Source organism: Verrucomicrobiaceae bacterium, from assembly GCA_016713035.1.
Classification (GTDB): domain Bacteria; phylum Verrucomicrobiota; class Verrucomicrobiia; order Verrucomicrobiales; family Verrucomicrobiaceae; genus Prosthecobacter.
Genome location: JADJPW010000007.1, coordinates 115,344 through 173,014, shown reverse-complemented (window position 1 = coordinate 173,014; position 57,671 = coordinate 115,344). Strand labels below are relative to the sequence as shown.

The window sequence follows — 57,671 nt, the reverse complement described above, 5'->3', positions numbered from 1 at the left end:
CAAACACGTCGAAGATCAGCTCAAAGGCCTCGCAGCGGGTGATCTGGAGCCTTGGGCGAAAAAGCTCGTCGCGGCGAAGATCGACTGGCTGCCGCTGGAGCCGCAAAAAGCCACGGGTGGTGACAATCCGCCGCAAATCGCCGACAAAGCCGTTTTGATCGGTCCGCAGGAAACGCGGGCGAACAACATCGTGATCAAGGCGAAGCTTCCAGCGGGCAAAATCACCGCGCTGCGTCTCGAATGCTCCACCACGGCTCCAGCGGCCAGTTTTCAATGGAGCGAGCTCAAAGTCGGCAAAACGAAGCTGCACGCCATCGACGCCACGCATGCCAACGTGCTCGACAATGATCGCAAAACCAAATCTGTGCTCTCGGTGGCACCCGACAAACCGGTGCAGGCACTGTTTGAGCTCGAAAAGCCTCTGGAAGGCCCGGAAGTGGAGATCACGATCGGTGTCGAGAATGCCGGCGGACCTTCGCAGTGGCGTTTGTTTGCCACCACGGCTCCGACTGAGGTCATCGCGCCCGCGAGCATTGTGAGCATCGCAGAGAAAGTGCATGCGAAACGAACCGCAGCCGAGCGCAAGAAGCTCGCGGAATTCCGCATGGCCCAGATGCCGGAGCATCGACGTCTGAGTGAGGAAGCGGCCGCTTTGAAGAAGCAGATCGCTGCCGCAGAGGCGGAGATTCCCACCACGCTGGTCATGGAGGAGCAGAAGGAGATGCGCCCCACCTTCATCCTCATGCGCGGTGCTTACGACAAGCCGGGCGAAAAGATGGCCGCGGCTACGCCCGGAGTTTTGCCAGCGCTCGCCGCTGATCTGCCGCGCAACCGCCTCGGCCTCGCGAAGTGGCTCGTGAGCCGCGAGAACCCGCTCACCGCCCGCGTGATCGTGAACCGCTTCTGGCAGCATTTCTTCGGCACGGGCCTCGTGCGCACGAGCGAGGATTTTGGCTCTCAAGGTGAACAACCAAGTCATCCCGAGCTGCTCGACTGGCTCGCGGTGACGTTTCAAGAGAGCGGCTGGGATGTGAAGAAGCTCGTGAAGATGATCGTGACCAGTGAGACCTATCAGCAGAGTTCTCAGTTCTCAGTTCGCAGTGCTCAGTTGGACCCGATGAATACCTGGCTCTCACGCGGACCGCGTCATCGTTTGAGCGCGGAAGTCATTCGCGATCAAGCTCTGGCCGCCAGCGGGCTGCTGGTGGAGAAAATCGGCGGCCCAAGCGTAAAGCCGTATCATCCGCCCGGTCTTTACGAGCAGGTCGTGGCCCAGCGTGACAATCCCAAGGCCACCTACCAGCAAGGCAGCGGCGATGATCTGCATCGTCGCAGCCTCTACACCTACTGGAAGCGCAGCGTGCCGCATCCCGGCATGCTGCTCTTTGACGCACCTTTTCGCGAAACCTGCGCTCTGCGGCGCTCGCGCTCGAACACGCCACTGCAAGCACTCAACCTGCTGAATGATCCCACCTATGTCGAAGCTGCCCGATTCCTTGCGCAGCGCATGATCAAAGAAGGCGGCACGACCATCGAATCTCGCCTCACGCATGGTTTCCGGCTTCTGCTCGCTCGAAAGCCGAGTCCGCAGGAACTCCAGGTCCTCACAGCCGCCGTCGAGCGATCCATCCAAGACTTCACCAAGGACTCCGAAGCCGCCAAACAGCTCATGGCGTTCGGCGAAGCCAAAACCGACGACAAACTGCCCCCCGTCGAACTCGCTGCCTACACCACTGTCGCCAGCACGCTGATCAATCTCGACGAAACCATCATGAAGGAGTGACCTCATGAGCACCGAATCCTCCCTCGCCCCTTTTTCGCGTCGCAACTGGCTCAAGAGCCTTGCCCTCGCTTCCCTCGCGAATCCGAAGCTCTTCGCTTCGCAGGCCGCTCACTTTGCGCCGAGGGCGAAGCGCATCATCTGGCTCACGCAGGCGGGGGCACCGTCGCAACTCGATCTGTTTGATTACAAGCCGGGGCTCGCGTCGCAGTTCGACAAGGATTTGCCCGACTCCGTGCGCGGGGAGCAGCGACTCACGGGCATGACAGCGGGGCAGAAGCGCTTTCCCATCGCGCCTTCCGTGTTCAAGTTTGCGCAGCATGGCCAGAGCGGCATGTGGTTGAGCGAGTTGCTGCCGCACACCTCGAAGTTCGCGGATGAGATCTGTTTGATCCGTTCGCTGCACACGGAGGCGATCAATCACGATCCGGCGATGACGCTGCTGCAAACCGGGCATCAAATCGGCGGGCGGCCTGCGTTTGGCGCGTGGGTGTTGTATGGCCTCGGCTCGGACAATGCAGACCTGCCGGCCTTTGTCGCGCTCATCTCGCGTCCCAGCGGGCCGACGAACGCGCAGCCGCTGCACGAGCGTATGTGGGGCAGCGGTTTCCTGCCATCGAAGTATCAGGGCGTGCGCATGAGCTCCGGCAAAGACCCCGTGCTCTTCCTTTCGAATCCGCCCGGCATCACCACCGAGCGCCGCCGCGCCATGCTCGACGATGTCGCCGCGCTGAATCGCCTCAAGCTCGCCGATTACCACGATCCCGAAACGCAGGCCCGCATCGATCAATACGAGATGGCTTTCCGCATGCAGTCCGCCGTGCCTGACCTCGCCGATCTCTCCAAAGAACCCGCCGACATCTACGAACGCTACGGCCCCGAATCGAAGAAGCCGGGGACGTATGCCGCGAACTGCATCCTCGCCCGCCGACTCGCCGAACGCGGTGTGCGCTTCATCCAGCTCTACCATCGCGGCTGGGACCAGCACAACAACCTGCCCAGCGGCATCAAGAGCCAGTGCCACGACACCGACCAGCCTACCGCCGCGCTTTTGGCCGAGCTCAAAGAACGCGGCATGCTCGATGACACGCTCGTCATCTGGGGCGGTGAGTTTGGACGCACGGTCTATTCGCAGGGCGTGCTCACTCAAGACAATCACGGCCGCGATCACCACCCGCGCTGCTACAGCGTTTGGATGGCCGGAGCCGGAGTGAAAGGCGGCCACGTCCACGGCGAGACCGACGACTTCAGCTACAACATCGTCAAAGACCCCGTGCACATCCACGACCTCAACGCCACCGCGCTTCACCTCCTCGGCCTCGACCACACCCGCCTCACCTACCGCTTCCAAGGCCGCGATTACCGGCTCACGGACATCCATGGCGAGATCGTGAAGGGTGTGCTGGCGTGATGAGAGCGTTTATGGGGCCTTTTTGCTGCTTGGGGCGGCATCGAGGAAGTCGATGGCTTTCTTCATCCACTCGGCCTTGGGTGGCGAGTGGCCGTGGGCGGGGATATTCAGCATCTCGGCGGCTTTGAAGCCTTCTTTTTGAAAGCCGTTGGTGAAGACGGCTTGGGTATTGGGCAGGTTGAAGTCTTTTTCGCCAGTGATGAGGACGTAGCGGCACTGTGATTTCGCGATTTGGACGAAGTCCGTGTGCGGTAGGTAGCCGATGCTAAAGCGCTGCTTGCCATCGGGCGTGGCGACATCGGTGTAAAAGTTCACTCCCATGCAGCAGATGGTGTTTGGGAAGATGTCGGCATAGCAGACGCCGAGCATGCTGGCGACACGGGCACCGCCGGAGAAGCCGGAGACGATGACGCGTGTGGGATCGATGTTGGCGAGCTTTCGCAGGTTGTAGTTCGCGTCGATGGCGAGGCGCATGCGGTCAAAGACGCTGCGTGGATTGCCAGAGTGATGGGCACCGATGAAAATGAGCTTCTTTTCGGCCAAAAGGGGCTCCCACTCCGCTGGGATGGTGGGTTTGTCACTGGCGCTGATCCAGATGAAAAGGCCGTGTGGATCGCTGTCGCGGTAGTTTTTCGGGAGGAGGACGTCAAAGAGCTCTTTTTTCACGTCGTAGGCCGGAGGAGTCTCTGCGGCGCTGAGGCGGAGTTTGACCTCCAGAGCATCGGAATGGGGTGGTGACTCCGAAAAGGTGATTTGGCCACGCAGGCCGGGTTTCGGGAGTTTTTCCTCTGCGATGATGCAGGAGGAAAATGCCAGGAAGAGGCAAAGGAGGCGCGGAGACATGGTTCAGGTTCGGCGAAAACGGCAGAGGCCCAGGCTGACCTACCTCACTGCATGATCGTCACGCGTGTGCCGACATCGGTGTGCTGGTAAATCGTGCGTGCCATGGTGTAGGGGAGGCGGATGCAGCCGTGGGAGGCGGGGCTGCCGGGATTCGGGATGGCGCCTGCGTGCATGCCGATGCCGTTGCCAGTGATGCGCATCCAGTAGGGCATTTTGGCGCCGACGAATTTGCCACCTGGGGGCACACGATGCACGCCTGCGATGGCTCCACCACGCACGACGCCACCGCTACGGTTGACGATGGTGCCGTAGCGGTTGCTGCGCTTATCCACGACCTTTTCGGTGATGCGAAAGGTGCCTGTGGGTGTGGGGTAGCCACTGCGACCCGTGGCGACGTAGGTCCAGCCGACTTTTTCGCCACCTTTGAAGATGTAGGCCTTCTGCTGACTGAGGTCGATGTTGATGCTGGTGGGGCCTTCGACACTGCCGCCGCCATGCCAGACGTAGAGTGGGCTGCTGCTAGCCTCGACAGGCTGGATGATGATGGCGCGGCGCACCTCCACCACTTCATCGGTGCGGATGGAGGAGGCGCATTGGCTGAGCAGCAGCGCAGAAGCAGCAGCGAGGCAAAGGCGGGATGCTTTCATAGGAGATGGCGGGGTTGTAGCATTTTTGTGGCCCGCCGTGCAAGCATCTGACGAAATTTTGACTTCTACTGGTTACGCTGATTCCAGTAAATCTTAACATTCTTGCTACGACGGCCTGCGGCGATGACTTCGAGGTCGCGATCGCCATCTAGGTCGGTGCAAACGGCGTCTTCACAGGCCATGCCGCCATCGTCGAGGAAGGCTTCCTGCCAGCCGTTGCCGTCCTCTTTGGTCGTCCAAAAGAGTTTCATCGCCACTTTGCCGATTTTTTGCTGCGCACGCCATCCGACGATGATTTGGCGATTATTGAGACCGAGTAGATCATGTGTGGCGATGGCGTGTCCATCGACGAGCTGGTCACTGAGCACGCGGCGCTGCCAGGGGCCATTTTTAGGGCCATCTGGCGGTGGGGTGTATTGCACGAGCTTGTCGCCGTGCATGGGCTCGATGGTGACGACGTAGGGCTGCCCGCCGGAAAAGGCACCGTAGCGCACCTCACCCGCTCCGAGGAGCTCGGTGCTGTCTTTCGGGTGCTGGGTGATCCACTGCTCACGCCAGCCGTTGTCGGTCTGATCGAGCCGCACGACGCCTTCGCGTCCGCAGATGAGGAGGCTCTCTGCTTCTGCGGCAGGAGCGGGGATGATGTCGAGGTTATGCGCCTTGTGCATCGTGCCCTGGACGAGGGTGGTGCGCCATTCCTGCTTTGGATCATCGGGCATGTGGTAGGCCAGGGTCTGGACGCCGGTGCCTTCACCATTTTTGTCATTGCCACGGCCATGCAGGGGCACGACGACGAGGTCATAGCGGCCAGAGCGGTTGCGCACCCACTTCATGCGGTGGGTGGTGGGCTCATGCGTGAGCTTCACGGGCTCCCAGCGCTGGGTGCGGTCCGTGGGGGCGATGAGATAAAAGACAGCGCCGCTGCCGGTGGTGTCACTGGGAGTCCATCCTGCGCCGACGGCGATCTCGCATTTGCCGTCGCCATTGATGTCACGAGCGGCGATGCAGACGTGGTCTTTTTCCGTGAGTTTTTCGGCGATGATGTGCTTCTTCCAGGTGGGATTTTCATACCAGACGATGATGTGGCTATCAGCGAGGAGGATGTCGTTCCGTGCATCGCCATTGACGTCTGCGACGGCCAATCCGTAACCGATGCCCACCTCTGCGTCGATGAGCTGCTCCTTGAAGCTCGGGGTCTGTGCCTGCGTGAGGGCGGTGAGGGTGAGAAAGGCGAGTGCGGCGGTGATTTTCATGCGAAGCGGCAGCGTAGGCGAAAACCGTGCTGCGAGGCAAGCGCGGAGATGCTAGAGTGATGTGACAACGATGCTCCCTGCGCCTGAAAATTCGGATTTTGCCCGCCTTTTTAATCTGGGCGAGGCAGCGCTATGGATCACCATCGCCGTGGTGGTGCTCATCGGGCTGCGGCCGCCGCATCGGCTGGCGCTGGGGACATGGCGCTGGCTGCTGCCACTGGCATTCGCGGTTTTTGGCGTCTCGGATGTGATCGAGTCACGCACGGGAGCCTGGTGGCATCCGTGGTGGCTGCTGGTGATGAAGGCGGCCTGCGTGCTGTGTTTTCTGCTGGCATGGATGCGGCAGCGCAAGGCGTGAGTGCTCCCGCTCCGCCTCACGGACATCAGACGGATCATCAATCAAGTCAGGCAGCAGCAGCCCATTCCAGTGCCCAGGAGATGACGAGGGGCGTGGTGGCACAGCTCACGAGCGTTGTCGCTAGCACCACCTGCACCGCCGTGGCTGGATGACCGCCGTAAAGCCGTGCGACGACGATGTTAAAGACGGCGGAAGGCATCGCGGCCTGCACGATGAGCACGTTTTGCAGCTCGCGGCTCACGGGGAGGAAAAACGCCGCCGCCAGAAAGGCCAGCGGCACCACGACGAGACGCAGCACGGGGCTGAGCACCGCCACACGCCAGTTCACACGCTCCTGCCCCCAGATGTCTGCGATGGAGGCACCGATGAGCAGCACCGCCAGCGGCACCGCGCAGCCGCCCAGCATGCCCAGCGTCTTGTGTGCCACCTCGGGGATGTGGACATGCAGCCCGGTGAAATTGAGCACCAACGAGATCAGGATCGTGATCACGGGTGGATTGAGCGCTAGCCTCAGCGGTGCTTTGTCAAAACCCGTCAGCATGCCCACACAGGCCGTCCAGCATGCCAGCTCGATGCCCAGCGTGAAGGTGAAAAGCACACCGAGCGTGCCTGCATCGGGAAACAAAGCCGTCACGATCGGGATCGCCACGAAGCCGTAATTTTGCAGCCCACAGGCCACGCCGAAAGTGCGCCGTCCCTCATGCACCCGCAGCCCGATCAGCGGTGCGAGGAAGTACGACAGCGTGATGCCGAAAACGACCAGCCCAAAGCCCAACCCGGCTGCCAGCAGCACCGGCAGTGGCTGCATGACTGCGGGATTCCCCGCCACACGCTCAAGGATGAGAGATGGAGTCAGCACGGCGACGCACAGCCGCATGAGTCCCTTATCCGCCTCCTGTGGCAGCACAGCCATGCGGCGTAGCGCCGCGCCTGCCCCCATCATCAAATAAACGGGCAGTGTGGCGGTGAGGATTTTGCCATAGTCTTCCATGCAGTAAGCCGCTCCCTATTCACCTGCCGCGCCATTTCCGCCACGCATAAACGAAAAAGTGCCCCAACCCGCTGAATCTATGCCCTGGGTCCACCCAGCGCTCGATCACATAGAATGCGAAGTAGTAAGCGCGGCAAAATCCCCACACGCACAGCACCAGCAGCCCCGCCGTGCGCCAGCTCCAGTGCTCCACCAGCAAAATCGCGGCAGAGAGCAGGCCGATGAATAGAAACAGCCAAGCTTTCAGCCACATGGCCTTGGTGGAGTGGAGGTCTTTCATGGTGGGGTGTTTCTTCTCTCCTCCATTTTCCTTTCCAAGATTTCACGAAACTGCCGGACTTTCGCCTCCAACTCGGGTGTTAGGTGAAGGGGCGTGGAGGGTTTATCTTCTTCTTTGGGCAACCAAGACCAGAGAACGCCAGTCAAACCAGCAGTGCAGAGCAACACAACCAGCAGTCTTTTCATAACCTTGCGCCGAGTCTCTGAGATCGACTGCTTTTGTTTCTCGGCTGACCAAAATGGACGAATCGCCCACAGCAGAGCTGTGAGCAATATCTCTGCCGTCAGAATGAGAAGATGTACCATGGCTTCCGCCAAAGCCATCATCAGACCAACAAATACTTCAGCGATGGCTTCCATAAAACTCACGCAGAGTTGCGAAGGCTTTTAAGGAGGGGCGGAACCTTATTTTCATGGTCTAAATTGCCCACCAAGACTCTTCTTCGCAAGTCGGAGTTACTTCTTCTCCAGCCGCACATAATCCAGCCCCACCATGTTCGCGGGCAGGGCATCTGGATTCGGTGGAGCGAGGGTGAAGCTCAGCTTGTGCTCGCCAGCGGTCAGTTCATGTGTGCCCCACTCTTTTTCGCCGGTGTGGATGACCTTGGGGCCGTTGTAGCCATCGAAACTCGACGACACGGGCTTGCCATCGAGCGTGATGCTGACCACGCCGTAGTCGCGGGCCATGGTGAGGGCACCGTAGAGCGTGTACTTGCCCGCTTCTTTGACCGGAATCGCCAGCGTGAGCTTTTGATCCGGCTTGCCGCCCGTCCACCAGAGCTGCGCCGCGCCGCTCCAGGTGTTGCCAAAGCCGCCCATGCCTTGCCGACCGGTTTTGCCGCCGGTGATTTCGAGCACCTTCATCGTTTCGCCCTCGATCGCGCCTGGGACCAAAGTGGCTTCGGCTTTAGCCGAACCTTTCCCAGATGCGCCTACACCACTCTGCAGATACTTCACGAGATCGATCACCATCTCCGGCTGCAGCGCATCAAACAGGCCCTCGGGCATCGTGCTGAGCTTTGAGACCTCGCGCTTGGCGATGTCCGCCTGCGGCAGCGTGAACTCCACACCGCCCATTATGGCGATCTTCACCGCGGCGGGGTTTTCCTCCTTGATGACGCCGCTCATCACGCGGCCGTCCTTCATGGTGAAGAGGTTGAGCTGGTAGGCCTTGCCGATGACCGCGTTGGGATCGAGCACGTTTTCGAGCAGGTAGTTCAAATCGGCGCGATTGCTGCCCGTGATGTCGGGCCCGACGTTTTGACCTTCGCCGAAGAGTTTGTGGCATTGGCCGCAGGTGGCGGTGTAGAGCATCTTGCCCTTCGCGAGATCGCCTTTGGCAAGCGCGGCGGGTGTGAGCAGCGCTTTGTATTTCTTCGTGCGCTCGCCGAGATCGGCTTTTGGCGCGTTCACATCGCCCCAGGCGGATTTGATCAAGGCGTTGATCTCTGCGTCATCGAAGGCGGTGAGCTGTCGCACCAAAAACGGCGAAAGGGCCGTCGCAGGCACCGTTTTGGCCTCCACGGCCTTCAAGAGCGCTTTTGAGCCTTCTTTGGTCGAGGCGAGGGTGTTCACCGCATCGGGCAATTCGTTCGCGGAGAGCTTCGGCAGCGCTGCGCCGAGGATGCGCGGCGTTTCCGCGTCTTTGAGCGAGGCGAGCGCCTGGATGGCCTGTCGGCGAAGGGAGGCCGGTGAGTCGTTGGAGACGATGTTGAGCAGGATTTTGGCCGTGGCGGCATCTTTGGCCTGCAACAGCACCTTCAAGGCGCTTTCACGCGCTGCCGTGCCCGCGGTCGCGAGGGCGAGTTGATCGCGGAAGTGCTTCAAGGCTGCCTCGATGCCCATGTGGGCTTCGAGTTCGAGCAACAAAGTGGTTGCGGCTTTAGCCGCATCCCCGGATTCGGCTAAAGCCGAAGCCACTTTCTCCCGCATCTGGGTCCAATTTGATGGCGCAGAGACTTTGCTGCCTCCGCGAGCCGCCTGCACGACCGCAGTGAGCAGATTCTGCCGCAGCGCCGCGTCCTTCGACACCGCCGCGAGTTTGAGCAGCCCCTGAATCCCCGCCTCCTCGCCCGCCAGGCGGCGATAAATGAACTCCGTGACCTTCGGCATCTTCGACACCGCCGCGAGCTGCAACCCCACCGCCGCATCCGCCGCCACCACCGGCTCGATGCCATACCAGATGAGCAGCGGGATCATCGGGTCTTCCGAGTCTTCGCCGTGCTTGAGAAGGGCGGTGGCGAGGTCTTTGCGTTTGTCTTGCGGGATGCGCTGAAGCGCGGAGGAGAGTTCGCGGCGGACGATGGGGGATGTATCTGTTTTGCCGCATGCAATCAGTGATTCGAGTTGGTCTTCATCTATATCAAACTTCACTGAAGTGATCTCTGGTGAAGCACCTGATTTGGCCTTTGCGGGATCATCCCCCAAGAACATCTGAAATGGATCGGATAGCTGCCTCACGGCCTGGGCTCTAGCTAGATCATTCGACGAGTTCCTTAGGGTGTTACGAAGACGCATCGAACTGAAATTTCCAACGGAATAAGCCAACCAATCGGCCTTCAAACGAGACGTGACACTGACTTCCATAGCCTTGTCATCCGGGATCTTGATCTTGTAGTTCAAGATTTGACCTTGAACGACTTTCTCCATCAGCACTCTCCTCGCCATGCGTGAAACCCACTCATTCTCGGTCTGCACCGCGAGCCGGGCCAGTTTCTCATCCGGTTCCTTCGCGAGATCGAACGGGGCGGCGGGGATGACGGGAGCGCGGACACTCTTGTCCGCCACATTTGTCTTCGCGGCTTCGCCGCCTTTATTTTTGATGCGGGCAAGAGTGCCCGCACTCCCATATGAAATGCGATAGATGCGCCCATTACTGCGATCCCAATGCTCCACGGCGCCGCTGCCGCGGTGGCAGATTTGCTGATCGGACCAATCACTCACATACAGCGCCCCATCCGGGCCGACTTTTTGCGTCACGGGGATGAAGTGCATGTCGTTCGCTCGCAGGAAATCGGCGGCGTGTTTGCCGATGTAGGTGCTGCCTTTCACGTCGGTGTAGTTCGCGACGAGGCGATGGCCGTGGAGGTTGCCGAAGAGGAGCTGGTTGCGATAGGTCGGCGGGAAGAGGCTGCTCTGATAAATGGCGAGGCCGCAGTGCGCGTGACCGCCGCCGAGGGCGTTGGTGTCGTTGTTCATCACGCCTGCGCCGGTCGTTTTGTCGAAGGTGACATCGGGTCGCGGATTGCCGGCGTAGTGCGCGTGGTCGGCGATGGTCTTGATGTCCTCGTAGGTGTAGGCGTTGAAGTGCTGCCCGGCCTGCCGCTGATACCGTCCGCCCGGCACGATGTGATACAGATGCGGAATGACGCACGCGGTGACGAACCACTCGCCATGCTGGTCGTAGTCGAGGCCCCAGGGATTGCTGGTGCCATGCGCGAAGACCTCAAACTCATGCCGCACCGGATGGTAACGCCACACGCCGGCATTGATCGGCTCGCGCTGGTCATCCGGCGTGCCGGGTTTGCCGACGCGGCTGTGCGTGAAGACGCCATGGCAGCCGTAAAGCCAGCCGTCCGGGCCCCAGATGAAGCTGTTGAGCGTTTCGTGCGTGTCCTGCGTGCCCCAGCCGTCGAGGAGGGCGTAGGCGGTGAAGTTGAGGCCGGGGGCTAAGGGGAAAGAGGATAGAGGATAGCGGGGAGAGGATAGATTCTGCTTCGCAGCGGCCTTTTCTATCTTCTCTCCTCTCTCATCTATCTTCTTCGCTGCTGTATCAGCCCGGTCGTCTTTGTCCGCATCCGGGATGAAGAGCAGATAAGGCGCGGCCCCCACCCACACGCCGCCGAAACCCAGCTCAATGCCACTGACGAGGTTCAAGCCTTCGCAGAAGATTTTCTTCGTCTCGAAGGTGCCGTCGCCGTCGGTGTCTTCGAGGATCTTGATGCGGTCCTGGCCTTTGCCGACTTCGCGGGGCTGCGGGTAGCTATTCCCTTCCACCACCCAGATGCGGCCGCGTTCGTCGAAGGTGAAGGCGATGGGCTGCACGACATCCGGCTCGGCGGCGATAAGCTCGGCTTTGAAGCCGGTGGGGAGCTGCATCTGTTTGAGGGCCTCCGCAGGACTGAGGCCCTTGGCGTAGTCTTTTTGGGCCTTCAGGGCGGGGCCGTAGAGTTTGGATTCCTGATTTTTGAATCCTGAATCCTGATTCTGTTCCTTCCGCACCTGCGTGAGGACATAAACGCCCGCTTTGTTGCCAACGACGATGTCGGGCAGCGTGTCGCCGTTCACGTCGCCGACCTGGACATCGACGCCGACGCCGCTTTCGGCATCGACGAGGTGCGGGACGAAATCGACGCCGCCCTTGCCATCGCGCTTCGTTTGATACCAATAGATGACGCGGTGGCCGCGCTCGTCGGGGTCGTGGCCGTTGTGCGCCCAGTAGCGCTTGCCGGTGACGATGTCCTTCACGCCATCGCCGTCGATGTCGGCGAGGTGGGCGGCGTGTGGCTGGGAGAAGACGATGCCGTAGTCGTTGTCTTGCGGCTGTTCGCTGGCGAGCATGATGCGGTTCCAGTTCGCAGTTCTCGGTTCGCGGTTCCCGGTTTGGAGGAAGACGGCGACGCCGTAGCGATGGGCGGCCAATGCGGTGAAGACATCGTTGGTGCCGTTGCCGTCGAAATCATACGCGAACATCTGAGCGCCACCGCCGATGCCAGCGGCGAAGCTGTGCTGAATCCAGTTCGCTGTTCTCGGTTCGCTGTTCCCAGTGGGCGCTTCCCACCAGCGTCTTGCTTCGAGCAGATCCATCTTTCCATCGCCATTCACGTCGCCGACGCCGAGGCCGTGGGTGAACTTGGCGACCTTCATGTCGTCCGTGACGGCGACGAAGGGCCATTTCTCGGTCGGTTTGGCCCAGTTCGGGGCGAACCAGCCGAATTTGCCTCCGGTGCTGCACACGATCTCCGGTTTGCCGTCGCCGGTGATGTCGGTGAAGACGGGGGATTCGTTGTCCACCACATCGGCGACGAGGTGCATGGGCCAGGGTTTGTCGTCGTGCGTGCCGGGATTGAGGTAAAGCCGCGCTTCCTTGCCGGAAACGCCGAGCATGAGGATGTCGTTCCGTTTGTCGGCATCGAAATCGTGGACGTAGGCGAAGAAGTTGTCGGAGTAGCCATTGATCGAAAAAATCTTCGGCTCGTAGTAGGCGTGCTTCTTCTCAAAGGCCGGGCCTTCCCACCAAAACGGCCCCGCGACGACGTCGGGTTTGCCGTCGCCATTGATGTCGCCGATGGCGGCGCCCTCGGAGTAAAAATCACCGTGGAGCTGCTGGCGCTGCCAGGTGATCTGCGTGGCGGCGTGCAGGCTGGAGGCCGCGAGGAGGGCAAAAAAGACCGTTTTCATGTTGGGAAAGCTCAAACGCATATCAGATCGCCTCACTGGCAGGCAAAGTATTTCCCCGCTGGACCACCCGGAGAGCCCCTGTGAGGCCCATGGACCTGAAACGACCGGAACAAAGCCCTTGCGCCCGGGCAGGCTGCGGCTAGTCTCCGCGCCCTTTTTCAGACCAACCCCCCAGTCCGCACCATTTTACCATGTCCCAGCATCGCAGCCTCAAGACCTCCGGCTCCGTCGGCACCAAGCGCAGTGTTCTGAAGCGCGGTGAACGCGTGAAGCTGCTGAAAACCCGCGGTTTGTGGAAAGAAGGTCGTCTGCCGACGAACCTGCCAAAAACCAAGCCCGAGTAAGGCTTCCCCCCCATCTCTCCGCCGTGCGGCTCAATCGCTATCTCAGCCAGTGTGGCATCGCCTCTCGCAGGGGTGCGGAGCAGATCATCGTCGAAGGACGTGTGTCGATCAATGGCCACGTCATCACCAGCCTAGCGACCCAGGTCGAGCCCGAGGACAAAGTCATCGTCGATGGCAAGCCCGTGAAGACCGAGCTGCCCGTCGTCCTGGCCCTGAACAAGCCCAAAGGCTACATCTGCTCCCGTGGCGACACGCATGAGCGCATGACCATTTATGACCTGCTGCCGGACCGCTTTCAGCACCTGCACCATGTGGGCAGGCTCGATAAAGAGAGCGAAGGCCTGCTGCTCATGACGAATCGCGGTGATCTCTCTCACCGCATCATCCACCCCAGCCAGGGTGCAGAGAAAGAATACGAAGTGGTCGTGGACCAGCCCATGACCCAGGACACGATGGCAAAACTGGTCAAAGGCATGCCCACCGAGGAGGGCCACGCGAAAGTGGAGCGTGCCTGGCTGGACGGAGCCTACCGCTGCCACCTGGTGCTGAAACAGGGCCTGAAACGCCAAATTCGCCTTATGATGTATGGCCTCGGCTACGAGGTCGAGCGGCTCACCCGCATCCGCATCGGCTGGTTGCAGCTACGCGGCATGCAAAAGGGCAGTTGGAAGCAGCTCACCCCGGCAGAGGTCGAACGCTTCTTTGCCGAGGAGGCTCGCCAATCACAACGCGAGCGACCCGCGCCGAAAAAAACCGGCTCCAGAACCCCGCGAGCCCCCAGATCACCCGCTGGCCGCCCAGCTCGCGTCGAGAGCCAAGATGACTTTTTCGACGACGAAGCACCTCGCCGCCCACGCAGCCCAGGTGCCCGCCGAGGCCCTCCTGCGAGAGATTCCGGCCCAGAAAAGCGCCCACGCGGCCCCGGTGCTCGCCGTGGTCCGCCTGCGCGGGACAACGACTCTGAAAAGCGTCCTCGTGGCCCAGGTGCCCGCCGTGGCCCACCTACGAGAGACAGCGACTCCGAAAAGCGTCCTCGTGGTCGTACTGGTTTCGGCCCGAAGCGCCCTGGCAAATCCTCTCCACCCAAAGGCCCCCGTCGCGGACCGCCTCCAGGTCGTCGCGGCTGATCCCACACTCGATCCATATGGGATCAGGGGCCGAACTTCACGCGGTAGAACTTTTTCGTCGTCGCGGCAGGTACGAAATTCCCGCTCGCACTTCCCGTGCTCGTGGTAGGAACGATGGGGTTCCCAAAACGCGACCAGGTGGCCAAATCGGACGAAGACTCCACCGTGTACAGCGCATACGGCGAAGCCGGCCACTCCAGCGTGCTGCTGGTGAGTGACGTGGTCCTCAATCGCGATACGGCATTCACAGGGACGGTACCGAGGAGGAACTCCGTGAGATTCGTCAGACCATCACCATCCTTGTCATCACCAGCACGGGTCAAAGCCGCCGCACTGGGCGTGGCACTGCCGAAATGCGTGGTGGACCAGGAGTTCGGCAGCCCGTCACCGCCGCTATCGGAGTAAATGCTCACCACACGCACGCGTGACCAGGGTGAGCAGTGCACCCCATCGGAGAAGCGCACCCATTTCAGCACAAAAAACGAGCTGGTAGCCGGGTCCACGCTGCTATCTCCATAGTAGCCAGCCTGCGTCAGCTTCAGAGTCGAGCCAGTGAAGCTTACCGTCGCTGCACTACCGCTCACTGGCCCCGTGGTGACCAGCGTGAGCGATGTGGAGGGCGTTTGCAGATCATAGCCCGCTAGAGCGAGCTCATTGATGCCCGCCACACCCGTGATCGGGCTCGGAGCACTCACCAGCGGCACGATGCGGTCATAGGAATACGGGGGCTTGTCGGCCAAAGGATGCGCCTTCTGGATGATCGGCCCGTCGTAGCTGCCCAGTGCGGCGCCACGACCATCCGCATGGGCTTGGTAGTACATCACCGCCTGCTTCAGCGCCGTATCGGGCTCACTCGGATTCTCGCTGGAATGCGCCATGCTCAGCGCATGGCCGACCTCATGGCAGAGCACCTCCGCCAGCGTCGTCAGCGACTGCAACGAAGTCGCTCCATGCTCCAGCACCACATAGCCTCGCGTCGTTTTGTGGAATTCCAGCCCATTCACCTGCCCACCACCGCCCCCCGTGGACGTAAAGTCGCTGCTCACATTCGTGCTCGCATACCCTCCGATTCCTAGCACGCTGCTGGCCGGGATTTCATTGTGCAAATCATGCAGTTGGATGCGCAGCCGCTCATCCTGCGTGGTCACATCCGCCGCAGACATGCCAAAGTTTTGCAGCCCATCATAGCGGAAGGTGATGCCCGTCACCGCACTCCATGCAGCCAGAGCCTGCGACACCGCCGTCAGCGCCTGCGCCTGCGTGACACCTGTGGGCAGCGCCTGGGCATCCACAAGATAGCCGATCGGCTCACCGCGATCCGGCGCGAGAAACCTGGAGGGAATACCGCTGCCATCGATGAGCAGCCCCGTGCTCGTACCACCTCCACCGCCGCCGGAGCTGGCCTGCTGCACGCCTGACTCTGCGCTGAAATCCTCGCCCGTGATCAGAGCGGCACTCTGCACTGCTGCGGCGAGCTGGCGCACACGCCGCAGCTTTTGCTGGCTAGCGAACGCATTCGTCACACGACCAGCGACCGCGCTGCCGCCCAGGGGCTCCAGCGATCCATCCGCCCTACGCAGCAGGTGAAAAAGCCTCTCCTCACCGATCCGCAGCGCCGTGTTCGCACCACTGGCCTCGCTCTCACCACCGAAAGTGCCGCCGCGCTGCACGAGCGTGATTTCCGCCGGAAAGCGGCCCTTCAGCCCCTCCAGCACGCGGATCGTCACCCGTGTAAAAATCCCACCACGCTGTGGATGCCGGAAAGACTCGATCCGCTCCACCCGACCGAGGCAGATGCCCACAGCAGCCCGCACCTCCTGCGCCTCTGTTCTAGGCACACGCGATGAGGCCTGCGCCAGAGGAGATAGTGAAGAAACCAGCAATCCGGCGGCCAAGAAAGTGCAGAGACGTCTCATGCCGCCCATGCTGCCGCAAAAACACAGTCTGTCATCCGTGTAGTGCTCGCCACACACCGCATGCCTCACTCGACACCGCGATGAACCTCTCCAAAATCGCCGCAAACCTCACTGCGATGTGCATGCCCCATCATCGCAAAAGCCCCTCTCTCTTCTCTTCTCTTCTCTCCTCTCTTCTTACCCGCCATCCTCCCCCATGCGCATCCTCGCCCTACTTTCGCTCACCGTCGTCACCACGCAGGCAGAACTCAGCTTCAACGACCCCACGCCGAAACGCTACGAACTCACCGCCCGCGCCAGCGTGATCGATGCACGGGCCAAAGAGCACCCTGAGCTCAATTTTGTCTTTGAGGCCAAAGGTAAGCCCGCCGACCTCCAGCACGCCAGTGTCGATACCAGCGTGAAACCACAGGGAAAGCTCGTCATCTGGCTCATGGGACACAGCGCGGGGCTTTTTGAGCGTGTGAATAGCTACGGCCTGCACGCCATCCGTGTGCATTACGCCAATGGCTGGTTCGGCAAGTATGGCAACACCTCACCGGGTGAAGACGGCATGCTCCTGGGCAAAATCCGGCTCGAAGCCGCTACCGGCGAGGACCACAGCCCGCTCGTGACCATACCCAAACCTGATGGCATGATGGAGCGAGCCTATCAGTTCGTGAAGTGGTTATCCAAAGAGCATCCGCAGGGCAAGTGGCAGCACTTTTTCAGCGCAGACGGCAAAGGCCTCGACTGGAGCAAAGTGATCATCTCCGGCAGCTCCCATGGCAGCACCACCGCCGCCCGATTCGCCAAGCATGTCGCCGTGGATCGCGTCGTCATGTTCTGCGGACCGCGTGACCAGCTCGAAGTCTGGCAAGAACTGCCCTCCGCCACAGAAAAGAACCGCTACTTTGGCTTTAGCCATGTGCTCGATGGCGGCTGGAGCGGCGACCACTACTGCCGCAGTTGGGAGCTCCTCGGCTTGAATGCCTACGGCCCCATCATCAACGTCGATCAAACGTCCGCACCCTTTGCCAACACCCGCCGACTCATCACCGACGCCGATGTGAAAAAAGACGCCAACCGTGCCCACAGCAGTGTCGTCCCAGGCGGAGCCTCACCGAAATCCGCCGATGGCAAATTTCTGCACGAAGCGGTGTGGCGCTACCTCTTCACCCAGCCAGTGAACGAATTCGGCCAAAGCACCCCACGCGACGAAGGCTGCGAAAAAAACCTGCGCAGCAAATAACAGCTCGTCATTCAATCTGGCCAAACACCGCCACGCGGAGAGCTCGCAGCGAAAAAACCTTCTCCTGGCCCTCCGGCGTCTGCAAACCTCGCACCGAGCGAGCTCCATCGGCCCTCTTCGCACCAAAGCGTCTTCGATTGGCTTTAAAAATCGCATCCACAAACGCTTTCCCGCCCAGGACCGCACCATCCGTAAAATAACGCATCTTGCACCGCAGCGCCGCGGCCACAGGCAACCGCCCACCATTCAGCAGAACCTGCTGGCAATCCTCAAAATGGATGGAGCCACGCCTCGAACCATCCGCATTCGTTTTAGACGCCATACCCCAGGTAAACAGCAACTGTCGATAATGCTCCAAAAGTCCTGAATCCGGCTTTGCCCCCTGCAAATGCGCCCTCGCAGCTAACTCTGCTCCTGCTGTGGAAAGCCTGATCCCCGCCACAGCCTCCGCATAGCCGCACCAACGGTAATCCTTCGGATCACGGACAAGCTTCGCCCGCACAGGATTCAGATCCACATAAGCCGCCGTCATCGCCAGAGCGTATCCACCGGCCTCAATCAGCGTGCTTTTATAGCGCTCCTCCCATAGTGTCCCCTTCCGCTTGTGGCGCTTATTAAACCACTGCGTGAAACGCTGCTTCAGCGACTTCATAAACAGACTGATGTCCCACATCCGCGCCGTAAAGCTGTCGATGATCTTTTGCGCAGCCTCATGCGCCCCGATCTTGCGCAGAGCCTCCACCTCGGCCTGCACCGCAGAGGCCACATTCTTACCAAAAGCCGCCCGCACAATCTCCAGCACCCGCTCCTCCGTCGGCATCACCGCTGGCTTTTTCGGGACCTCCACCAGCACATGGAAATGGTTAGAAAGCACACAAAACGTCACCACCCGCACCTGGCAGAGCTTCTCATACATCCGCATCAAGCTCACAAACATCTCCCGCTCCGCCTCCTGCATCACAAACGCCCGATTCACCACCCGCGAAACGCAGTGGTAATAAGCCAGCGGATGGTGCTTCGGAGCCTTGAGTCGAGCCTTACGCATGTCCCCACCTGTCATCCCGCTGCAAAATAGCGCAACAGGTTTCTACAAAAGGACTGACCTTTAGTTGTTACCGTTGCACCACAATAGCCGAGTAGATGAGCAAGGTGGTGGGGCTCCGCTTCGTATGAGCAAAGTGATGAAGCTCTTGTTATTGCCTGCCCTCCTCGGTTTGACCCTCCATGCTGTGGCGGAGGACTGGCCGCAGTTCATGTTCAATGCGGCGCATTCGGGCAATGCGGCTCAAATCGACCTCGATGTCGAGAAACTCGGCCTGCAAGGCTCGGTGGCGATGACGGATGGCATTTACACGTCTCCGGTCGTCGCGAGTGGCAAGGTGTATGTCGTCGATGGAAGCGGCTGCGCGGCCTGTTTTGACGCGAAGACGCTCAAGGAGCTCTGGCGATTCCAAAGCAAGGGAGGGAAACAAAACGTGAACAATGTCAGTTCGCCTGCCATCGCCGGAAAATGGCTGCATTTCGGCACCTCGGCCGGTTTTTACTGCGTGCTGGATCGCGACAGCGGTGCGGTGGTGGCGGAGATCGACTGCGGGGAGCCGGTTTTCAGCACACCGGTCGTGGCGAAGGATCGCGTGTATGTGGCCACTCTCGGTGCGCAGGTGCTGGCGATGACGTTAGAAGGCAAGCAGCTCTGGAAATGGGATTTCGTGAAGGAAGTCGTTGGTTTCGATGGCAGCCGCTGGAGCGGCGAGTCCTGGGCAGCTTTTTGTGAGAAGCGCATGCTCGCCACACTCAAGCCGGGCACGAAGCCGACCTCCAGCGATGGTCGTGTGACGTGGAAGGATCACTTTGTGTGCTCGCGGGACATTTGTTTGATCAAAGGCAACATCGTCGTCATTCCCGCCGGTGGTCGCACGCTTTTCCTCGAAGACACCGGCACTACGCCGAAGCTCAAAGCGACTGGCGAGATCCCCGAGTGGTCCGGCAAGGAATTCCCCGCCACCTTTGGACAGAGCGCCGATGACGACGGCAACGTCTATGTCCAATGGCACCGTCGCGACAACGCCGGCCGCGTGGACATCATGCGCCTCGAAGGCGACACGCTCAAAACCGGCGATTTCGTCCCCGGAACTGACACAAACATCCGCATGGATGGCCTGCTGAGCTTTTCGCCTGTGGCGATTCGTGGAAGTGAAGTGTTTCGCGTGAAGCCGGAGACGGATCGCGGCCTCATTCGGCATGACATGAGCACGAAGGAGCTGAAAACGCTTAGCGGAGCCGGAGCCATCGCGCCGCCGGTGCTGACGAAGCGGCATGTGATCTTTGGCGGGCTGGATGGTGTTCTACGAATCATGCCGCTCGAAGGTGGTAAAACCGTCGAGCTCAAAGGCCTCAACAGCGGTGCCATCAGTGCACCTGTCGCTGTGGCAGATGGCCACATCTTCGTCGTGGATGAATCAGGCGAACTGTCGCGGTTTTCTCCTCGGGGTAACTTCAATTATAGTGTCGTGAGTCCATACACACACACCATCCGCTCCCCGCTCACCGGCAAACTCGCCGATGCCAAATACGACTGGTACACGAACTACGGCAACTTCGCGGGGCAGAACTCGAACAACCAGGACCTCAAGCCGCCGCTTCGCATGCGCTGGGCGCGTCGTCTTGAAGGCACAGTGAAGCATCTACCGGTTTGCGGTGGCGGGCGGATGTACACGCACACGGCGGAGGGCCAGATCATCGCATGTGAGCAGGACACGGGGCGTTTGCTTTGGCGGAAGTGGTTTCCGGATGTGTATCTGAGCTTCACCTCACCGCTCTACATCGACGGCAAGCTGCTGGTGCCGCAGGCGGGCATGAAAAAGTCGTTCGTGCGCTGCCTCGATGCCGCCACGGGCAATCTGCTCTGGGAAGCGCCCTTCACCGGCAGCCCGAGCTGGAGCCGGCAGTTCCCACCGGTCGTTTCAGGCAAGGTGGCGATCTATGCGAGCGGCAGCGGTGATTATGCGCCGCAGGGGAGCGAGAAGCCGTACACCTTTGGCGGACCTCCCGTCGTGCCTGCGGATGGCAGCGAGGTGATGAGCTTCATCTACTCGAACGACAACCCGTATTACCCGAAGAACCACCATCCACGCCTTTGGGCCTGGGATTTGGACACGGGCAAGGTGGTGTGGGAGAAGGACTTCTTTGAGTTCGGTCGCGGTGGCAATGACTGCGGCATCTGCGTGCTCGATGGGAAGCTCTACTACAGCGTCTTTTTTGGTTACGATGCCGAGACGAAGCGTCGCCGAGGCTTGCCGGTCGAAAACAACGGCCTCACCTGCTGCATCGATCCCGCGACGGGCAAGGTGCTGTGGCAGACGAATGAATACTATGTCACATCAAAGTGCACGCTCAGTGCCCGCGACGGGAGGCTCTACATCGGCGGCTATAATCGGGCCAAACTCGGCACCGAGGACCGTCATGTGTGGTGCCTCGATGCGAACACCGGCAAACTCGTCTGGACCAGCGATGCGGTGACCTCCGCGCTCAATGTGGTGAGCGTGGGCGAGAAGTTCATGTTCTCCAACGCCCTGCGTGGCAAAGGCAACGTCTTCGACAGCGCCACCGGCAAGGTGGTTTACAGCATCCAGACGAACTACGCCTGCTGCCGCTTCACGATGAGCGAGCCGTATGTACTTGGTGCGAACATGGACATGATCGACCTCTCGCAGGACGGCAAACTCGTCTCCACCGGCCCCGCCATCGACTCCCGCGAGTGCCTCGGTGCTGTCGTCAGCAATGGCCGCATCTTTTACACCTCGCAGGCGAGCGGATTCGTCGTTTCGCAGACATATGGGCCGGAATCGAAGAATCTGCTGCCTGCGTGGGAGGTGAGGTGATCGCGCCTTGTGAAAACCGGGAAATGGATACCGGAATCCGAGAATGGGAAACTTGCTTGGACCATTCCCGTCCCCAGCCTTGCTTTCACCTAATTCTGCGGCACTCTAGCGGCCCCTCCAACCCCCTTTTTTATGAGCAAAGCCTCCGTCGAAGACATCAAACTCGCCTCCGCCGGCCTTCGTGGCCAGTTGCCCGAGCTTTTTGCTGACTCCAGCACCCCCAATATCCCGGAGGAGAGCAATGTCCTCATGAAGCACCACGGCTCCTACCAGCAGGATGACCGCGATTTGCGAGCCCAGCTTTCCAAGGAGAAAAAGGAAAAGGCCTGGAGCTTCATGATCCGCAGCAAGATGCCCGGTGGCCGTATCACCGCAAAGCAGTGGATGATCCACGACGCTCTTTGCACCAAGGCGATGGGCAACATGCGCCTCACCAACCGCCAGGGCATCCAGCTCCACGGTGTGCTGAAGGGCGGCGTTAAGGAAGTCATCAGCAGTGTCTGCCACAGTGGCCTCAGCACCATGGGTGCCTGCGGCGACGTCGTCCGCAATACCATGGGCCCAGCTGCACCTATCAAGGACGCAGTGCATGCCGATACGCAAACACTCACCGAGGAGATCAGCCGCCGCTTCCTCTGGCGCAGCTCCGCGTATGCGGACATCTGGCTCGACGGCGAAAAAATCGACCCAAACTGGACCAAAGACCCGGAAGTCAATCCCGCCGTGCGTGAGGCCACCAAGGCCCCTGAAGGCGATGATCCCATCTACGGCAAAGTCTATCTACCACGCAAATTCAAGATCGGTATCGCCATTCAGCCGCTCAATGACGCGGACGTCTTTTCGCAGGATGTCGGCCTCGTGCCGCATGTGGTGAACGGCGTGGTCGAAGGCTACACCATCACGGTCGGTGGAGGTTTTGGGATGAGCCACGGCCAGCTCAGCACGCGGCCATTCCTCGGTCAGCCGCTGCTGTATGCGCAGCGTGCCAATGTCGTCGATGCCATCGAAGCCATCCTCACTACCCAGCGTGATCATGGCAATCGCACGGATCGCAAAAATGCCCGACTCAAGTACACCGTGCAGACCATGGGACTCGATGCCTTCCGCGCCGAAGTCGTGCGCCGCCTGCCCGGCATCGAGACCTCTGCGCCCAAGGAGCTGAAATTCGATACGGTCGAGGACGACCTCGGCTGGCACGAGCAAGGTGACGGCAAGCTCTACTGCGCCGTTTATGTCAATATGGGCCGCATCGCCGATCACGAAGGCGGTCCTCAGTACCGCTCCTGCTTTGCGGAGATCGCGACCCAGCTCGATCTGCCGCTCATCGTCACGCCGAATACCAATCTCATCATCGCCGATGTCGCTCCTGCACAAAAAGCCGCTGTGGATGCCATCTTAGCCAAACACGGCGTCGTGCATGCCGACGAGGCTGGCTTCACCCGTGCTCGCAAAGTCGCCCACGCCTGTGTCGCCCTGCCCACCTGCGGATTGGCCCTCAGTGAGTCCGAGCGAGTCCTTCCTGGACTCATGGATAAGATCGACCCGATCCTCAAAGAACTCGGCCTCGAAGACGAACCCATCCTCTTCCGCATGACCGGCTGCCCGAACGGCTGCGGCCGCCCCTACAACGCCGATTTCGGCTTCGTGGGCCGTGCGCCGAACAAGTATGCCATGTTCGTCGGCGGCAGCATTCGCGGCGACGCCCTCGCCGGACTCGAATACAAGAGTGTCGTCGGTGAAGATGTGCCCGCGAAGGTCCGCTCCCTGCTGGAGGCCTTCAAAGCCGAGCGCCAGAGCGGCGAAATCTTCGCCGACTGGTTCGCCCGCACCCGCACGAAAGGTGAGGCCCCGCAGCCCGAGCAATTCCACATCGAACTCGCCGAACGCGCTGCGAAGCTGGCCGGAGAGAAGGTGGAAGCGGCGGGCTAAAACACGTTTTGGCGGATTTTTGGAGTCTCGGCGTCCTTGCGCACACATGCGTATGGACGCCTTGAATCACAGCGCCACTCCACTTCGGGCCATACGCAGTACTCGGGACTACCACTCACCCCTCCACGCTGCGTAGTTCCAGCTTTTCGCCGATGCGCAGGACACGATGTGGCTGGTTCAGCCGCTCGCAGGCCTTCACGAATTCCTCTGGGCTCTCTGTATTGAACTCGAACATGTCGTAGTGGCATGGAATGACGAGTTTTGCGCCGATCGCTTTGGCGAGCGCGGCGGCCTCGGTGCCGTTGAGGTTGCCAGCGACGCGGCGCTCGGGTTTGTTGCCGTTGATGGGCAGAAAAGCGATGTCCACTGGGCCAAACTCACGGCAGGCCTTCACGATGTCGTCATGCCAGAGCGTGTCGCCGCTGTGGTAGATGCGGAATGGCCCACAGCGCACGAGAAAGCCGATGTAGGCACTGTTTCCCACCTCATCGCGAACGACTTCATTATGCTTTGCGACAGTGCCCTGGATGCTCCATTCGCCCTCATCATAGAAATCATGGTCGCCGCAGCCGCAGCACAGCACTTCGGCATCTCCGAGGCGCTTCTTCACCTCAGCGCGGATGGGATGTGGGTGATAGAGGCGGTAGCCTGGATTGCTCCGCGCCAGCGGCACCAGGGTCTCCGCATCGAGGTGGTCTGTGTGGACGTGGCTGGCCGTCACACGCGTGATCTTCGTCAGTCTTTCTGGGGCGATGCAGCGCTCACTCATGCGCACATGCGGCTTGTCGGTGCTGGCGTATTTGTTTGTGAGCGAATCGGACAGATACGGGTCAAACAGCATCCGCTCACCACGCCACTGCACCAGAAAACCACTCTGCCCCAGCCACCAGACTTGCAGCACATCCTCCACACACGGAGCAGAGTCGATGTCTGCCAGCAGAGCATCATCTTTTTGAAAAGCGCAGATCATGGCATGTTGTGGAAGAATAATGGCAGCATGGATTCACTCACTTCGGCAGCGAGAGCACAAAATCCACCAACTCGCGGCATTCAAAGAAAGAAGGCCCCACCTTGTGGCCCTCACCAGGCACGACTTTCACAAGAAAAGAGCCACCCGCCGCTTCATAGCGCTCTTTGAGGATCTGCGTGTTCAAATCATACGGCACCACCACATCGCTATCGCCATGCACGGCAAACATCGGCACCTTGTTGGCGGCCAGCGCGGCGAGGTTGTCGATGGGATTGAATTCCTTCAGCCTCGCCACCAGTTCGGCCTCCGGCATCGCGTAATCCGCCAGCGTGTCCTTCTTCGAGTTCTTCAGCGGCCAGCTCGCCAGATTGCACACCGGATAGATGCCTACCCAGGCCTTCACCTTGTCCGCATTCCGAAACGCCCACGCCAGCGTCATCATACCACCGCGGCTCTGGCCGAGCAGGATCGGCTTCGTGGAGTAACCGCGCTTCACCATCTCCTCGTAGAACAGCGTGAACTTCGCCGAGCTCGCCGGTGAGCCGCGCACCTCACCCAGATCGTAGCCCGCGAGACTGATGCCCGCCTTCATGAAGGCATCAAAATACATCGCACGCCCCGCCAGCGACACACCGCCATTGAGCGTCGGCGCATACCAGACCCACGGCTTGCCCTCGGCGGGCTTAGGCGCGGCATACAGCACCGCTTTGTGGCCGCTGACATCGAAGACCTCGGGTTTGACTTTGGGCAAAGGCTCCTGCGCGAGCAAGGGCAGTGCAAAGAGAGTGGTGATGAGTGTGATGAAACGCATGGCGACACATTCAACGTGGTCCGCAGAGTCCTCTGTGCGGAATTCGATGCATCAGGTGCCGTCTGCGTGCAGGATGGCTTTCATGTCGGCGGCTTTCACCAGCACGGCTCCACCGTCAAAGGTGGGAAAAGTAGGCCGAGACGCTTTCCTGGCCCGCCCTCTGTTTAACATGCCTGCCCGTTGCTCCATGTCGCGGTTCACGGCACGGCGGACGATTTCGCTCACAGGTTTGCCTTCCATGCGGGCGACTTGTCGCAACATCGCCATGATTGAGTCAAGAAACAGGATTTGAAGCTTTTGCATGGCACCATGCATCTCAAAGAGGCAGCCTTGATTCAAGCGTTTCGTTTTTGGGCCTCCTTTTCCGGAAGACTTCGATTGCCAACCGAAGCTACGGCCCCACCGGCAGCGCTTTGAGCCACGCGAGATTGAAGACGTAGTGATTGCGGCTGCTGATGAGTTGGATGCGGCCGTCGCGGGTCTGGATGGCGGCGAGGTAGCCGTTGTGCTCGGCGCGGGTGTCGCTGAGCGGGAACATGTTGCGGTCGATGCCGTTCACCGTGCGCTCTTTGCCGCCGGGGGTGACGAGGCGCTTGTGCGGCCAGGTTTTGCCGTCGTCGAAGGAGATGGCGGCAAACAAGCCTGCGCCGTTGAACTCGCCTTTTTGGCTTTGGAAGGTCATGCCATTGGGTTTGCGGGCATTCGCGGAGAGATCGGTGAAGGAGCAGAAGAGCAGCGGGCCCTCACGCAGGCGGATGAGGGCCTGTCGTTGCACGCTGCTGATAGCCGGGAACTCGGTAGCCTGATGCGTCCAGGTCTTGCCGCCGTCACTGGAGAAGCTGGCGGGTGTTTTGAAATTATACGGCTTTTGCTCGGATTCGCTGTTGAGTCGGCCAAAGCTCATCAAACGACCGTCGTTCAGCTCGACGATGGGCGCGTGGATGCCTGCGTGTCGTGCGGCGCTGCCGTTGCGATGCGCGAGCTTCTTGCTGGCGATCACGTCGGAGGTCCAGGTCTTGCCTCCGTCGGTGCTTTTCGTGAGGCTGGTCGTAGTGACATCCTGCGTCATCAAAAGAGTGCCATCGCGTGTGCGGAGGAGCTGATTGCCGATCTCGCTCCAGGGCTGGATGATCTGCGCCTTGCTCCAAGTGACGCCGTTGTCGGTGCTGTGGCGCACGATGTTTTCGCGATGGCCGCGCACGAGATGGGAAAGCGTCTTTCTGCCATCCCACCAGAGTTTTGGAGCGTGATCGTTCACGTCTGCGCCATCCCAGAAAAGCGAGGCGGGCTCCCACTCGCTCTCACCGCGGCGGAGGCGGCTCGCGAGGTTGTTCAGCTCCGTGCCGGCTTCATCGACGCAAGAATACCAGACTGCGAGTAAGTCGCCATTGGGGCATTCGGCGATAGCGGGGCTGTGATTGTGCCACGAAAACGCCGGGCCAAAGGAATTCGGTTCCACTTTGACGAAGGGCTTGGGTCCATCAAAATATGGCACGTCCTGCGGTGGTAGCTCGATCTTGGCGAGTGACTGCGAGACGTTCTGCGCATGCAGCGCAGGCTTCGGCAGCGGCAGTTTCTCGCCCTTTGGCCAATCACCGAGCACGACACGGAAGCCGATGCGCTCATTCACTGCCTGCGGCACCCATGAGGTGCGATTCGCTGATCGCAGCAGCCGCGTCTGCACCGAATGACTGCCACCACGAATCACGCGGAAGTCACCATCCACACGACCGAGCGGATCTGTCTGCTCCGCGGCCTCATACGGCCCATACCAGTCCGCGCACCACTCGGCGACGTTGCCATGCATGTCGTGCAGGCCCCAGGCGTTCGCGGATGTGCGTCCGACCTTCAGCGAGAGCTTCGTGGGCTTCGGCTGATACTCTGGCGGCATCTTTTCTTCCGGGAAAAAGCGGTCGCGCACACCGGTGTCGCTCGGCCAGGAGTGAAAACCAGCCGGAAGCGCCTCGCCCGTGTGAAACAGCGTCGTCGTGCCCGCCCGGCACGCAAACTCCCACTCCGCCTCCGTCGGCAGGCGATACGCTTTGCCATCTTTTTTCGACAACCACTCGCAAAACGCCACCGCATCGTTCCAGCTCACTTCCGTGACTGCATCGTCGTCGTTCTGGCCGCGATGCGTTGGGTCAAACTGCCGATACTGTCCCACGGTGACTTCGGTGGCGCTGATTTGAAATGCCTGCGTGATCACCACGCGATGCGCTGGCCTCTCATCCCAGTCCGCATCATCAAACTTCGCTGCGTGCTTTTTCACATTGTAGTCCGAAGCCGGTCCATCCTGCCCCATCGTGAAGCTGCCCGGCGAAACGGGCACGAGTCTCATGCCGATGGAGTTCGAGATTGGTTCGGCGGAGAGCAGCGAGTGGAGGGCAAAGAGGAAGAAGAGCGGGCGCATGGGTAGAGTGAACGCAAGATGTGATCGCCGTTATCATGGTGCCAGCCTCCACCGAACGCTTGCGCTGCCACTGCGAATTCAAGCGGGCGGAAACTCGCAAGGCACGATCTGTCTGCCATGGCGCCGATAGGTGGAGAAGTCCGCCCGGTCCACGGTCCAGACTTTGCAGCGCTGGCAAAGCTCTGTCATTCGCACCAAGCAGGCATCGGCCAGGTCCATGGGGCGGTCTTCATATTTCAACGACAAGGCCAAGACGGCTGGCAGCTCCTCCGCGAGCACAAACTCGGGATCAAGGATCAGATCGCCGCGTTCCACGAGACGGAGAACCAGAGAAGGGGTGGAGAAGAAGCTGCCTGCTTCTGCAAGCACAGCATCACAAATGTGAAAGGGTGCATGGCGTCGAAACTCGGCCACGGCCCATTGATGATAAGGATCATTTCGGGTCAGCAGCGCCACGATCAGGCCGGTGTCGGCGATGCGCTTCATGTGGCTAGCGGCGTTTGCGCTGCATCATCGTGCGCACGTTGGTGTTGGTGGCTGCCTTGCCATTCCCTTCGTGGATGCCGATCAAATCTTCCGAAGCAAACCTGCTCTTGGGCACAGGTACAGCACGTGCGACATCGCGCTCAATCAAGCGGCGAACATAAGCGGTGCGCCGCAACCCAAGCTTCGCGGCGCAGGCTTCCGCTTTGCCTAGCAAGGTCTCCGGCACGCGAATGGTGAGTGTTTGATTCATGGGGCGATTTTGAGTCATAGTGCCCAAATCGTCAATTCAGTAGTCGAGCATGGGCGATCGCGCTTCAAGCAGGCTCACTTTCGCTGCCACCTGTCGTCTTTCTCCAGCACGGAGCGTGCGGATTGGCCATTCAACCATGCTTTGGCCTCGGCATCACCTTTGAGGAAGGCATCCCAGAAGGCGGTGCTGAGGGCGAGGATGGCGCGGTGGTGATTGGGATTACGATTGGCGCCTTCGCCGGGCAGGGCGCGGTCACCAAAGGCTCCGTGCTCGGCTTCTTTGAGCACGAGTTCGTATTTATCGCCGGGTGGCAAAGCGGGATAAACGCCGAGACGAGAGTCGAGATCGCCACCGAGGGTCATGCTGCCGATGCGGGCGACGTCTTTCGTGCCGGTCATGAGCAGCCACGGCAGCGCCACACTGCCAAAGGCACGCTCCGCACTGCCTGCGGCGGGCACGCTGGGGCTCATCATCACGGCGGCTTTGATGCGCGGATCGGTGAAGCGTGTGCGACCGACGGGCAGGCTTTGGCCACTGACGGCCTGAGTCGTCACCGCGCCGAAGGAGTGCCCAGACATGCCTATGCGAGTGAGATCGAGCCTGCCGCGCAAGGCGTGCACCTCGTCCGCTTGCCAGCGTGTGAGCTGATCGAGCACGGCGGGGATGTCGGCCACGCGAAGCAGGAAGTTCGGAAGGCTCGCGGCCTGCTTCATCACCACAGGGATCTGTGCAGGTCTTTGACCTCGCCACACGGATTCATCGCTGCCGGGATGCTGCACAAAGACGACGACATAGCCGCGTGCCGACCAGTGCCGGCCGAGATACGGATTGTTCTCTCGCGAGCCACCGAGCCCATGGCTGAAAAGCACCACGGGTGCTGCTTTCGTCATCGCGGGGAGATACACACGGATCGGCACATTGCGGTCACGTTTGGCATCCAGCACGGTGAAGTCGAGTGGGGCAGCTAAAGCGGCCTCCGGCACTTTCAGCGGATCATAGACCGGTTCTCAAAAAGAATGTCATATTGAGGCTGTACTTTTTAGAATTGCGGTAATTAATAGGCGGCGGTGGCCCGCCCGTGCATCACACTCAATCTCGAAAACGCGACCTTGGAAGAGGTCGGCGTGGCGATGGATTGCTCACCCACGAAGAAGGGCTTTCGTCGGCTTCAAGCGCTGCGCTGGCTTTATGAAGGCAAGAGCCGCGAGCAAGTCGCTGACCTCTCAGGCTTCAGCCTGCGGCAGGTTTTGCGCTTTATCCAAGCCTTCAATCTCGCCGGCCTTGATGGTCTCATTCCTGGGCGTAGCAGCGGCCGTCGCCGAATCCTGCCCAAGGAACAAGTGAACGAAAAATTCTGCCTCTCATCGAAGATCCGTCGCTGGCTGGACAGAGCCACTGGACTGCGGTGAAGTTGCAGGCTGGATCAAGCAGAACCTGCAAACGCAGCTCGGCTACAGCACCACCGTGCGCTATCTCCACGAGCACGATTACCGCCTCAAAGTTCCGCGCCCCTGGCCGCTCAACCAGGATGAGGACAAGCGCCAAGCCTTCTGCCAAAAGCTCCAGCGCTGGGTGGCCGATCCGAGCGTCGACCTGTGGTTCAGCGACGAAAGCGGCTTTGAAGGCGATCCGCGCCCGCGCCGCACCTGGACCAAGATCGGCAAGGTGCGCCACTCACCTTATCTCGGCGAGCACATCCGCTACAATGTGTTTGGCGCAGTGCGGCCCAAAGATGGAAGGCTCGGCGCACTGCTCTTCAACCTGTGCGACAGCGTCACTTTCAGGTGTTCCTGACACTCTGGCTGAGGAGAATCCGCACGTGGCAGGACGCCGCGCCATCCTGGTGCTCGACAACGCCTCATGGCACAAGACCAAGAGTCTTAACTGGCACCACTTTGAGCCAGTATCTGCCACCACGCTCGCCCGATCTCAACGCCATCGAACGCTTGTGGCTGCGCATGAAGGCCGACTGGTTCAACGGCTGGATCGCCAAGACTTCCGAGCAACTTCAGGACCGTATCATCGAGTCCCTACGCTCTTTGTTCGACCAGCCATCCATCCTTCAGTCCCAGTGCCGCCAAAAGACGCGTTTATGACATCCTTTTGAGAGTCGGTCTAAGCGAAAACCGCCGTGGCAGCGAAACAGGCAAGAAAGGTGAAAACGAGCGACTTCATGACTTGCTGGAACTCCGACCGCTGCGAGTGGTCGCTTCATTTCACGGCCGATTTGGCCTGTACGTGCTTCAAATACTCGCTCGGCGTCATGAAGAGGACGTTTTTCGATTTCAGAAAGTCGATGATGCGTGTGAAGCCGGTCCAGCGTTCGTCATTCCACTGCTCAGGGTGACCTTGGAGCACGAGTACGTCTTTTTGTGCGGCGTGCTTGTCGTAGAAGGCGATGAACTTGTCCGCATCGGGCACGAAGGTCGGGTTTTCCAGCGCCATCACGCGGGGGATGCTGAGGCGGGTGAAGAACTTGGGCTTCGCGGGGCCGTAAAGCCAGATTTTCACCTCAGGCACGCCTTCCATCGCCTCGTCGGTCGCATCGGTGGTGCCGCTCCAGTGCGGGCCAAAGGCTGGGAGCGTGAAACCGAGCTTCTCCTTCGCGAGACGCTCGCCTTTGGCAAGAATCGCGCGTTGATCGGCGGCGCTGCCGTTCTCGAACTCGCCCGTGTCGCTCGCGCCGCGCATCTTGTAGCCGTGCATCCACAGCTCGATGCGCCCGGTGGCCTGCACGTCCTTCAACCACTGAAAATACATCGCATTGTCCTTCTCCAGCGACTCGGTGATGACGCCGAAGGAGCCCTGGATGCCCTGCGCGATGAGGTAGTCATGCACCTTCTGCCACCGATCTGACACCGGCTTCGTGCCCACGCGACGTGCGATGACGTCGTCGAGCTTCAGCAGGATGATTTGAGGATCAGCAGCGTGTAGGGATGCACAAAGGAGAGCAAAGAGGAGCGGCAGGAATTTCATGGCTGCTTGAAACGCGGTAGCTGCGGCATCATTGCTCCACATCGCAGCGAAAGAGTCTGGCGATTGCCCCAGTTCACATGCCAACACAGCTCAAAGCCTCCTTACCCCCATGATTCACCGCCTTTTCGTCCTCCCGCTCATGCTCCTCGTCAGCGCCTTACCAGTCCAGGCCGCTGATAAAGCTCTGTCTCGCAGCACTCCTGAGGCACAGGGCATATCATCTGCCGCTGTGCGTGGCTTCATCGAGACAGCGGACAAGCAAATCAACACGCTGCACAGCTTCATGCTCGTGCGTCATGGTCAGGTGATCGCGGAGGCGTGGTGGAAGCCGGAATCGCCAGAGAAGCGCCACGTCATGTGGTCGCTGAGCAAGAGCTTCACCTCCACCGCCATCGGCCTCGCTGTGGCGGAGGGAAAGCTGACGCTCGATGATCCGGTGCTGAAGTTCTTCCCCAATGAAGCACCTGCGGATGCGAGTGATCACCTCAAGGCCATGCGTGTGCGTGATCTGCTGTCGATGAGCGGCGGGCATGAGGTGGAGCCGAAGTTCAGCTTCGACACCGGGCCGTCGGTGAAGGGCTTCCTCGCGCATCCGGTCACGCAAAAGCCGGGCACCTTTTTCCGCTACAACACGCCCGGCACCTACATGCTCTCCGCCATCCTCACGAAGGCGACGGGCCAGACCGTGCTCGATTACCTCAAACCGCGTCTCTTTGAGCCACTCGGCATCGAGAGCCCCGTCTGGGATGCGAGCGCGGAGGGCTACAGCCTCGGCGGTTACGGCCTGCACATCCGCACGGAGGACATCGCGAAGTTTGGCCAGCTCTATTTGCAAAAAGGCCAATGGAACGGCCAGTCAATCCTTAGTGAAGCCTGGATCGCAGAGGCCACCCGCAAGCACATCGACAACAGCAAAGCACCCAGCGGTCGCACCAGCGATTGGCAGCAGGGTTACGGCTTCCAGTTCTGGCGCTGCCAAAACAACTGCTACCGCGGTGACGGTCGCGATGGCCAGATCTGCCTCGTTTTGCCCGAGCACGACGCCGTCATCGCCATCACGGCCCAGACCGGCCAGATGCAGACCGAACTCGATCTCGTCTGGAGCCAGCTACTGCCCGCCTTCCGCAAAGAAGCTCTGCCCGCCAATGCCGCTGAAGTGGAAAAACTCCAACAAGCAGCGGCCAACCTCACGGCGCATCCAGCACCACCGAAGAAGGCGAAGTAGAGAAGGAACACAACGCTAGCATCAGCTCGCCTTCATCATCTCTGTGATCTCCCTCGTCGCGATGCCGATGGGCCGATCCAGCGGCACGCCGGCGCAGGTGAGCAGCGTGGTGAGCAGATCGCCTTGATTGCCTTTCACGGTGTCAATGAAGCGGCCGGTGTTGAGCGAGCCGCCGCCTTTGCCAGCGAGGATGAAGGGCAGGTTCTCGCGGGTGTGCTTGTTGCCGTCTTCCAGGCCGCTGCCCCACATCATGATGCAGTTGTCGAGCAGCGTGCCGTCGCCTTCGCGGAGGCTGGCCATCTTTTTCACCATGTAGGAGAATTGGTCGATGTTGAACTTCGTGATCGCGGCCACTTTGCGGACCTTCTCGGGCTCGTTATTATGATGCGTGGGGCCGTGGTGCGTGTCGCTGAAGCCTAGCTCGGGATACGACACGCCATTCGGCGTGGAGCCGATGTAGGTGCTCACGCGTGTGGTGTCCGTCTGGAAGGCGAGCACGGTGAGGTCGCACATGACCTGCATGTATTCGCTGCGCTTGTCGCCCTCGGGGATTTTCACCTCGATGGGCGGCGAATCGCTGGCCTTGCGCTTGCTGGAAGCGACTCCGGCTTTCTCCAGCGCCGCTTCTTTTTGCCGATACTCGATGGCGGCGATGCGGCGCTCCACGGAGCGCACGCTGTCGAGGTATTCATCGAGCTTCTGCTGGTCGCCGTGCGGCAATTTGCGCCGCAGATCCTTCGCACCGCCGATGACGAGATCGAGCATCTGGCGGTCGAGCGGATCGGTGGCCGTCGTCTTGCCTTCCTGGCCCGTTTTGCCAAACAAACGGTTCAAAACACTGCGCGGATTGATCTCCGCCGGCATCGCCTGCGTGGGCGAGCGGAAGCTGCAATGCGAGTAGTAGCCCTCGTTCAGCCCGGCTTGGTTTTCCTTGTGTGTCTGCGGCATCGTCGCCAGCTCCAGCGACGGCAGCGCGGTGAGCGCACCGTAGTAATTCGCGAAAATCTGGTCTGCCGAGATCGCGATGTGGATCTGCGCCCGCTTCGCCGCATCCGGCAAACACGCCGTAAGCCACGTCGAAAGCTCCAACGCATGCGGTGCCCCGCCAAACGGCTCAATACCCACGCCCGAGATGCCCTTCACCAGCATGCACTGATCCAAAATCGGCCGCAGCGCCTCCAGCGCAGGCGGTGGTGAGTTGCGAAAGCCCTCCGGCGTTTTCGGCCAGAACTGATCCATGATCACCCCATGCGGCATATACATGAACCCGAGCCGCACCGGCGGCTTGTAGCTCGTTTTGCCTTTGCCCGCATCCGCCCAGCCCATCGTTTCGAGCAAAGGCAGCCCCAGCGAGGCTCCAAGGCCTCGGAGGCAGGCGCGGCGATTGATGAGATGGGACATGGGAAGCAGGAAAAATGGAGAACGTTTGGGACGCCTACCAATACCGAACATGAGGAGGGTTTCCATCATGGGATCGACGTGAGCTTGTGGATCGAGAAGCGCATTCGCATTCGCAAATCACATCTGCAGTCCTAGCATGCCCGCCCTTCATGCCTGCCTCCAAGTCCCTGCCCATCTGGAAAATCCACGCTGACATCCTGCGCACGCTGCGGGGCGGCAATCGCCTGGTGCTCGTGGCTCCGACAGGCTCAGGAAAGACCACGCAGGTGCCGCAGATGCTGCTGGAAGCGGGGATCGCGGGAGAGAAGATGATCGTGGTGCTGCAACCTCGACGCGTCGCTGCTCGCACGGTAGCGACACGAGTGGCCTGGGAGCGTGAGGGGAAGCTCGGGGCAGAAGTGGGCTATCAGATTCGCTTTGATGACCACACCAGCGTGGGGACGCGCATTTGTTTTGTCACGGAGGGCATTCTGCTGCGCTGGCTTCAGGATGATCGCTCGCTGTCAAAGATCGGTGCGGTGGTGTTTGATGAATTCCATGAGCGGAACTTGCTGAGCGATGTGGCGCTGGCCTTGGTGAAGCACCTTCAGCAGACGCAGCGACCGGATTTGGCGATGGTGGTGATGTCGGCCACGCTCGATGCGGAGCCGGTGGCAGCGTATTTGGATCAATGCCCGATCCTCATCTCCGAAGGGCAAAGTTTCCCGGTGGAGGTGGGCTATCTCTCGATGCCTGATCAGCGCCCGATCACCGTGCAGGCCGCGGAGGCGGTGGAGCGCATCCTTCAAGACGAAGACCCCGGCGACATCCTCGTTTTCATGCCGGGGCGTGGCGAGATCAATGGCACGCTGGATGCGTTGCGCGGCCTGAGAACGCGGGAACGCGTGGCTTGCATCCCGTTGCATGGTGAACTGGAGCCGCAGGAGCAGGACCGCGCTTTTGCGCCGAACTCGCTGCGCAAAGTGATCGTCGCCACTAACGTCGCGGAGACCAGCATCACCATCGACGGCATTCGCCATGTCGTGGACAGCGGCGTGGCCCGCGTGGCTCGTTACGATGCGGAGCGCGGCATCAGCACGCTGTTGCTGGAGCCGATCAGCCGCGCCAGTGCGGATCAGCGCAAAGGCCGCGCTGGACGCACCGCACCAGGCACGTGTCATCGCTTGTGGACCCTGATCGGCCACAAGGAGCGCGAGGAGCGCAACACGCCGGAGATTCAGCGCAGCGACCTCGCCGAGGTCGTGCTGCTGCTGCACTCGCTCGGCATCCGCGAGGCCGCCAGCTTTGACTGGCTGGACAAACCCGATCCGCAGGCCGTCCTGCGAGCCGAGCGCCTGCTCACCATGCTCGGTGCCTTGCTCGATGCCGACCTCACGCCCATCGGTCGCCAAATGCTGCGCCTGCCCATGCATCCGCGCTACTCGCGCATGCTCATCGAGGCCAGCCAGCGCGGCTGCGTGCCCGATGCCGCCTTGTGCGCCGCGTTGGTGAGTGGCCGCGATTTGCTCGCACGACTGGATCGCGATGATGCGCAAACCAAAACCGCTCGTGAGATGTTCGAAGACAGCGCGGACTCCGACTTCGTCACGCTGATGCGAGCCTACGACTTCGCCAAAGCGAACGGCTTCAGCTTTGATCGCGGCCGCAGCTACGGCATCAACGCCCAAGTCGCCCGCCAGGTGGAGCAGACCTGCCAGCAAATCCTGCACGCCGCCCACCAGCAGCGCCTCTACGACCGCGATGCAGCTCCCGCTAGTGCGTCAAAGAACGAGGGAGCCCTCCTGCGATGCCTCATGGCCGGCTTCGTCGATCAACTCGCCAAACGCCGCGTCCCCGGCAAGCCCGAGTGCGATCTCACCGATCAACGCACCGGCCAGCTCGTCCGCGAAAGCGTGGTGACCGATGCCGCTTACTTTGTCGCCGCGAATCTGCGCGAAACACCGTCGCGCCAGACCCTGCTCAGCCTCGCCACCGCCGTGCAGCCCGCGTGGCTCGCCGAGATGTTTCCCCAGCATCTGAGCACCACCGTGGAGCACCTCTTCGATGCCCAGAACAAGCGCGTCGCCGCCATGAAGCTCGTGCGCTATCGCGATCTCGTCATCGAGCAAAAAGCGCAGCAGCGCGACCTCGATCCCATCGCCAGCGGACGCTGCCTCGCCGAAGCCCACCGCGCCGGAGCCTTTGAGCTGCCGCTGATGGATCATCGGCTGAAGCAATTCATCGCCCGCGTGAACCTCGTCGCTGCAACCCTGCCCGAACTCGAGTTCGCGCCCCTCGACGAAGCCGCCATCACCACCAGCCTCGCCCGCGCCTTCACCGGCCTCTCCCTCGTCAAAGAAGCCCAAGCCGCGCCCCTCATCCCCGCCTTTCATCAGCATCTCGACAAAGGCCAAGTCAGTTGGCTCGATGAGCTAGCTCCCCTCACCCTCCCCTGGCCCAGCGGCGGCACGATCAAGCTCAGCTACGTCAACGACACCCCCGAAGCCCAGGTGAAGCTCCAGGAATGCTTCGCGCTCACCACCCACCCCACCCTCTGCGAAGGCCGCCTCCCCGTAACCCTCAGCCTCCACACTCCCGATGGTAAACGCCTCGCGAGCACGACGGACTGGCCCAAGTTTCAGGAACGCGAATGGCCCAAGCATCGCCAAACCGTGGCGAAGAAGTTTTCGGGAGTGTTGTGGCGGTGATGTTCGAGCTTTTCGAGACCTGATGGCTGGTAAAAGATTCGGGGTAAAAGATGACAGAGATCAGAGGTCTTATCTTTTACCCACAATCTTTTACCAGCCCAGTTTGAGCGATGGCGAATAGCCTCAACCGCGCCTTGCCGGCGACCTCGAACTAAATTCCGCTGCGATTGATCACAAGCTGGTTGTCATTCCTCGGAGCTGTCAGCGGGCGAGGTGCTCGCGCATCGAAGAAGAGACTTTGCGTATCGGGTTCGTGATCAAGAGAGCCTCCAAGTGCAAGGTAAGTCTGCCAGAGACTCGAAGTCTCTGTCCAGCATCGAGCCGGAGTCAGCCAATACCACTCGGCTCACTCCTCGCCCACCAGTTCTTCTGCGCTGATCATGGTGGGGAGTTTAGGCGTTTGTTGGGGGGGCTTCAACCCGTCACTTGAATCTGATCTCCTCCCAAGTTGAGCCAGTTTCTATGAGGCTCTGTCGGGTGCCCCACGGTTTGTTTCATTGATCTGGCTCATTTGGCAATACCGTAGCGCTGATAGACAATAGTGGTCACCTGCAGCTTCTGTTCAGCATCAAGGCGGTCGTATGCTGCTGCAACAATCGAAGTCGCAGCCTGAGTGGCAGCATAAGCAGCGCCTGCCGAGGCGATTCCAAAAACGATCGCGCCGGGTCCAGTCTCGATGCCGAAAAGCACCCCTGCACCAAATGCGAGGGCCATACTGCAAAGGCTCACACTGTGCTGGACTTTCGAGATAGACTGCTGCCGAGCAGTCATCTGATCCCAGTTGTAGTAGTCGATTCCAATGCCTAGCCCCTCTGCCAGAATGATGCCAGCGATGCCCGCTCTACCTCCCCATTTGGTGACGGCTCCAAGTTTGGCAAGGCTGTTTTCAGTTATTGCGAGCCTAGATCCTATCTGTGCAAAGCCAGACGACGTGAAACTGCCCCCAGCAACAAAGAGCGAAGCTTGCTCTCCCAGTCGCAATCTCGCTGCGACATCTGTTAAATCTGCCTGGCTAGCTTCCAATAAGCCTGCGGTCGAGGAGTAGAGCAATGCGACGCCTGCTCCGGTGCCGAGCAAACTGCTCGAAATCTTCACCCGCGTTTCAACTACGCTCCGCCGTTCAAGGTCATCCAATATCTTTGGGAAATCAGCTTGCGTTGTTTTCTCATAAATCGGGACACCTTTCTGCCTTCCATATTCTTTGATGGCAGGAATCGTTTCCTGACGATTTGCCCATGCCTGTAGCTCGCCGGTCCGCCTATACTCCGCAGCCATTTTATCAAGCTGTCCTTTGATCCTCTCCAAGTCGGAACGCTGCGAGGCCGGTTTTACGTCCTTCACTTCAATGCGAGATTGCAGTCCGGTTTGCAGGTGCCTTAAAACAAGGTCTTTGTCCGTCAGCCCATAGGAAGCACTTACGAGTTGATCTACGGCCACAAGGTCGAACCGTGAGTCGTGATAGACTTTCGTCGCATATAAGAGCGTGCGCCTGGCTCCAATTGTTTGAGCCTTTGATGCCGATGCCAATGCACGAATATTTTTTGTCACTCCCGGTAGAGATGGGTCGATAAAGCCCGGCCCCTTAAAGCCTTTGAATAGATTGTCCAAGCCACGCTGACCGTAACGGCTGGCACGAACTTGATCTCGCATCCACGCAGCCTGCTCAGACTTAGTGACTTCGCCCAAGGCTGCGGCTTGTTCGTGATGAGTCAGTGTCAATGCCATCGTTGACTGCGCGGTGGCCGAAACTGCGAACAAGAAGCAAAGAGCAGAGCTGAGTATCAAATAGGGTTTCATGGTTTCTCCTCCTGGTAATCTTGGGGTGTCTTCTTCACAATCTCGGCATCTTGCTTGGCAACCTCGGTTTGAAGCTGTTTTTCATCTTTTCCACCCAGCTTGTTCCATGCTTCTTCAAATGCTTGGCTGTAAATTTTGCTGACAGCCAAATCGAGGTGTCCTGGAGATATGGGCAAGAGGTTGACGACAACAGCATCCCGAATCATTGAGTAATTCGTGAAGATGTTTTCGCCATAAAGCTTACCCTTTTCCTTCTGCTGTTGTGCGAGTTGGAAATCTTTGTTGAAAGCGTCGATCTTTCGAAGTGCCCATTTCTGGTAATCGCGAACGCGCACGTCGTTCTCCTGCTTTTGCTTTTCGGATTCAGCCTTGATCCGCGCTTCAACCATTCCTGACAGATTCTCCAATACCTTTGCAGACTCCTCTGGAGTATCCACCTCCTCGATCAGTCTCAATTGCTGGGCTGTGATGGTCTCAAGCGACCGGTAGTATCCCGTTTGACGCAGGGACGCCTTTGTGAGCAGCGTAAGTTTTTCCACATTTGCCTTCGTGGCCGCCGCAAATTTTGTAACCTCGTCTTTCAAAAGACGTGAACGCAGTTGTTTGCGCAGCTCCAGCACTTGCTGGCTGTGCGTGGGACTACCAGACCATTCCGCAAGTCGTTCCCATACAGCGACTCCGTCTGTCATGTTGGCAAGGAATAGCTGTTCCTTGGCATCTTTGATCGCATCGTCTCGGCGATATGCGGCAAATCGCCCAACGACGTCGGCATGGCGACTCGCCAAGGTGGCGGCAATTTCTTTGGAGCCGCCATCGGGTTGAGATGACACCTGATTTGCAAGGTCCTCAACAGCGGCTTCCAAAACTTCTGACTCAGCGTTGCTATGTGCTTGCAGCACCTGGAATGATTGCACAGCCCAGCGAAGTGTATTCAGGCGTGGCAACAGATCTTCTTCCGCCCAAGGCGGGATCTGTCGCATTATCTTCCTCAAGTTATCAAACATTGCATCTGCTTCGCCGCTCGATTTCGGCCATGATTTCTGGTCTGCAACACGCGCTTCCATATCCGAAATACTCGCGGTCAAAGCTTTGGGTAGTTCAATGGGTATCACTTTCCCGAGTGCTCGATGAATCACGGAAGTTTGCTGTGAAACTGTTTCCGGAAAACTGTCGATCATGAATTCCAACTGTTTCTGCTGCCAAATTTGAAATGAGACTGCAAGGATGAGTAGAAGCACGGACAGCGTTAGCGGCCACAGAGGTCGATTGCGTTTTTCGGATGCTGGGTTGCTTCTGTCGTTCATGACACGGGACAATATTGTTGAGCCTTAGCTTGCAAATCCATTTATGAGCTTTTTTTGGAGGCAGTTGCCGATTGGAAAGGTGCGTTTGGTAAACTGAGGCTCAACGAGAAGCGGCAACACTCCACTCCTCCAACTTCTGCTTCAGCAGTTCCTTCGACGGCAAGTAAAGCTGATATTGACTCGCTACGCTCGCCCTACGGGCTGCCTGCGGCAGTCTATCTCCGCTGCGCTCCGGTTCCTTCGCGTGGATGTTGGCGTCTTTCGGCAGGGTGAGTTCGACGATGGTCTTTTTGGCGGATTTGCAGAGGAGGAGGCCGATGGTGGGGTTCTCCTCCGGGAGCTTCACCTCGCGGTCGAAGTAGTTCACGCCCGCCCCGTGAGATAGCCGGCAAGACGCGATTTGATGTAGCGCTTGCCCCAGGCGGTTTTCAGATATTTCTCGCGCTTCGTAGCGTCCTCGCGGGTTCGGCACGCTTCGTAATATACGAGTTCCACGGGAAGCCGCCCCTTGGTAGATGGCACCTTGCCGTCTTGATGCTCTCCAAAGCGCCGCTTGAGATCGTTGGTGTAGCCGACGTAGAAATTGCCGTCGGCGTGGCTTCGAAGGACATAGACGTAGTGCATGTTCATATCTCACGGGGTAAATCTCCATCTGCCCGAGGTCTTGATGCGTCGCCTTGTCCAATTTTACCCCGTGAGATAAGGGCGTCCGTTGGGCTATTCGCCTCTGGTTTGAGTATCTCACGGGGTGAAGGTCGATAATGACGTAGCAGCGCAATAGGCGGTTGTAGAAGATTGACCCCGTGAGATAAGCACTCGTTTCGCTTTTGGACTGTCGAAGCTGGTATCTCACGGGGCAGGGATCGACGAAGTAGTGGTCCTCATCGAAGGTGAAGCGCTTTTGGCGGGCCTCGAAGAGGAAGCCTTTGCCGAGTTCGAGCAGGAAATGCTCCAAACGGTCGATGATGGCCTGCTCCAGATCGGACTCGGAGTAGCCGGATTTTTCCTCCAGGCCCAAAAACTCGAGCACGAGCGGCTCCTTCAGCAAATCCTCCGGCCTCACGATGACCTGCCCTTCCTTGGCGAGCTTGCGGATGCCCGCCTTGTCCCGGCTGAGCGCGAGCCGCTCGTAAAGGCAGGAAGCTTTCTGGCGCTTCAGCTCCGGCACGGACCATCCGGCATTCGTGGCCTCGATCTCGTAGAAGCTGCGTTCGTCGGGGTCTTTGATGGTGAGGAGGACGAGGTAGTGCGTCCAACTGATGGTGAAGGGCGATTTCAGAATAGGCTGCTCGGAAATTGGGGATTGCCCAATAGTCTGTTGGGCAATCTTTGGGATCGCCAATTTGCCAGTAGGCTGCTGGCAAATCTCGGAGTCGGCCAATTGCCCAATAGGCTGTTGGGCAATTTGAGGGACGCGATGCTGCCATTCCAGATAGAACCGCCTCATGTATTCCAGATTCGCCTTGGAGAACCCCCTCCCAAACTCCTCGGTGAGCCTCGCGGATAGCTCCTTCAACAACTCCGCGCCATACGCCGCACGCTTCGCGCCTTTTTGCTCGTGCTCGACGATGCGGCGACCGATTTCGAAGTTGGTCATGACCTGGAAGGTGTCCACGACGGTGGCGACACCTCGGCGGGCGCTCTGGATGAGCTGGCGGACCTCGGTGAGCAGACCTTTGAGGCTGTCCGGTTTGGCTTTGGCCGTGGGGAGCGATTTCTTGGAGGCGGACGGCTTTTTCATGGCTTCGCCGGACAATTGGGCGGGCTGCTCATGCCTTGCAACTGGACGTTCTGCTGATGAGCTTCGGCTGAAGCCGAAACCACTTTTTCACTCCACGACGCGTCGATTCAAAAACGGATAGCTCGTCACGATCTCGGTGATGAGCGTCTGCATCTTGTGGCCGTCGTTCGCGATAGTCTTGAGCATTTGGTCCACGATGACGTGGTCGTAGCCATCGAGCTGGCGGCAGAGAGTGTAGGCGAGGAGTTTTTCGGTGAGGTTGCGGGTCAAATCGGTCTCGCGGGCGGCGATGAGGGCTTTGAGTTCCTTCGGTGAAGAGAAGCGTTTGCCGCCGGGGAGTTCGCCGACGGCATCAATGGCACCGCCGGACTCGTCTTTGTCGCGCCAGCGGCCGATGGCGTCGAAGTTTTCCAAACCGAAGCCGATGGGGTCGAGGAGTTTGTGGCAGTTGGCGCACACAGCGTTGGTGCGGTGCAGTTCGGTGCGTTGGCGCAGGGTGAGGTTGGCGACTTTCTTCTGATCCTGCTTTTCCAGCGCGGGCACGTTCGGCGGCGCGGGCGGCACATGCTGGCCGAGCACCTGCTCCAGCACCCACACGCCGCGCTTCACGGCGCTGGTGCGTGTGGCGAAGGACGTGGTGGCGAGCACGCCGGGCATGGCCAGGATGCCGCCGCGGTTCGCATCGGTGAGCTTCACCTTTTGCATGTCGGAGCCGGCGATCTTCTTTTCGAGGCCGTAGATCTTTGCGAGCGTGCCATTGAGGAAGGTGTAGTCGCTGTTCACGAAGCTGACGACGCTGCGGTTCTCACGCACGATGCTTTCAAAGAAGAGCCGCGCCTCGTCATACATGGCGGAGCGCAGTTCAGGGGTCATTTCGGGGAACTTGGCCTCGTCGAAGGTCTTGTCCTTCAATTCGGCGGTGCCGAGCCACTGCGCTCCGAAGCCGTCAAAGAGCGCTCGTGAGCGTTTATCAGACAAAAGACGCTTCGTCTGTGCTTTGAGAACATCGGGCTCGTGCAGCTTGCCTTCGTCGGCGAGCTTTGACAGCTCCGCATCCGGCATGGTGGCCCACAGCAGATACGAGAGGCGGCTGGCGAGTTGGTAGTCATCCAGCGGCACGATCTTTTCGCCTTTGGGCGTGTCTTTGGATGGCGTGATGAACAAGAACTGCGGAGAGACGAGAACGGCCTTCAGCATGAAACGCAGCGCGGCGATTCGTTGAAGTTTGTTTGCTTGAGCGAGAGCAAAAACGCTGACCAGCACATCGAGTTCGGATTCGGTGGGCGGTCGTCGGTAAGCCGTGCGGGCAAGGCTGCGTGCAACTTCTCTGACGTGAACCTCCTCGCCCCCAAACAGCCGCTTCTGAGCCTCAGCGGGCATTTTCTTCAGCGCGGCATTCGCGATGCCGAGATACTGCTCAGTCTGCATCGGCGAGAGCGAATTGGGATAGCCCTCGCCGGGCACGTCATCGGGCAATTCCTTCGCGATGGATGCATCCACGCCGAGGAAGTCGTGCAGCGTATTGCCATACTCCACCTTCGTGAGGCGGCGGATGACAAAGGGGCCAGGATCACGAGCAGCGAGGTATTTGACCTGGGCGACGGCATCGAGAAAGCGCTTCCGCTCGTCTTCGCTGGGCTGGTCGGCATCGTCCGGCGGCATGTCGTGTGCATTCACGTTCGCGATGGCTTCCATCCACTTGCGAGCAAAAGCCGAATCACCCGGCTTTCGCACCGCGACCTCTAGATTAAGCCCAGCCTTGGAGCGTCGATTGCCATGGCATTCGACACAGTATTCTTTCACAAACTTCTCGGCATGCTGCTTGAAGGCTTTTTGAGCCGTGGCTTGCATCGTGGCAAAAGCTGAGTCCGCAGCCGATTGAGCAAATCCCGGCGCAGAGGTCCACATGACCGTTAGGCACATCGCTGCGGCTAGCCTGATAGGAGTTTTTGAGAGTGGGAGAAAATGTTCGTGCGACATTGGCATCCACTGAACGTGCCTTTGCATCCCTATCTTCGTATCTTGACCTTCATCCAGCGATCCTTCAGCTTGAAGCCTCTTTTATGAAGCGACCCGCCGAAAAGTATGACATCCAAGATGGCTACTACGTGCTCATCATCGTGCAGAACGGCAAGGTGATCCACTTCACGCCAAATGTGAGCTTATCACACGCGGACTTCGTAAAACGAAGCGTCGGAAAACTGCCGTCTGACGCCTGGGTAGGCTCCGCGACGAAAAACGACGGTTTTCTCACCGCCATCAACTCCTACACCTTCTACCAGAACCAACTTCCCGCCTCGCCAGAAATCCAGAGTGTGGTGAAGAAGCAGTTTTGCTGAGGCTCTGACTTTCAGGGCTCCAAAATCTTGGCAACCCCGGAGGCGACAGCGATGGCCCGGCTATCATGCTTTTCGAGCCAGCATCCGCGCTTCAAAGCGATCCAGCAGCTCTTCGTCAGCGCGGAAGGTGGTTTGCTTGAGGTCGTAGAGCGAGGTGACACCATCGAGGAGGCCGCGTTCGTCCGCGAGGTCGAGGATATTCAAGGTGCCGATGGGGAGCAAGCCGCGGGCCTCCGCTGCAGCGCGGCCTCGGCGCTCGTCCATGAGTACAATGGAGACAGCTTTTTCGATGGCGAGGCTGATGGCCTCGGTTTCGCCGTGGCCGAGCTGAATGGTGCCGTCCACCTGAGAGACTTTCACGACGTGGAGCCAGTGAGGCAGCTTTTGCAGCCAACCTGTGACAGCGGCGGGCGCTTTGGGATGGTAAAGCTCCGTGAGCACCGCTTCTGGGATCATCACCTCGCCAAACAACTGATGAAGAACCTCAACTTGGTCGATGAGAACGAGGTAATTCAGCGGTGTGGTATCCGCCACGACGACGCTTGGGGCGCTCATGACTGGAGCGCCACGCGGAGTTTTTCAGCACTGGCCTCCAGTTCTTCCCAGCTCGGCTGTTGCTCGGCACCGTGTCGCTTGAAGAAGGCCTCGGCCTCGTGAAAACCCAGTCCGAGCATCTCAGCGGCCTGGCCACGAGAGAGCCTGCCTTCGCGGTAGCTTTCCGTGATCAGCATCTCACGGGCGCGTTCGGGCGCATCGGCTGTGTCGAGGCCAAGCAAACGCTTCCAAGCATCCGGGAGTTCGAGAACGAGTGTCATGGGGCCAGCATACTTTTTCATTCCGGCTCCGCAAGCAGGTGGTTTAGGCGGTCGAACCTACAGCTTGTTCGGCACCACCTTCGTCCACGGGCTCCATGCACCGAGCGCATGCTGTTGGATCTTGCGTTTCCAAATCTTGTTTCCGCAGAAGGCGTAGAGCGTGTCTTTGTCCTTGCCGCCGATGGCGACGGCGGTGACGCGGCCGCGATCAGGGACGGTGAGGATGACCTGTGTGGGGCCGTCGTCGGCGCTGATTTGGATGCCGCTCTTGGTTGCGATGAATTGACGGCCTTCCTGCGAGTAGCAGAGGCATTCGGGGCCGGCGTCGTCATCCCAATCTTGGACGTGAAGGTGGAAGAAGCGCTCTTTGTTGATGAGCGAGCCGTCGTCGGCAATTTGATAGCTGTAGGCCCATTTTGAGTGGCCTTCGGCGACGCTGAGGAGCCATTGGTCGGGACGGAAAGCGAGGCCGGTGGCGAATTTGATGCCGGCATCGACTTGCTTCTTTTTGCCGTCCTTGATGAGCCACACGCTGCCGCCGTTGTTGGGCTTCTTCGCGTCGTTGTCGGTGACGTAGAGGCTGCCATTCGGATGCGCGAGGATGCTGTGGCCGAGGATGCCGTCCAAAACGACGCTGGACTTGCCCGAGGTGTCGTAGCGCAGGAGTTGGCCGGATTTCTCGGAGATGGTGTAAAGCGATCCATCGGCTCCAACGCTGACGCAATGCGCATTGCCGGTTTTTTCGGCGAAAACGCTGACTTCATCGTTGAGGCCGATGCGATGGATTTTGTCGGCGGATGTGTCGGCGAAGAAAACTTCGCCATTCGCGGCGGTGGAGGCTCCGCGAGTGCTTTTGAAGCCCTCGGCGACGAGTTTCCAGTCTTCGCCGGGGAGGAGGATTTCTTGGGCTCGCGGGGCACTGGGGCCTGCTTTGACCTTCTCGGGCCAGTTTTTCCAAATGAAGGCCATCGCCTCCATCCAGTGCTCCGCGTAACCGGCGACGTGCTTGCCGTCGATGGTGCGGAACTGGTAGTCGTAGCCGGAAAACTTGAGTGCTTTGTCCATCTCCTGATCGACGAGGAACCAGTCGCCTGCCGCGTTTTCCATGTCGTGCGTGGCGGTGGTGAGATACGAGCGTATGGGCCGTGCCTCGAATTTTCGCACCATCGTGGGAAACTCATGTCCGCCGCGAAACGCCACCCAACTGCCGCTGGCGGCATAAACGCGGCTGAAGGCCTCCGGGTGGTGCCAAGCGGCGGTGAAGGCTGCGATGCCGCCACTGCTTCCGCCGACGATGCAGCGATCATTGCCGCTGGTGCTGAGATTGAGCTGATACTGCTTCGCGACGAAAGGCAGCACTTCCTCGTCAAAGAAGCGGACGTTGTTTTCGCTGATGCCGTCGTATTCAAAGTCGCGATTGCGACGAGGCGCGGTGCCTTTCATCGGTGCTGGCACCTCGCCGGGCCGCACGAAGACGCCGACCGTCACCGGCATCTCCTTCGTGGCGATGGCGAGCTCGAGGTTCGCCTTCTCACGTGGGTTGTAGCCATCGGTCTTCACATAAACGCAGGCCGGCTTGCTGGCGTCGTATTGCGCCGGGATGAAGACGGTGATCTCACGCACGGTGCCGGGGAAGATCTTGCTCTGCGTGAACTGGAAGGTCTCGATGCGGCCGGGTTTGATGTCCTGCGCGAAGGACGAATGGCCGCAAAAGAACGCAGAGATCGCAAGAAGGGAGAAGAAGCGCATGAGAGGGGCTGCTGGAGATTACTTCGACGCGGGGAGGGCGAGTTCTGACTCGGGCACGAGCTTGATTTCCACGTCGGTGCTTTTGAGATGCTTGTCGAAGAAGGCCTGCATGAGCTGGATGACGGCAGGTTTGCCGAAGGCGGGACCACCGTGGCCGGCACCGGGCAGGGTTTGGAGCCAAACAGGGATGTTTTGGGCTTTGAGAGCTGCCTCAAGCTGTACGCTCTGCGCATACGGCACGAGCGTGTCGTGCGTGCCGTGGAGGATGAGGAAGGGCGGATTGTCTTTGCTGACGTAGTGCACGGGGCTCACGGCATCGGCTTTCGCTTTGTCGTCTAGCTGGGCACCGATGAGGCCGGAGTAGGGATCACTGGGTGTGTTGAAGGCAAAGATGTTCTTCACGTTTTTGTCCTCAGCGGCTTGTTGCACGACGGTGCTGAAGTCGGCGGGGCCATAGATGTCGATGACGGCTTGCACGCGGTCGGATTGATCAAAATAGCCGCCGATGGTCGGAAAGGCCTTTTTGCCGCCGGAGGTGCCGACGAGCGCGGAGAGATGACCGCCCGCGGAGCCGCCGACGGCTCCGAGATGCTCGGTGTCGAAGTTGTAGTCCTTCGCATGCGCACGCAGCCATCGGATGGCGGCTTGGCAATCCTGGATCTGTGCGGGGAAGACGGCTTTTTGGCTGAAGCGATACTCCACACTCGCCACAGCATAGCCCTTGAGCACCATCGCACTCACAGGGCAGGGGAATTTGTTCCCCGCACGCCAGCCGCCGCCGTGGATGTGGACGATCAGTGGCAGCGGCTTGTCGGAGGGCTTCTCGGGCAGGTAGATGTCGAGCTTCTGCGCTTCGTCGCCATTTTCGATGTAGGCGATGTCGCGTTCTAGTTTGATGCCTGCGGGTAGTTGGCCAGGGCGCGGCGGCTCAGCAAAGACGGTGACCGTCAAAAGGGTGACGAGAAGGATGAGCGTTTTCATGTGAGCAGGTGATTGCGTTCGTGATTGGAGGTGATGCGTGGCGGGTCGTGGATCGTAGGCAGTTCGACTTCGATTGCCAATCGTAGCTATTTTGGTGCGGTCCAAAGTGTGGCTTCGACTGCGCGGTCGGAGCCTTGAGGGCCATTGAAGTAGTAAACCGTGAGCACTCGACCATCTGGCCGAACAAGCGTGCGCGGGTAACCCAGATCGCCATCGAAGCCGTCGTCGCGGAGGACGATCTCGGGAGTCCACGTCTTGCCCTCATCGCTGCTGAGGCGTGCGCGGATGCCGGTGGGCTTTCTGCGATGGCCGTAGGTCACACAGAGGCGGCCATCGGGGAGCAAAACGGTGGCGGGTGGATTGCCGCCGATGTTACCAGTTACATCGCTGACCTTGGACCACGTCTTCCCGAGGTCATCACTGCGCCATAGCTCGATGTTGTATTCTGGTTTGCCGCGTCGCAGCGTCGTGAGCAAGGCACCGCTCTTCGTCCGCACGCTGCTGGGCATGATGGCGAAACCACCCTTCGGTGGCTCGTCGCCGATGTAGCCCTGGAGCTGCCATGTCAGCCCTCCATCCGTCGTGCGAGCACAAAAGACGCGGCCTTCTTTGTTGTCCGACTTCTTGCCGCAGCTACCGAACATGAGGCACTCACGCGGCCCGAGCGGTATCAAATCGGTGCGAGTGGAGATGCCGTCCACACCTTCAACATCGAACTTGAACGGCCCTTGCCAGGTCTTGCAGCGGTCCTGTGTCGTATAGAACCACGACGGGCCGACATGCAGGCCTTTGAAGCGAAACATCATCGCAAAATCAGCCGAGGTGAAGTCGAGCGGCTTCTTCAGCGCCACGGCCTCGGGCTCGTTCTTCCGATCTGAGTAAGGTTGATCCGCCTCGACCTTCCATGTCTTCCCACCATCGAGACTACGAGCCTGGACGCGATGGCTCGGCTTCGTGCGGTCAATGCGATGATCGGTCGTTGTCTCCTTGTAATAGGTGGCCGTGAAACCAACGACCAGCTCATCGCCCCACTGCCACAGCCCCTGATTCGCCGGCCAACCGCCGTAGCGACCGGGTTCCTTATAGACGATGAGGTTCTCAGCCGAAGCAGGCTTCCATGTCGGAACCACGGATGCGATGACTTTCGGATCGCCCGCATCGAGCTTGGCTCCATCTTGAGCGAGAGCTGACAGAGACGCGAACGATGCGGACGCGATGAGCAGACTGAGGTGATTCATGATGTGTGACAATAGGTTGGCCGCCAAAGAGCGCAGAGGTTGCAAAAATGTTGTTGATCCAGCCTTGCGCTCCTTGTGTTCCTTGGCGGCTAAGACATCGGTAAACTACGCCAGCTTGTAGCAATCCGCCCACTCCGCACGCGGTGCGGGGCCGGCGAGGCGAGCATTGGCTTCGTCGTTGCCGATGAAGCGCTTGGTCTGCGGATCGAACTGGAGATCCACATTCAAATACTCGGCGATGGTGCCGAGATTCAGCACCTGCGTGAGAGATCCTGAGATGCTGAAGGGCGATTCGGTTGTGCCTTCGCCCATGCAGGCATTGACGAAGCTGTCCTGGTGATTGAGCTCCAGGGGATGCAGTCCCATCGCGTCTTTGTTCTCCACCATCTTCGCCCGAGGATACAGGAGTGAATGACGATCATGCGAGCCGCGCTGCACGAGGTAATCGCCTTGTTTACGGTGCAGCAGGGTTCCAGCGCCGCCGGGGTTCGGGATCACCACTTTGCCATCGGGTCCTGGGTCGCCGTATTTCTCTTCGATGTCGAATTTGATGTCGCCACCGGCTTTCCAGTGAAGCTCCACGGCAGGTAGTTTCTCGCCACGAGCCGGGAACTCGAAGCGGATGTCCGAGCTGAGCGGGTAGCTAATTTTGTTGTAATCGGCGAGCGCTAGCGGCGTGATGCGCGTGGGGAGGCCGAGTTTCAGATGATGATGGGCAAAGTCGATGATGTGCGCACCCCAGTCGCCAAACATGCCGCCGCCGTAGAGATGGAAGCCGCGCCAGTTAAACGGGTGATACATCTTGCTGAAGGGTTTCACCTCTTGCGGCCCGCACCAAAGATCCCAGTTCAGCGACTCGGGCTTTGGCTCTTTCGCCGGATAGCCTTTCACCAGCGCACGCTCCGCCGCATTCATGAACCACAGCGAGGGCGATTTCCATGCCTGGATCTTCACGATGTCATCCACGATGCCTGCGGCGAGCATTTGCTTGAACTGCTCCGCTCCCGCTGAGGTGTGGCCCTGGTTGCCCATCTGCGTGACCACTTTGAACTTCTTCTCCGCCCGCATGAGGATCTCCGCCTCTTCAAAGGTGTGCGTGAGCGGCTTCTCGACATACACATGCTTGCCGAGCGCCATCGCGCTGATCGCCGCGACGAAGTGCGTGTGATCCGGCGTCACCACGCTGACCGCGTCGATGTCTTTGCCCATCTTATCGAGCATTTCGCGGAAATCCTGGAAGCGCTTCACATCGGGAAACGCCTTCAAATTCTTCTCCAAACTCTTCGCCGTGATGAAATCCACATCCGTGAAGGCCACCGGAGTAGCCTTGCCATCTGCCGTGAGTCCCGGAATGACGCTGCCCGCACGCCCACCGATGCCGATGCAGCCCAGATTGATGCGCCGACTCGGCGGCAGCTTCGGATTGTCCGCCGCACGAGCGCTAGTGAGGTAGGCAGGGAGGAAATTGAAACTCAAGCTCGCTGCAGCGGCTTGTTTGACGAAATGACGACGGGAGGGCGAAGAGGGGATGTCGGATGTTTGCATGGTTCAGTAATCGAGTGGGAAAATCTGAGTTGGAGGCCAGAAGAGATAACACAGTGAGATAGGCATCACTTTCGAGGATAAGGCCCCAGATGCTCGTGGGCGATGAGCCAGTGGCCATCGACTTTGCGCAGGATCGTGGTGCCACGACCGCCGCCGGAGGATTCCTGACCACTGATGAGGCCCTTCCAGCGGAACTCATAGCGGCAGACGGCCACGTCTTCGGTGGCGACCGTCCAGACGATGTCGTGAAGGCTGAATACCTCGTTTTCGATCAGCTTGAAAGTCTTCTCGAATGCTCCCTTCGCCGCCGCTTTGCCGACAAAGGTATCCTCCGTGAAAATGAACACGGCATCCTCCGCCACATGCGGGGCGATTCGATCCCACGAATGCGTGTTGAGAGCCTCGACGTAGGCGGAGAGTGCGGTGGCGTGGTTCATATCGGTTGGAGCAGCGGCAATGGTAACGATGGATAAGCCGCCAAAGAACATCAGGAGGAGATTTTTCATGGAGATGCGTTGGTTTGACCCAGATGACCGGCACAGACTCGACATTCAGCCGCGTTTCTGACTCTATGCCAATCATGCCCCTCTACCTTCTACATGCCATGCTGGCGTTGTGCCTTTTCAGTAGTCTTTCCGACGCTGCTGAGCCACCACACATGCTTTTCCTCGAAGATGCCGGCCACGATGCCACGGCACCGAGCGGCACGCGGTCGGGTTATGCCATCATGCGCCGCGAGGACGGCAGTTTTTGCTTCTATAATCCCTACGCACCCAGCTCGGAGCCGTTGAGCCTGTCGGATGCGAAAGGCGTGAAGCACACGCTGCGGCCTGCGTTGCCTGAGAGCATCGCCAAATCGAAGCCACTGATCGAAAGCGGCATCCTCAACAATGCGCAGACCTTGCTCGCCGCCGATGGCACGGTGCGCAGTATTGTGGTGAAGTCGGAACGCCACAGCAAAGAGGACGCGGCACGCATCGGGCTGCCGCTCTATTTGGATGTGTGGTATCGGCAGGGAAATGCGATGGAGGTTTCAGCGCCGATACGCACCTGGCGTGGCTACAATGGCTCGCAGATGGAGTATCAGCGCCTCGCGAGCGGTCGCCTGCTCGTGCCGCATGGCAGCTATCGTCCTTTTGGAAAGGCCGTGCCGCCCACCGGGCGCCACGAGACGGTGATCGAGTACTCCGACGATGGCGGCGCGAGTTGGCAACTCAGTGCTTCAAAGCTCACCTCGCCCTGCTACGAAGGCTACAACGGCTCGAACGAAGGAGCCTGCGAGCCTTGTTTTGAGGAACGGCGCGATGGTTCGATCTGGATGCTGATGCGCACGCAGGCAGGTTGCCTTTATGAGTCGATTTCCAAGGACAACGGCATCACCTGGTCCGCCGCTGCTCCATCACGCTTCCGCACCTCGACCGGGCCTGCGAACCTGCTGCGGCATCGCGATGGGCGTCTCGTGTTGACCTGGAACAACTGCGAACTGCCGCCAAAGCACGATGGCGTGGGTGTGTATGGCGGACGCGATGCGCTGCACATTGCTATCTCATCCGATGAAGGCCGCACATGGCAGGGATTTATCGAAATCTATCTGGATCATCGTCGCAATGACAATCCCAATGCCTCCGGTGATCGCGGCACGGCCTATCCGCTCGCGGCTTTTACCGAGGAAGGTCAAATCGTCGTCCTCGCCGGTCAGGGCAAAGGCGGACGCAATCCCATCCTCGTTGATCCCGATTGGATCACCGCCACCAGTGCCGAGTGCGACTTCCACGACGGCCTCGCACAGTGGAGCGTGTATCAGCACATCGGCCCCGCGAAGCGCTGGTGGAGGGCGCGTCGCATCGGCTGCGAACTCATCGAAACACCCGGCGAAAAAGACACCCGCAGCCTGCATGTTCGCCATGCAGCATCTTCCGATGCCCCCAGCGAGCCCGACACCGCTTTGTGGAACTTCCCCAACGGCTGGCGCGGTGAACTCACCGCCCGCATCCGCCTTCCCGCAGGCTCGCAAGGCGCGACCATTTCGCTCAACGATCGCTTCTTTGATCCCTCGAATACACTCGGCGAAGACGCTGCGGTGTTTCAGGCTCGTGTGACTCCTGAGAACACCCAACCGGACACCTGGCACACGCTTTCTCTGCGCTGGGACCTCGGACGCGGCGAGTGCGAGTATCGCCTCGATGAGAAGCTCATCTCCAAACTCCCGCTGCATGCACGCACGCTCAATGGTGTGAGTTATGTTCGCATTCGCTCCGCTGCGAAAACACCCGATCCGCACGGGATCATCCTTCGTCATGTGAAGGCGCAAATCAGTGATCCAAGTGCTCCTGCCGTCACCGCAGAAGATGTCGCCAAGTGGCAGCAGGAGTATGTGGAGACAATCACCTCACGTTGGCAGAAGAAGTGAGCGACGTGCTCGCCTAACTACGGCCAAATGCACGTCACTTGCCCAGATCATTCGTGCGCACAGCGGTGAGCTTGGCGGTGACTTTGGCTTTCCATTCTTCGACGCGGGAGGCGTGATCCGGGAATGAGGCTAGGTTGGTGAGCTGACGTGGATCGGTTTTCATGTCGAAAAGTTCGATGCCCTTGGAGGCGTCCTCGTCGTATTGAATGAAGACCCAGCGATCATCGCGGAGCATGTAGCCCTTGCTCGTGCCAGCGACACTGAAGACGGTTTCGTGGACCTTCGCCTGCGGATCGTCGAGAATGGCGCTGATGTTCTTGCCTTGTAGTCGTGCAGGGATTTCGAGGCCGCAGAGGCTGGTCGTGGTGGGATAGAGATCGAGCAGCTCGACGAGAGAGTCGCTGACGCCGGGCTTCTTGCCTGGGACGCTGATGATGAGTGGCACGCGGACGGACTCGTCACGCAGGCTTACCTTGGCCCAGAAGTCATGCTCGCCGAGGTGGTAGCCGTGGTCGCTGGTGAAGATGATGATCGTGTTATCGGCCTGACCTGATTTTTCGAGAGCGTCGAGCACCTTGCCCACTTGCGCATCCATGTAGCTCACGCTGGCGTAGTAGCCGGAGACGGCCTTTTTCTGTCGCGTGACATCCATCTGCATGTTCACGCTGGTCTTGTAGTTGATGCCGGGCTTGGGGATGTCGTCCCAGTCACCCGCCACCTTCTCCGGCAGGGTCATCTGGTCCCAGGGATAGAGATCAAAATACTTCTTCGGAGCCACGAAGGGCACATGTGGTCTCACGAATCCGACAGCGAGGAAAAACGGCTGCTGCGCGTGCTTGTCGATGAGTTCACAGGCTTTTGTGGCGGTCTTGCCATCCGAGTGAACCATGTCATCACCATCCGCAGCCACGATGACGAAGGTATTGCCACCCATGACGGGTTTTTTGCCATCAGCGTTCCTTTCCAAAGTCTCACCGATGCCTGCTGCCTTCCACTCCGGACCTTGGCTGTTGAAGCGCTCCGTCCAGGACAGAGGATCGTCAGCACCATCACTGCCTTCCTCGATGCCGATGGGCACACCCATGTGGTAGATCTTGCTCACGCGGGCAGAGTAGTAACCCGCATTCTTGAAATGCTGGGGCCAGGTCGCTCGATCGCCGATGTTCGCACGGGGGCTGTTGTAGCCCTGCACGCCCGTCGCATGAGGATAATAACCTGTGAGGAACGAGGCCCGCGAAGGCCCACAATACGTGCCCTGGCAATGCGCCCGCGTGAACCTCATCCCGCGTGCAGCCAGACGGTCGATGTTCGGTGTCTTACAAACCCTGTTCCCATAACAACCAAGCGCCGTGGAGGTGAGATCGTCCGAGATGATGAAGAGCACGTTCGGTCTATGCGCCGCCACGAGCGGCGAGGCGCAGGCGATGAGGAAAAGCAGGAGGTGTTTCATGATGAGGTTTGGAAAGAAAAAGTGGAGCAGCGGTTTCAGCCCCACTTTGATGATCAGATAGACTTGGTCTAGTTGAGTGGCTCACTTCACCAGCGGCAGCGCATACCAGGCGCATTCGGCAAAGAAGAATGTGGACATGTGGACCTTGGAGTAATCGTAGTGAAGAAACGTGCTCTCGATGGCCTCGCGATTTCCGCTTTCTCCAGCCAGTGCGGCGAGGGCAGCAGCGGCGAGCGGGTTTTGCATGAGGCGCTGCTCGTAGGACTTGCGCTCGCCTCGGCGGGTCTTGTCAGAGATGCGTGAGAGGCGCTCAGCCTCGGCCTGTGTGGGCTGGGGGAACCAGGTGGTGAAGACGGAACGCCAGTCGGCGTGGCCAAAGACCTTGGTGTCCTTGTTGTCGAACTCGCGGTGGACTTCGAGTGCCTTGAGCGAGGCTTTAGCATTCGCATCGAGGCCGCTGCGGAATTGAGCGCGGATGGCGTCGTCTTTTTCCATGGCGACTAGGGCGGCCAGCGCAGCCTGGGAGCCGACGTAGATCCACTGCTGATGATCGTCGATGTGCGGGATGGCCTCATGGTCGCGGGCGTAGCCTTCGGCGCAAATCTGCACACGGGTCTCCTCGCTGCCAGTTGGCCGCTCGGCCCTGGCTTTTTCATAGCGAGCCTGCCAGACGCTGTCCTGAGTCACCTCGTGCATGACTTTGAGCAGATGCAGATAGCGCACGGCATCGCGGAACAGATGACCGCGATAGGAGCCACGGAAGCCGCCTTTGAAAGCACCGTCGGCTGGGCAGCGCCAGCCCGTGGTCTCCAGCACATCGGCCACCTCGCGCATCTTCGCGATGATCTCGCGGCGCTCTGCTGCGGTGGGAATATCGCTCATGCAGTAGGCGTGAAGTCCGAGGAACCAGGGATGCGTCTGGTCATCTGAGCCGAGTGGATAATGACAGCGTCCATCCGTGCCGATGCCGCGTGCGATGAAGCCAGGCACGTCGGAGACGGAGGCGCACTTGATGAGGCCCTGCGCCAGTCGCCGTGCCTTCGCACGATCCGCTTCATCACCGCTGCGGCGTGCTCGCTCGCAGGCTGCGGGCAGGTAGATGCCGGTGAACATGGGGCCATCCTCAATGGGGCTCCACCAGCCGATGGCATTGGGTTTCCCAAGCGAGCAATCCTCCGGCGTGGGCAAATCGCCGACGAAGTCGCGAATGATGCCATGCGAGTCCACTCGATCCGCCCACAGCTCACCATGAGCCTGCTGGATGGCGTCTGCCACGGTGGCGTGGAAGGGTGCCGCATCGCTGGCCAGCACCTGGGGAAGCTGTGCAAGGCAGAGGAGCGTGATCAAAAGGGAGCGTGAAGAAATCATGGGGTGAAAAGCTGATGCCGACGTGCCTTCCAATACGCGGCAAGATGGTAAACGAGGCCGCAACTCGCGTTGTGCGTGTAATCGAAGCTGCGGATGAGGTTTTGGAGTGAGTTGGTTTGTTCGGCAGTGAGTTTGGGCGATTCGATCATCATCAAAATGAGTGCTGATTCGCCTGCTTCACGAGTGAGATGCCAGATCTCGCGAAACGGGCCCCACTGCGGGTTGGGGTAGCCTTTTTGGTTCTTCCACTCCGACACCGTGCGCCAGTCGGGACCGAGCATGCGCATGTCTTCAGGGTTCCTTTTCGCGATTTGGGCCAAAACGCTCGTGAAGCGCTTCGCAGCCAGATCTCGGACGTGGAGCATGTGTGTGTGGATTTGCGCTTTGAGAGCTGAATCGGGCTCCAAGGCATGAAGAAGCTCCAGCGAGCACTGCATCTGCAGCAGCGCATAGGCCGGTTTGCTCTCGCCGGGGTTCGCAGACTGCGCGATGGCCTCGGCGGCATACTTTCGCCATTGCACGCGATAGCGCTCGTTCTTCGTCACATCCCACGCGGCGGCGTAGATCATGGGCAGACGTGCGGCTTCATGTGGCTGCACATTCCACATGCGACAGATGCCCAGCGGACAGCGCGTGCCATCGGCGCGGAGAAAATCGAAATCGTTTTCGGGCGTTACCGTTTCGATCATGCGCTCGGCTACATTAGCGAGAATGACACGGATTTGCTGCTTCGTGGCCTCATCCGGCAGCGGGCTATGATAATACTGCCACAGCCCATGCACGAAGTGCGTCACCTGATCGCGAGACGAATTGATGTAGGTGCTCGCAGCATCTTCCGGGCACACATTCCGCGCCACAAAGCCCTTCACGCCATGCACAGTGACACAGCGGTGAAGCCCCGCGAAGACGTTTGCGGCCTTTTCGCGCAACGACGCATCCTTCGTCACCTCAAAGCGATCACACAACACGCTCAACATGGCGCCACCGAGGATCGCGCCGTCTTCCATGCCCGTGCTGTAGCCGCAGGGGTTCGGATACTGCCGCTTCACCTCCGCCGCCGTCGGCAGATGCGCCTGCTCTTTGCCCTTCTCGTAACTGCTGAGGTAATCACCAAAGGTCTGCACCTGCGGCAGATAAAAACGGCTCCATACCATGTCCCAGGCATGCTCGATGTTCTGCGTGGTGGCATTCTGCGCGTGGCAGAGGGTAAAGGACCAAGCAAAAATGATGAGCCAGTATTTCATCGGAGTGTGTGCGTCTCTGTTAAACTAACTGGTCCATTCCCTCACATGCTAGGGCTGCAAAGCCTTCATCAGAGCATCTGCAATGGCCGCCATGCCTTTGTCGCCAGGGTGATTGGCCACACCGGCGTGCTTGAACTCGCGCTCGGCTTTGCCGTAGAGGCCTTTGTCAGCGCTCAAGACACTGATGTCGCAGAAGATGCCTCTCACCGACTCGCAGGCACCGCGCAGCGCCTCGTCCTTGGCCGCATTGGCCCAGAAGCAACTGCGCATGAGGATCACGGGCTTCCGGCTGCCTTGCAGAGATTTCAGCAGCGTGGTCACATCGGCCTGGAGCTGCGTCTTTTCCTCCGCCGTCTTCAGGGCGGGCACGTTTTCGCCGATGGCGAGCACGATGAGATCCGCCTGAAAGTCGATGGCCTCTTTCAGCTTCGCCTCAAAATCATAGCCCTGATGCGCCCGCTCGAAGTCGGCGATGTTTTTCACCAGAATCTCCGTCGCGGAGCCCTGCCTCTCACTGAGCGCTTTCGCGAAGACATGCACGTAGTCCTTCGCCTCCGCGCTCGCCGCCATGCCCCAGTTTCCCGACCAGTCGATGTCGGCCTTCGGTCCATGCTTGGTGATGCTGTTGCCGAGGAAGAGGACTTTCTTAAAACTGGTCTGAGCCAGCGTTTGGCTAACGAAACAGGCAAGGAGGAGAACAAGTAGGCGGGTCATAAGAGAATCGAATGATGGGAAAGAAATGCCTCAAAACGGCAGCGGCGTGTTCGGTGCCACGGCATCTTTCGGCCAAGGGTTGCTGGCATTGAAGACGAGCATCTCTTCCTCGGTTTCGACCTTGGCAAAGGTCTCATTAATCTGCTCTTCCTTGGCCCAGGCACGCAGGCTGTTGAGCCCGAGATGCCGGATGAAGAAAGGATAAGCCGCTAGACGCTTGCTCGGTCCATAGTCGTGGCCTTCCAGCGGGAAATGCGCGTTCACGACCTTGTCCGTGGCTCCGTAGAGGCTGTAGATGTGCTGGATGTAGCGAAACTCCACGTCCGGTGTGTTCTTGGTGTAGTCGGCTCCGTTTGAAAGGATGAGCTGG

At 59.7% G+C, this 57,671-nt stretch carries 49 protein-coding genes (2 of these 49 cut by a window edge); 15 read left to right on the top strand and 34 right to left on the bottom strand.

Going from position 1 to position 57,671, the window contains the following annotated elements; all coding sequences use genetic code 11:
• Positions 1-1,783, top strand: the 3' portion of a protein-coding gene (locus IPK32_20120; protein MBK8094205.1) for a PSD1 domain-containing protein. The gene continues 1,073 nt to the left of window position 1, outside the view; only the last 1,783 of its 2,856 coding nucleotides appear in the window; its start codon lies beyond the left edge, outside the window; the stop codon is at positions 1,781-1,783.
• Between the two features lie 4 nt (positions 1,784-1,787).
• Entirely contained in the window at positions 1,788-3,191 is a 1,404-nt protein-coding gene (locus IPK32_20115; protein ID MBK8094204.1) for a DUF1501 domain-containing protein, read from the top strand.
• 9 nt (positions 3,192-3,200) lie between these two features.
• Here IPK32_20115 and IPK32_20110 read toward each other — a convergent pair whose 3' ends face one another.
• The 3 genes from IPK32_20110 to IPK32_20100 all read right to left on the bottom strand — a co-directional run bounded on the left by IPK32_20110 (position 3,201) and on the right by IPK32_20100 (position 5,934).
• The gene (locus IPK32_20110; GenBank protein MBK8094203.1) at positions 3,201-4,034 is read right to left on the bottom strand and encodes a hypothetical protein; all 834 of its coding nucleotides are present in this window, start codon (positions 4,032-4,034) and stop codon (positions 3,201-3,203) included.
• A gap of 44 nt (positions 4,035-4,078) precedes the next feature.
• On the bottom strand, positions 4,079-4,681 hold the full coding sequence (locus IPK32_20105) for a L,D-transpeptidase family protein (protein MBK8094202.1): 603 nt from the start codon (positions 4,679-4,681) through the stop codon (positions 4,079-4,081).
• Positions 4,682-4,746: 65 nt separating this feature from the next.
• Positions 4,747-5,934, bottom strand: a complete 1,188-nt coding sequence (locus IPK32_20100; protein MBK8094201.1) for a hypothetical protein — start codon at positions 5,932-5,934, stop codon at positions 4,747-4,749.
• 61 nt (positions 5,935-5,995) lie between these two features.
• Between IPK32_20100 and IPK32_20095 the strand changes: the two genes are divergently transcribed.
• Positions 5,996-6,292, top strand: a complete 297-nt coding sequence (locus IPK32_20095) for a hypothetical protein (GenBank protein MBK8094200.1) — start codon at positions 5,996-5,998, stop codon at positions 6,290-6,292.
• 46 nt (positions 6,293-6,338) lie between these two features.
• On the opposite strand, the gene IPK32_20090 is transcribed toward IPK32_20095, so the two are convergent.
• The 4 genes from IPK32_20090 to IPK32_20075 all read right to left on the bottom strand — a co-directional run bounded on the left by IPK32_20090 (position 6,339) and on the right by IPK32_20075 (position 12,962).
• Positions 6,339-7,283 carry an AEC family transporter gene (locus IPK32_20090; protein MBK8094199.1) on the bottom strand — a complete coding sequence of 315 codons (945 nt, stop codon included), beginning with the start codon at positions 7,281-7,283 and terminating at the stop codon, positions 6,339-6,341.
• Positions 7,284-7,302: 19 nt separating this feature from the next.
• Positions 7,303-7,563: a hypothetical protein gene (locus IPK32_20085; GenBank protein ID MBK8094198.1), complete on the bottom strand. Its 261-nt coding sequence runs from the start codon at positions 7,561-7,563 to the stop codon at positions 7,303-7,305.
• On the bottom strand, positions 7,560-7,922 hold the full coding sequence (locus IPK32_20080) for a hypothetical protein (GenBank protein ID MBK8094197.1): 363 nt from the start codon (positions 7,920-7,922) through the stop codon (positions 7,560-7,562). The genes IPK32_20085 and IPK32_20080 overlap by 4 nt, the downstream gene beginning before the upstream one ends.
• Positions 7,923-8,018: 96 nt before the next feature.
• Positions 8,019-12,962 carry a VCBS repeat-containing protein gene (locus tag IPK32_20075; GenBank protein ID MBK8094196.1) on the bottom strand — a complete coding sequence of 1,648 codons (4,944 nt, stop codon included), beginning with the start codon at positions 12,960-12,962 and terminating at the stop codon, positions 8,019-8,021.
• Positions 12,963-13,153: 191 nt separating this feature from the next.
• Between IPK32_20075 and IPK32_20070 the strand changes: the two genes are divergently transcribed.
• Together IPK32_20070 and IPK32_20065 are read left to right on the top strand one after the other, a co-directional pair.
• Positions 13,154-13,306: a small basic protein gene (locus tag IPK32_20070; GenBank protein MBK8094195.1), complete on the top strand. Its 153-nt coding sequence runs from the start codon at positions 13,154-13,156 to the stop codon at positions 13,304-13,306.
• Positions 13,307-13,329: 23 nt separating this feature from the next.
• Entirely contained in the window at positions 13,330-14,433 is a 1,104-nt protein-coding gene (locus IPK32_20065; protein ID MBK8094194.1) for a pseudouridine synthase, read from the top strand.
• Between the two features lie 23 nt (positions 14,434-14,456).
• Here IPK32_20065 and IPK32_20060 read toward each other — a convergent pair whose 3' ends face one another.
• Positions 14,457-16,349, bottom strand: a complete 1,893-nt coding sequence (locus tag IPK32_20060; GenBank protein MBK8094193.1) for a hypothetical protein — start codon at positions 16,347-16,349, stop codon at positions 14,457-14,459.
• A gap of 196 nt (positions 16,350-16,545) precedes the next feature.
• Here IPK32_20060 and IPK32_20055 point away from each other — a divergent pair, with 196 nt between their 5' ends.
• Entirely contained in the window at positions 16,546-17,580 is a 1,035-nt protein-coding gene (locus IPK32_20055) for a hypothetical protein (GenBank protein MBK8094192.1), read from the top strand.
• A gap of 7 nt (positions 17,581-17,587) precedes the next feature.
• Here the strand turns inward: IPK32_20055 and IPK32_20050 are convergent, their stop codons facing one another.
• Complete coding sequence (locus IPK32_20050; GenBank protein MBK8094191.1) at positions 17,588-18,625, bottom strand: transposase; 1,038 nt, start codon at positions 18,623-18,625, stop codon at positions 17,588-17,590.
• A 136-nt stretch (positions 18,626-18,761) separates the two neighbouring features.
• On the opposite strand from IPK32_20050, the gene IPK32_20045 reads away from it, so the two are divergent.
• Both IPK32_20045 and IPK32_20040 read left to right on the top strand, forming a co-directional pair.
• Positions 18,762-21,461 (top strand): PQQ-binding-like beta-propeller repeat protein, encoded by a 2,700-nt coding sequence (locus tag IPK32_20045; GenBank protein MBK8094190.1) that lies wholly within the window; start codon positions 18,762-18,764, stop codon positions 21,459-21,461.
• A 132-nt stretch (positions 21,462-21,593) separates the two neighbouring features.
• A complete protein-coding gene (locus tag IPK32_20040; protein ID MBK8094189.1) occupies positions 21,594-23,390 on the top strand; it encodes an NADPH-dependent assimilatory sulfite reductase hemoprotein subunit in 1,797 nt (598 codons plus the stop codon).
• Between the two features lie 115 nt (positions 23,391-23,505).
• On the opposite strand, the gene IPK32_20035 is transcribed toward IPK32_20040, so the two are convergent.
• The 7 genes from IPK32_20035 to IPK32_20005 all read right to left on the bottom strand — a co-directional run bounded on the left by IPK32_20035 (position 23,506) and on the right by IPK32_20005 (position 29,306).
• Positions 23,506-24,360, bottom strand: a complete 855-nt coding sequence (locus IPK32_20035; protein ID MBK8094188.1) for an MBL fold metallo-hydrolase — start codon at positions 24,358-24,360, stop codon at positions 23,506-23,508.
• Between the two features lie 37 nt (positions 24,361-24,397).
• Positions 24,398-25,171 carry a prolyl oligopeptidase family serine peptidase gene (locus IPK32_20030; protein MBK8094187.1) on the bottom strand — a complete coding sequence of 258 codons (774 nt, stop codon included), beginning with the start codon at positions 25,169-25,171 and terminating at the stop codon, positions 24,398-24,400.
• A gap of 51 nt (positions 25,172-25,222) precedes the next feature.
• A complete protein-coding gene (locus tag IPK32_20025) occupies positions 25,223-25,432 on the bottom strand; it encodes a hypothetical protein (GenBank protein ID MBK8094186.1) in 210 nt (69 codons plus the stop codon).
• Positions 25,433-25,562: 130 nt separating this feature from the next.
• Positions 25,563-27,581, bottom strand: coding sequence for an SUMF1/EgtB/PvdO family nonheme iron enzyme (locus IPK32_20020; GenBank protein ID MBK8094185.1), 2,019 nt, complete (start codon positions 27,579-27,581; stop codon positions 25,563-25,565).
• A 78-nt stretch (positions 27,582-27,659) separates the two neighbouring features.
• Positions 27,660-28,067: a hypothetical protein gene (locus tag IPK32_20015; GenBank protein MBK8094184.1), complete on the bottom strand. Its 408-nt coding sequence runs from the start codon at positions 28,065-28,067 to the stop codon at positions 27,660-27,662.
• 4 nt (positions 28,068-28,071) lie between these two features.
• On the bottom strand, positions 28,072-28,317 hold the full coding sequence (locus IPK32_20010) for a hypothetical protein (GenBank protein ID MBK8094183.1): 246 nt from the start codon (positions 28,315-28,317) through the stop codon (positions 28,072-28,074).
• Between the two features lie 74 nt (positions 28,318-28,391).
• The gene (locus IPK32_20005; GenBank protein ID MBK8094182.1) at positions 28,392-29,306 is read right to left on the bottom strand and encodes a dienelactone hydrolase; all 915 of its coding nucleotides are present in this window, start codon (positions 29,304-29,306) and stop codon (positions 28,392-28,394) included.
• Positions 29,307-29,384: 78 nt separating this feature from the next.
• Between IPK32_20005 and IPK32_20000 the strand changes: the two genes are divergently transcribed.
• The 3 genes from IPK32_20000 to IPK32_19990 all read left to right on the top strand — a co-directional run bounded on the left by IPK32_20000 (position 29,385) and on the right by IPK32_19990 (position 30,413).
• Entirely contained in the window at positions 29,385-29,726 is a 342-nt protein-coding gene (locus IPK32_20000) for a helix-turn-helix domain-containing protein (protein ID MBK8094181.1), read from the top strand.
• Positions 29,713-30,111: a winged helix-turn-helix domain-containing protein gene (locus IPK32_19995; protein MBK8094180.1), complete on the top strand. Its 399-nt coding sequence runs from the start codon at positions 29,713-29,715 to the stop codon at positions 30,109-30,111. The genes IPK32_20000 and IPK32_19995 overlap by 14 nt, the downstream gene beginning before the upstream one ends.
• 101 nt (positions 30,112-30,212) lie before the next feature.
• Positions 30,213-30,413, top strand: coding sequence for a transposase (locus IPK32_19990; protein ID MBK8094179.1), 201 nt, complete (start codon positions 30,213-30,215; stop codon positions 30,411-30,413).
• Positions 30,414-30,528: 115 nt separating this feature from the next.
• Here IPK32_19990 and IPK32_19985 read toward each other — a convergent pair whose 3' ends face one another.
• On the bottom strand, positions 30,529-31,293 hold the full coding sequence (locus IPK32_19985; protein ID MBK8094178.1) for a hypothetical protein: 765 nt from the start codon (positions 31,291-31,293) through the stop codon (positions 30,529-30,531).
• A gap of 139 nt (positions 31,294-31,432) precedes the next feature.
• On the opposite strand from IPK32_19985, the gene IPK32_19980 reads away from it, so the two are divergent.
• Positions 31,433-32,518: a serine hydrolase gene (locus IPK32_19980; protein ID MBK8094177.1), complete on the top strand. Its 1,086-nt coding sequence runs from the start codon at positions 31,433-31,435 to the stop codon at positions 32,516-32,518.
• A 21-nt stretch (positions 32,519-32,539) separates the two neighbouring features.
• Here IPK32_19980 and IPK32_19975 read toward each other — a convergent pair whose 3' ends face one another.
• Positions 32,540-33,919 (bottom strand): DUF1552 domain-containing protein, encoded by a 1,380-nt coding sequence (locus IPK32_19975; protein ID MBK8094176.1) that lies wholly within the window; start codon positions 33,917-33,919, stop codon positions 32,540-32,542.
• A 149-nt stretch (positions 33,920-34,068) separates the two neighbouring features.
• Between IPK32_19975 and IPK32_19970 the strand changes: the two genes are divergently transcribed.
• Entirely contained in the window at positions 34,069-36,606 is a 2,538-nt protein-coding gene (locus IPK32_19970; protein ID MBK8094175.1) for an ATP-dependent RNA helicase, read from the top strand.
• 507 nt (positions 36,607-37,113) lie between these two features.
• On the opposite strand, the gene IPK32_19965 is transcribed toward IPK32_19970, so the two are convergent.
• From IPK32_19965 to IPK32_19950, 4 genes are all read right to left on the bottom strand, one after another.
• The gene (locus IPK32_19965; GenBank protein ID MBK8094174.1) at positions 37,114-38,403 is read right to left on the bottom strand and encodes a hypothetical protein; all 1,290 of its coding nucleotides are present in this window, start codon (positions 38,401-38,403) and stop codon (positions 37,114-37,116) included.
• Positions 38,400-39,707 (bottom strand): hypothetical protein, encoded by a 1,308-nt coding sequence (locus IPK32_19960; GenBank protein ID MBK8094173.1) that lies wholly within the window; start codon positions 39,705-39,707, stop codon positions 38,400-38,402. Before IPK32_19960 ends, IPK32_19965 begins: the two co-directional genes overlap by 4 nt.
• Before the next feature lie 100 nt (positions 39,708-39,807).
• Positions 39,808-41,448 carry a DUF1016 family protein gene (locus IPK32_19955; GenBank protein MBK8094172.1) on the bottom strand — a complete coding sequence of 547 codons (1,641 nt, stop codon included), beginning with the start codon at positions 41,446-41,448 and terminating at the stop codon, positions 39,808-39,810.
• An 87-nt stretch (positions 41,449-41,535) separates the two neighbouring features.
• A complete protein-coding gene (locus IPK32_19950) occupies positions 41,536-43,455 on the bottom strand; it encodes a DUF1592 domain-containing protein (GenBank protein ID MBK8094171.1) in 1,920 nt (639 codons plus the stop codon).
• Positions 43,456-43,511: 56 nt separating this feature from the next.
• Here IPK32_19950 and IPK32_19945 point away from each other — a divergent pair, with 56 nt between their 5' ends.
• The gene (locus IPK32_19945; protein MBK8094170.1) at positions 43,512-43,787 is read left to right on the top strand and encodes a hypothetical protein; all 276 of its coding nucleotides are present in this window, start codon (positions 43,512-43,514) and stop codon (positions 43,785-43,787) included.
• 63 nt (positions 43,788-43,850) lie between these two features.
• On the opposite strand, the gene IPK32_19940 is transcribed toward IPK32_19945, so the two are convergent.
• The 7 genes from IPK32_19940 to IPK32_19910 all read right to left on the bottom strand — a co-directional run bounded on the left by IPK32_19940 (position 43,851) and on the right by IPK32_19910 (position 50,621).
• Positions 43,851-44,342 (bottom strand): DUF3368 domain-containing protein, encoded by a 492-nt coding sequence (locus IPK32_19940; GenBank protein ID MBK8094169.1) that lies wholly within the window; start codon positions 44,340-44,342, stop codon positions 43,851-43,853.
• A complete protein-coding gene (locus IPK32_19935) occupies positions 44,339-44,602 on the bottom strand; it encodes a UPF0175 family protein (protein MBK8094168.1) in 264 nt (87 codons plus the stop codon). Before IPK32_19935 ends, IPK32_19940 begins: the two co-directional genes overlap by 4 nt.
• Positions 44,603-44,659: 57 nt before the next feature.
• Positions 44,660-46,351 carry an SMP-30/gluconolactonase/LRE family protein gene (locus tag IPK32_19930; protein MBK8094167.1) on the bottom strand — a complete coding sequence of 564 codons (1,692 nt, stop codon included), beginning with the start codon at positions 46,349-46,351 and terminating at the stop codon, positions 44,660-44,662.
• Between the two features lie 18 nt (positions 46,352-46,369).
• Positions 46,370-47,332: an alpha/beta hydrolase gene (locus IPK32_19925; GenBank protein MBK8094166.1), complete on the bottom strand. Its 963-nt coding sequence runs from the start codon at positions 47,330-47,332 to the stop codon at positions 46,370-46,372.
• An 86-nt stretch (positions 47,333-47,418) separates the two neighbouring features.
• Positions 47,419-48,570, bottom strand: coding sequence for an exo-alpha-sialidase (locus tag IPK32_19920; GenBank protein MBK8094165.1), 1,152 nt, complete (start codon positions 48,568-48,570; stop codon positions 47,419-47,421).
• A 105-nt stretch (positions 48,571-48,675) separates the two neighbouring features.
• Positions 48,676-50,115 (bottom strand): Gfo/Idh/MocA family oxidoreductase, encoded by a 1,440-nt coding sequence (locus IPK32_19915; protein ID MBK8094164.1) that lies wholly within the window; start codon positions 50,113-50,115, stop codon positions 48,676-48,678.
• Positions 50,116-50,180: 65 nt separating this feature from the next.
• On the bottom strand, positions 50,181-50,621 hold the full coding sequence (locus IPK32_19910) for a nuclear transport factor 2 family protein (GenBank protein ID MBK8094163.1): 441 nt from the start codon (positions 50,619-50,621) through the stop codon (positions 50,181-50,183).
• A 74-nt stretch (positions 50,622-50,695) separates the two neighbouring features.
• On the opposite strand from IPK32_19910, the gene IPK32_19905 reads away from it, so the two are divergent.
• Entirely contained in the window at positions 50,696-52,525 is a 1,830-nt protein-coding gene (locus IPK32_19905) for an exo-alpha-sialidase (GenBank protein MBK8094162.1), read from the top strand.
• A 34-nt stretch (positions 52,526-52,559) separates the two neighbouring features.
• On the opposite strand, the gene IPK32_19900 is transcribed toward IPK32_19905, so the two are convergent.
• The 5 genes from IPK32_19900 to IPK32_19880 form a co-directional block, all read right to left on the bottom strand.
• Positions 52,560-53,975 carry a sulfatase gene (locus IPK32_19900; protein MBK8094161.1) on the bottom strand — a complete coding sequence of 472 codons (1,416 nt, stop codon included), beginning with the start codon at positions 53,973-53,975 and terminating at the stop codon, positions 52,560-52,562.
• Positions 53,976-54,056: 81 nt separating this feature from the next.
• Entirely contained in the window at positions 54,057-55,343 is a 1,287-nt protein-coding gene (locus tag IPK32_19895) for a hypothetical protein (GenBank protein ID MBK8094160.1), read from the bottom strand.
• Positions 55,340-56,467: a hypothetical protein gene (locus IPK32_19890; protein MBK8094159.1), complete on the bottom strand. Its 1,128-nt coding sequence runs from the start codon at positions 56,465-56,467 to the stop codon at positions 55,340-55,342. The genes IPK32_19895 and IPK32_19890 overlap by 4 nt, the downstream gene beginning before the upstream one ends.
• A gap of 168 nt (positions 56,468-56,635) precedes the next feature.
• On the bottom strand, positions 56,636-57,301 hold the full coding sequence (locus IPK32_19885) for an SGNH/GDSL hydrolase family protein (GenBank protein MBK8094158.1): 666 nt from the start codon (positions 57,299-57,301) through the stop codon (positions 56,636-56,638).
• 30 nt (positions 57,302-57,331) lie between these two features.
• Positions 57,332-57,671, bottom strand: the 3' portion of a protein-coding gene (locus IPK32_19880) for an acetylxylan esterase (GenBank protein ID MBK8094157.1). The gene runs 875 nt beyond the window's last position; the window shows 340 of its 1,215 coding nt (coding positions 876-1,215); the start codon falls outside the window, past its right edge — the gene reads right to left on this strand; the stop codon is at positions 57,332-57,334.

What these genes read in the sequence shown, in the direction of transcription:
- IPK32_20060 (MBK8094193.1), bottom strand. Translation starts at nt 16,349, where the DNA reads ATGAGACGTCTCTGCACTTTCTTGGCCGCCGGATTGCTGGTTTCTTCA.
- IPK32_19950 (MBK8094171.1), bottom strand. Translation starts at nt 43,455, where the DNA reads ATGCAAAGGCACGTTCAGTGGATGCCAATGTCGCACGAACATTTTCTC.
- IPK32_20025 (MBK8094186.1), bottom strand. Translation starts at nt 25,432, where the DNA reads ATGTTGCGACAAGTCGCCCGCATGGAAGGCAAACCTGTGAGCGAAATC.
- IPK32_20115 (MBK8094204.1), top strand. Translation starts at nt 1,788, where the DNA reads ATGAGCACCGAATCCTCCCTCGCCCCTTTTTCGCGTCGCAACTGGCTC.
- IPK32_20110 (MBK8094203.1), bottom strand. Translation starts at nt 4,034, where the DNA reads ATGTCTCCGCGCCTCCTTTGCCTCTTCCTGGCATTTTCCTCCTGCATC.
- IPK32_19975 (MBK8094176.1), bottom strand. Translation starts at nt 33,919, where the DNA reads ATGTCCCATCTCATCAATCGCCGCGCCTGCCTCCGAGGCCTTGGAGCC.
- IPK32_19925 (MBK8094166.1), bottom strand. Translation starts at nt 47,332, where the DNA reads ATGAAAACGCTCATCCTTCTCGTCACCCTTTTGACGGTCACCGTCTTT.
- IPK32_19960 (MBK8094173.1), bottom strand. Translation starts at nt 39,707, where the DNA reads ATGAACGACAGAAGCAACCCAGCATCCGAAAAACGCAATCGACCTCTG.
- IPK32_20085 (MBK8094198.1), bottom strand. Translation starts at nt 7,563, where the DNA reads ATGAAAGACCTCCACTCCACCAAGGCCATGTGGCTGAAAGCTTGGCTG.
- IPK32_20045 (MBK8094190.1), top strand. Translation starts at nt 18,762, where the DNA reads ATGAAGCTCTTGTTATTGCCTGCCCTCCTCGGTTTGACCCTCCATGCT.
- IPK32_20070 (MBK8094195.1), top strand. Translation starts at nt 13,154, where the DNA reads ATGTCCCAGCATCGCAGCCTCAAGACCTCCGGCTCCGTCGGCACCAAG.
- IPK32_20055 (MBK8094192.1), top strand. Translation starts at nt 16,546, where the DNA reads ATGCGCATCCTCGCCCTACTTTCGCTCACCGTCGTCACCACGCAGGCA.
- IPK32_19885 (MBK8094158.1), bottom strand. Translation starts at nt 57,301, where the DNA reads ATGACCCGCCTACTTGTTCTCCTCCTTGCCTGTTTCGTTAGCCAAACG.
- IPK32_19970 (MBK8094175.1), top strand. Translation starts at nt 34,069, where the DNA reads ATGCCTGCCTCCAAGTCCCTGCCCATCTGGAAAATCCACGCTGACATC.
- IPK32_20020 (MBK8094185.1), bottom strand. Translation starts at nt 27,581, where the DNA reads ATGCGCCCGCTCTTCTTCCTCTTTGCCCTCCACTCGCTGCTCTCCGCC.
- IPK32_19930 (MBK8094167.1), bottom strand. Translation starts at nt 46,351, where the DNA reads ATGCGCTTCTTCTCCCTTCTTGCGATCTCTGCGTTCTTTTGCGGCCAT.
- IPK32_20030 (MBK8094187.1), bottom strand. Translation starts at nt 25,171, where the DNA reads ATGCGTTTCATCACACTCATCACCACTCTCTTTGCACTGCCCTTGCTC.
- IPK32_19955 (MBK8094172.1), bottom strand. Translation starts at nt 41,448, where the DNA reads ATGAAAAAGCCGTCCGCCTCCAAGAAATCGCTCCCCACGGCCAAAGCC.
- IPK32_19940 (MBK8094169.1), bottom strand. Translation starts at nt 44,342, where the DNA reads ATGAGCGCCCCAAGCGTCGTCGTGGCGGATACCACACCGCTGAATTAC.
- IPK32_20035 (MBK8094188.1), bottom strand. Translation starts at nt 24,360, where the DNA reads ATGATCTGCGCTTTTCAAAAAGATGATGCTCTGCTGGCAGACATCGAC.
- IPK32_20100 (MBK8094201.1), bottom strand. Translation starts at nt 5,934, where the DNA reads ATGAAAATCACCGCCGCACTCGCCTTTCTCACCCTCACCGCCCTCACG.
- IPK32_19910 (MBK8094163.1), bottom strand. Translation starts at nt 50,621, where the DNA reads ATGAAAAATCTCCTCCTGATGTTCTTTGGCGGCTTATCCATCGTTACC.
- IPK32_20050 (MBK8094191.1), bottom strand. Translation starts at nt 18,625, where the DNA reads ATGCGTAAGGCTCGACTCAAGGCTCCGAAGCACCATCCGCTGGCTTAT.
- IPK32_20075 (MBK8094196.1), bottom strand. Translation starts at nt 12,962, where the DNA reads ATGAAAACGGTCTTTTTTGCCCTCCTCGCGGCCTCCAGCCTGCACGCC.
- IPK32_20040 (MBK8094189.1), top strand. Translation starts at nt 21,594, where the DNA reads ATGAGCAAAGCCTCCGTCGAAGACATCAAACTCGCCTCCGCCGGCCTT.
- IPK32_20080 (MBK8094197.1), bottom strand. Translation starts at nt 7,922, where the DNA reads ATGGAAGCCATCGCTGAAGTATTTGTTGGTCTGATGATGGCTTTGGCG.
- IPK32_19895 (MBK8094160.1), bottom strand. Translation starts at nt 55,343, where the DNA reads ATGATTTCTTCACGCTCCCTTTTGATCACGCTCCTCTGCCTTGCACAG.
- IPK32_20090 (MBK8094199.1), bottom strand. Translation starts at nt 7,283, where the DNA reads ATGGAAGACTATGGCAAAATCCTCACCGCCACACTGCCCGTTTATTTG.
- IPK32_19905 (MBK8094162.1), top strand. Translation starts at nt 50,696, where the DNA reads ATGCCCCTCTACCTTCTACATGCCATGCTGGCGTTGTGCCTTTTCAGT.
- IPK32_19980 (MBK8094177.1), top strand. Translation starts at nt 31,433, where the DNA reads ATGCTCCTCGTCAGCGCCTTACCAGTCCAGGCCGCTGATAAAGCTCTG.
- IPK32_20015 (MBK8094184.1), bottom strand. Translation starts at nt 28,067, where the DNA reads ATGAAGCGCATCGCCGACACCGGCCTGATCGTGGCGCTGCTGACCCGA.
- IPK32_19900 (MBK8094161.1), bottom strand. Translation starts at nt 53,975, where the DNA reads ATGAAACACCTCCTGCTTTTCCTCATCGCCTGCGCCTCGCCGCTCGTG.
- IPK32_19945 (MBK8094170.1), top strand. Translation starts at nt 43,512, where the DNA reads ATGAAGCGACCCGCCGAAAAGTATGACATCCAAGATGGCTACTACGTG.
- IPK32_19965 (MBK8094174.1), bottom strand. Translation starts at nt 38,403, where the DNA reads ATGAAACCCTATTTGATACTCAGCTCTGCTCTTTGCTTCTTGTTCGCA.
- IPK32_20105 (MBK8094202.1), bottom strand. Translation starts at nt 4,681, where the DNA reads ATGAAAGCATCCCGCCTTTGCCTCGCTGCTGCTTCTGCGCTGCTGCTC.
- IPK32_19935 (MBK8094168.1), bottom strand. Translation starts at nt 44,602, where the DNA reads ATGACACTCGTTCTCGAACTCCCGGATGCTTGGAAGCGTTTGCTTGGC.
- IPK32_19915 (MBK8094164.1), bottom strand. Translation starts at nt 50,115, where the DNA reads ATGCAAACATCCGACATCCCCTCTTCGCCCTCCCGTCGTCATTTCGTC.
- IPK32_19920 (MBK8094165.1), bottom strand. Translation starts at nt 48,570, where the DNA reads ATGAATCACCTCAGTCTGCTCATCGCGTCCGCATCGTTCGCGTCTCTG.
- IPK32_20010 (MBK8094183.1), bottom strand. Translation starts at nt 28,317, where the DNA reads ATGAATCAAACACTCACCATTCGCGTGCCGGAGACCTTGCTAGGCAAA.
- IPK32_19985 (MBK8094178.1), bottom strand. Translation starts at nt 31,293, where the DNA reads ATGAAATTCCTGCCGCTCCTCTTTGCTCTCCTTTGTGCATCCCTACAC.